We start from the raw sequence: 56504 nt of genomic DNA, 5'->3' as shown, positions 1-56504 counted from the left end.
CGCGCGCGGTGCGGATGAGTGTGGCGTGGCCCTCGTGCAGGGCACCCATGGTCATCACCACGGCGCGGCGGCCCGCCCGCACGCGTGCGTGCAGCTCGTCGGCGGTGCTCAGCAGGGTGGTGGTCATCGGGCGTCCCCTCCGGTGCCATCGGTGCCGTCGGTGCCGTCAAAGCCGTCGCTCGCGTCGGCGAGTACCCCGAGGAGGTCCTCGGCGAGCTCCGGCTTCAGCAGGCCGTGGGCCAGGGCCCGGTCGGCGGTCGCGCGGGCCATCGCCAGATAGCCCGCGACGGTCCCCGGGGCGTGCCGGCGCAGCTCGGTGACGTGGGCCGCGACGGTGCCCGCGTCGCCGCGCGCGACCGGGCCGGTGAGGGCCGCGTCGCCGGAGCGCAGGGCGTTGTCCAGGGCCGCGCCGAGCAGCGGCCCGAGCATCCGGTCGGGGGCGGCGACCCCGGCCTCGCGCAGCAGGTCCAGGGACTGGGCGACCAGGGTGACCAGGTGGTTGGCACCCAGGGCGAGCGCCGCGTGGTAGAGCGGCCGGTTCGCCTCGGCGATCCACTCCGGCTCGCCGCCCATCTCGATGACGAGGGCCTCGGCGGCCAGCCGCAGCTCCTCGGGCGCGGTGACGCCGAAGGAGCAGCCGGCCAGCCGCTGGACGTCCACGGGCGTGCCGGTGAAGGTCATCGCGGGGTGCAGGGCCAGCGGCAGGGCGCCCGCGCGCAGGGCGGGGTCGAGCACCCGGGCGCCGTAGCGGCCCGAGGTGTGGACGAGCAGCTGTCCCGGCCGTACGGACCCCGTGTCGGCGAGTCCGGCGACCAGGTCGGGCAGGGCGTCGTCCGGAACGGTCAGCAGGACCAGGTCGGAGCGCTGGAGCACCTCGGCGGGCGGCAGCACGGGCACGTCGGGCAGCAGTTGCGCGGCGCGGCGCCGGGAGGTGTCGGAGACCGCGGAGACGGCGACCGGGCGGTGCCCGGCGAGTTGCAGGGCCGCGGCCAGTGCGGGTCCCACGCGGCCGGCGCCGACGACGCCGACGGTGAGCCGCGCGGGGCGGTCCTTGGGCTCTGGCTGTGGGGTTGTGTTCACTCGACGGCGGCCTTCCCGTTCCAGTCCGCTCCGGGTACCGGACGATTTCTCGTCATGTTAACGCGATCGGTTCGAGGGGTGTTCGGTCGTCCACAGGGTGTGCGGAAATGCGGATGCTCGCACGCATGTGCGCGGGGCAGGATCCGGGCATGACTGACACGACGGAACGTGACGAGCGGGCGACCGGGCAGGAGACGGACCAGGAGCGGCGCGCACGGCTCCGTGCGCGGCGGATGGCCGCCCATCGCAGCGCACGGCGGGTGTTCGCGCGCTTCGCCTTCCACAAGACGCTCCGGGAACGTCTGGCGGAGCTGGACGCGGCGGAGGGCGTCCACGACCTGGACGAGCTGTCCGACGTGTACGGCGACGGGGTCGTCGAGGCGCTGGAGGCGAAGGTCGCCGGGCTGCTCGGCACCGAGGCCGCCGCGTTCTTCCCGACGGGCACGATGGCCCAGCAGGTGGCCCTGCGCTGCTGGGCGGGCCGCACCGGCAACCCGACCGTCGCCCTGCACGCGCTCAGCCATCCCGAGGTGCACGAGCGGAACGCGTTCAGCGAGGTCGGCGGCCTGCGCCCGGTACGTCTGACGGACGAGCCGCGGCTGCCCACCGCCGCCGAGGTGCGCGACTTCGAGGAGCCCTTCGGGGCGCTGATGCTGGAACTGCCCCTCAGGGACGCCGGTTTCGTGCTGCCGTCCTGGGAGGAGCTCACGGAGGTGGTGGAGGCCGCGCGGGAGCGGGACGCGGTGGTGCACTTCGACGGGGCCCGGCTGTGGGAGTCCACCGTCCACCTCGGCCGGTCCCTGGAGGAGATCGCGGGCCTGGCGGACAGCGTCTATGTGTCGTTCTACAAGTCCCTCGAGGGGCTCGGCGGCGCGGCGCTCGCCGGCCCGAAGGAGCTGGTGGAGGAGTCGAAGACCTGGCGGCACCGGTACGGCGGCCAGGTCTTCCAGCAGTTCCCCACCGCCCTGTCGGCGCTGGCCGGTCTGGAGCGGGAGCTGCCCCGGCTGCCCGAGTACGTCGCCCACGCGCGCGTGGTGGCCGCCGCCCTGCGCGAGGGGTTCGCGGCGGCCGGGGTGCCGTGGGCGCGGGTGTACCCGGAGGTACCGCACACCCACGACTTCCAGGTCTGGCTGCCGTACGAGGCGGACATCCTCATGGAGGCGTCGGTCCGGACGGCCGAGGAGACGGGCGTCTTCCTGTTCGCCGCCGCCTGGAGCCGGGGCGGTCCGGGCCTGGCCATGACGGAGGTGTGCGTGCGGTCCCCGGGGCTGGAGTGGACCGCCGAGGACGTGAAGACGGCGGTGACGGACTTCGTCGCCCGGTTGCCCGAGGAGGGCGGCGGCCGGTAAGGGCCGCCGGTAGGGGCAGAGCAGGGCTGCCGGGAACGGACGGCGGAGGCGGGCCGCCGCAGGGGGGGAGGGCCGGGCGGTCGGCCGGGCGTCAGGCCTTCGGCCAAGCGGTCGGCCGGGCGGTCAGGTGGTGAAGCCGCGTCGGGGACGCAGCCAGCGGGACAGGGCGTGTCGGATCCGGGTCCGGCCATAGGCCGGGCGGCCGGAGAGGACCGCGCGGAAGCGGCGTTCCTCGCGCCACTCGCGGATGACCTGACGGTCGTGTGTGCCGGGCGCGGGCGGGGCGGGCTCGCCGTGCTGCTGGGCGCGGTAGAGGTCGAGGAGGTGCTGCTGCGTGATGCTCATGAGGAATCGCCTCGGCAGGTCGGGGTGATGGGGGGTCCGAAGGGCTCCGCGGCTGCCCCGGTGCTCCCACCCTGCGCCCGCGCCCGGGGCGACGTCGCGTCGATTGACGACGCCCGTCAATCGACGGGGGCGTTGTCAGTGACGGGGTGCACCATGAGGGCATGAGCGTGCACATCGACATCGCGGGGCTGCGGCCGGAGGAGATCGCCGTCGTGCCCTCCCCGCTGGCCGAGCTCGGCATGGCGCTGCACGCGCTGTCCGAGCCGGGGCACCATCCGGGTCTCCAGGGCTGGGTGACGGGCGTGACCGCGCGCCTCGACCCGCATCTGGCCGACCGGATGTGCGAGGCCGACTTCCTGTGGCGGTCGACGTTCTCGGACCTGTTCATGCCCTTCGCCGGCGTCCCGGGCGGCGGAACGCTCCCGGGCGGCACGCTCGCCGAGGAGCTGGACCGCCTCGACAAGCTGTCGGACGAGCAGTTCGTGGACGCGGCAATGGAGTTCACCTGTGCCCTCGGGTACGGCTCGTGCGGGCCCACCGCGCTGTCCGACCCCGAGGTGCGCCGCCGCGCCCTGGACCTGGCCGCCGCGCGCGGGCCCCAGCAACTGCGGTTCAGCCGACGGCTGCTGGCCGACCCGCCCTCGATCCGGGCCTGGCTGCGGCAGTTCCTCCAGGACTGCGACGAGGCGTTCTTCGCGGAGGCCTGGTCCCGGCTGCGCCATCAGCTCGCGGCGGACGCGCGGCTGAAGACGGACCTCTTCCGGCGCAAGGGCATGGCCGAGGCGCTGGCCGCGGTGTCCCCGGCGATCACCCTCGACGAGGCGGCCGCCCGGATCACGGTCGACAAACTGGGCGACGACGACGGCACGTCCACGGGTGACGGCGGTCTGCTGCTCGTCCCGACGAGCCTGGGCTGGCCGCATCTGATGGTCCTGCACCGGTACGGCTGGCAGCCGGTGCTGCACTACCCGGTCGGCTCCCCCGAGCTCGCCGCCCCGCCCAATCTCGAACAGCTCGCCCTGCGCATGACCGCGCTGTCCCACCCCGTGCGGATGCGGATCTGCCGCAATCTGGCCCGCAGCGCCTACACCACGGGCGAGCTGGCGCAGGTGCACGGCATGACGGCCCCGGAGATATCCCGGCACCTGGCCGTGCTGAAGAAGGCGGGCCTGCTCACCACCCGCCGCCGCGGGCGTTACGTCCTGCACCAGCTGGATGTGACGGTGGTGGCCCGGCTCGGCAGCGAGTTCCTGGAGGGGATCCTCCGGTAGAGGGGATCCGCGGAGAGCCGAGGGGAGCAGCCGGGCAGAGCCGGCCGGCCGCCGCCCGGCTCAGCCGTGCCCGCCGGCCCGTACCAGCCCCGTCTCGTAGGCCAGCACCACGACCTGCACCCGGTCCCTGAGGCCCAGCTTGGTCAGGATGCGGCCCACGTGCGTCTTCACGGTCGCCTCGGACAGCACGAGCCGGGCCGCGATCTCGCCGTTGGACAGGCCCTGCGCGACCAGCACCATGACCTCGCGCTCGCGGCCGGTGAGCCGCTCCAGCTCCTGGTGCTGGGGCTGCTTCGCGGTGCCCGGCAGCATCGGTGCGAAGCGGTCCAGGAGCCGTCGGGTGGTGGAGGGCGCGACGACCGCGTCCCCGCTGTGCACGGCGCGGATCGCGGCGAGCAGCTCACCGGGCGGCACATCCTTGAGCATGAAGCCGGAGGCGCCCGCCTTCAGCCCGGAGAATGCGTACTCGTCGAGGTCGAAGGTGGTCAGGATGAGCACCTTCGGCGGGTCGGTGTCGGCGCAGATCCGGCGGGTCGTCTCCACCCCGTCGAGCTTCGGCATGCGGACGTCCATCAGCACCACGTCGACCTCGGTCGACCGCAGCACCTGGAGGGCCTCGACACCGTCGCCCGCCTCCGCCACGACCTCCATGTCCGGCTGGGCGGCGAGCACCATCCGGAACCCGGTGCGCAGCAGCACCTGGTCGTCGACGAGCATCACGCGGATCGTCATCGGGTCCTCTTCCAAGTCTCTTGTACAGATGGGGGCGTTACAGGTGTCAGCGAAGGGCGTGTGTGCCGAGGTCAGTTGGCGGGCTTGAGCGGCAGCAGCGCGCTGATGCGGAATCCTCCGCCCGGGCGCGGTCCGGCGTCCAGGGTGCCGCCGACCATGCCGATCCGCTCGCGCATGCCGATGAGGCCGTGGCCCTGGCCGTCGAAACCGCCCTCCTCGTACAGCTCGTGCGGGGCGCCCTTGCCGTCGTCCTCGACGAGCAGGCCGAGGCCGTCGTCGAAGTACACCAGGCGCACGCTCGCGCCCGCGTTGGGCCCGCCGTGCTTGCGGGTGTTGGTGAGCGCCTCCTGCACGATGCGGTACGCCGTGAGCTCGACGCCGCTGGGCAGCGGCCGGGGGGTGCCCTCGACCTTGAAGTCGACGGGGAGTCCGGAAGTACGGCACTGCTCGACGAGGTCCTCGATCTGCTGGACGTCGGGCTGCGGCACGTACTCGCCGGCCTCCTGGTGCTCCCCGGTGCGCAGCACGCCGAGCAGGCGGCGCATCTCGGCGAGGGCCTGGCGGCCGGTGGAGGAGATGGTCTCCAGGGCCTTCTTCGCCTGGTCCGGAGCCGCGTCGAGGACGTAGGCGGCGCCGTCGGCCTGAACCACCATCACCGAGACATTGTGCGCGACGACGTCGTGCAACTCGCGTGCGATCCGGGCGCGTTCGGCGGCGACGGCGACCTTGGACTGGGCCTCGCGCTCCTTCTCCAGGCGGGCGGCCCGCTCCTCCAGCTGCGCGAAGTAGGCGCGGCGGGTGCGGATGGAGTCGCCGAGCACCCAGGCGAGGGCGAAGGGCACGGCCATGAAGACCGTCAGGGCGATGTTGCCCACGACGTTCGTCTGGTCGCTCGGCCAGCGCAGCTGGGACACGGGGGCCGCGCACAGACCGGCGCCCAGCGCGAAGCGGGAGGCCCAGCGCGCGCCCTCGGCCGCGACCGTGTAGACGATCACCAGCAGGGCGAAGTCGGCCGGACCCCGCTCCACGTCGGTGATCAGCTGGGCCACCCCGACCGCGGTCGCGAGCAGCAGCATCTTCTCCGGCAGACGGCGGCGCAGCGCGACCACCAGGCACAGCAGCAGCGTGAGCGGAAGGGCGACGGCCACTGAGCCGGGTCCGCCCGCCACTCCGCCGACCACGGAAATCCCGAGGAGGACCACGGCCCAGGAGCCGTCGACCCACATCGGGTGCCTGCGGAGGAAGTCATAGAGGCGCTGCACGTAACCCAGCGTAGGGAAGCGCGATAGGTGCAGGGGTCAACCGGAGGACCGATCCGCACCGGTCGCGTGTACTCCGCAAGGTGGAGTTGCGTTCGTTGTGTGCGCTTACCCTGACCCGGTGACACCAGGTACGAGGCCCGAGTTGCCCGAGTGGCGTGGGTGGCGAGCGGCGACGGACGAGGCGTTGTACGGGCCCGGTGGGTTCTACCGGCGTGCGGAGGGGCCGGCCGGGCACTTCCGTACGTCCGTGCACGCGTCGTCGCTGTTCGCCGGGGCCGTGGCGCGGCTGCTGTGCCGGGTCGACGAGGCGCTGGGGCGGCCCGCGGTGCTGGACTTCGTCGACATGGCGGCCGGGCGGGGCGAGCTGGCCGGCGGGGTGCTCGCCGCGCTCCCGGCGGAGGTGGCGGCCCGCACGCGCGCGTACGCCGTCGAGCTCGCCGGGCGGCCCGCCGGGCTCGATCACCGGATCGAGTGGCTGGCCGCGCCCCCGGAGGGGTCGAGGGGGCTGCTGTTCGCCAACGAGTGGCTGGACAACGTGCCGGTGGAGGTCGCGGAGGTGGACTCCGCGGGCACGGCCCGGCTGGTGCTGGTCCGGGAGGACGGGAGCGAGCGGCTCGGGGAGCCGGTCGACGGGGATCAGGCACGGTGGCTGCGGCGGTGGTGGCCACTGTCCGGCGAGCCGGGGCTGCGGGCCGAGATCGGCCTGACCAGGGACGAGGCCTGGGCCTCGGCGGTCGCCACGCTCGACCGGGGGCTCGCCGTCGCCGTGGACTACGCGCACACGGCGGACGCCCGGCCGCCGTTCGGGACGCTCACCGGGTTCCGGGAGGGCCGCGAGACCGCGGCCGTACCGGACGGCTCCTGCGACCTCACCGCCCATGTCGCGCTCGACGCGTGCGCACTGCCCGGCGGGCGGCTCCTCCCCCAGCGAGAGGCGCTGCACGCCTTGGGCGTGACCGGCGCACGCCCCCCGCTCACGCTCGCGTCCACCGACCCCGCCGCCTACGTACGCGCCCTCGCGAACGCCGGGGAGGCCGCCGAGCTCACGGCGGCGGGAGGACTGGGCGACTTCGGGTGGCTGGTGCGGCCGGTCGGCATCCCAGATGTGCTCCGCGAGCGAGGCGCGTGAGGCGCGTGAGGCCTACTTGTCGATGTCCCCGACCACGAAGAACATCGACCCCAGGATCGCCACCATGTCCGCGACCAGCGTCCCCGGAAGCAGCTCCGTCAGCACCTGGATGTTGTTGTACGAGGCCGAGCGCAGCTTCAGCCGGTACGGGGTCTTCTCACCCTTGCTGACCAGGTAGTAGCCGTTGATGCCGAGGGGGTTCTCGGTCCAGGCGTAGGTGTGGCCCTCGGGTGCCTTCAGCACCTTGGGGAGCCGCTGGTTGACCGGCCCGGGCGGCAGCTCCGCGAGCCGGTCGAGGCAGGCGTCGGCCAGGTCGAGCGCGTTGTGCGTCTGCTCCAGGAGGCACTCGAAGCGGGCCAGGCAGTCGCCCTCCTGCCGGGTCACCACCTTCAGGACGTCGCCCAGCTCGCCGTAGGCCAGGTACGGCTCGTCCCGGCGCAGGTCGAAGTCGACGCCCGAGCCGCGCCCGATCGGCCCGCTGACCCCGTACGCGTGCACGGCCTCGGGCGTGAGCCGGCCGACGCCCCGGGTGCGGCCCCGGAAGATCTCGTTGCCGAGCACCAGGTCGTCGAACCGGTCCATCCGCGAGCGCACGTCCGCGACGGCGGCACGCGCGCGCGTGGTCCACCCGGCCGGCAGGTCCTCCTTGAGGCCGCCGACACGGTTGAACATGTAGTGCATCCGCCCGCCGGAGACCTCCTCCATGACGTGCTGGAGTTCCTCGCGCTCCCGGAAGGCGTAGAAGATCGGGGTGATCCCGCCGAGCTCCAGCGGGTACGAGCCGAGGAACATCAGGTGGTTGAGCACCCGGTTCAGCTCGGCGAGCAGCGTGCGCAGCCACACCGCGCGCTCGGGGACCTCCATGCCGAGCATCCGCTCCACGGCGAGGACCACGCCCAGCTCGTTGGAGAACGCCGACAGCCAGTCGTGGCGGTTGGCCAGCATGATGATCTGGCGGTAGTCGCGCGCCTCGAAGAGCTTCTCGGCGCCGCGGTGCATATAGCCGATCACCGGCTCCGCGTGCGTGATGCGCTCGCCGTCCAGGACGAGCTTCAGCCGCAGCACGCCGTGCGTGGAGGGATGCTGGGGGCCGATGTTGAGCACCATGTCGGTGCTCTCCGCGGCGCCGCCGATTCCGACCATGGTCTCCGTCGTAGGAGTCATGGACACAGTCTCTCCTACGTACGCTGGCCTCATGGATACGGGGAGTGCGCGGGAGACGGAGCCGACGGCGGCCGTCGAGGGCACGGCGGGGGCGGACGGGGACGGGCCGGTGTGGATCGCGCTGCCGCCCGGGCTGCTGAAGATGCGGCGGTTGCTGCTGGTGGTGTGGCTGGGGCTGATCGCCCTGGCCGCCGGGTTGCTGCCGGGCCTGCTGGCCGGGCCCGCCTGGGCCGTCTTCGCGGTGCTGCCGCTGGCGCTGATGGCCTGGGGCTGGGTGATGATCGACCGCAACTGGCGTTCCTGGCGGTACGCCGAGCGCGCCGACGACCTGCTGATCAGCCGGGGCGTGCTGTGGCGTGAGGAGACGGTCGTGCCGTACGGGCGGATGCAGCTGGTCGAGGTCACCTCCGGGCCCGTCGAGCGGCACTTCGGGCTGTCCAGCGTGCAGTTGCACACGGCCGCCGCGGCCACCGACGCGACCATCCCCGGCCTGGACCCGGCCGAGGCGGAACGACTGCGCGACCGGCTCACCGAGCTGGGCGAGGCCCGATCGGCGGGACTGTGACGACCCCAGAGAGCGCCGAGACCGGCCGGGCCACCGGGACCACCGGGGCTACCGAGGCTACGGGGACCACCGATGCCAACGGGACCGCCGAGGCGACGAGGGCCACGGGGACCGCCGAAGCCAACGGTCCCACCGAGGCGACGAGGGCCGCAGGGGCCACCGAGGCCGCGGGGACCACCGAAGCCAACGGGACCGCCGAGGCGACGAGGGCCGCAGGGGCCACCGAGGCCGCGGGGGCCACCGAAGCCAACGGACCCACCGACGCGACGAAGGCCGCAGGAGCCACCGAGACCGCCGAGGCCACCAAATCCCCAGGAGCCACCAAACCCCCAGGGGCCACCGAGACCGACAGGGTCACCGAGGCCACCAACCCCGCCGCCGGGACCACCGCCAAGGCCGACAGCGCCACCGAGGCCGCCCATCCCTCCGAGCCCACCGAGCCCCCCAAACCCACTACCGCCCTGCCCGAGCGGCGGCTGCACCCCGTCACCCCGCTGCGGCGGGCCTGGGCGCCGGTCGCCGTGGTCATCGGATGGGCCGTGCACGACCCCGACGGGGCGCAGCGCCATCTGACCCGGCTGACGACGACCACGCTGCTGATCGGCCTCGCCGTCATCGTCCCGGCCGCCGCCCTCTACGGTTTCTGCTCCTGGTGGTTCACGCACTTCGCGGTGACCGACACCGAACTGCGCATCCGCACCGGCCTGGTGTTCCGCCGCACCGCGCACATCCGGCTGGAGCGCATCCAGGCCATCGACATCACACAGCCGCTGCTCGCCCGGGTCGCTGGCGTCGCCAAGCTGAAACTCGACGTCATAGGAACCGACAAGAAGGACGAACTGGCCTTCCTGGGCGCGGACGAGGCCCGGACACTGCGGGCCGAACTGCTCGCCCGGGCGGCCGGATTCGCACCCGAGACCGCACACGAGGTCGGCGAGGCACCGTCCCGGCAGCTGCTCCGCGTGCCGCCCGGCGTCCTGGCCGTGTCACTGGTGCTGACGGGGGCCACCTGGGGATCGCTGGCCGCGGCGCTCGTCGTACCGCCGGTGCTGTGGCTGTTCACCCACAGCCTGTGGACAGTTCTCGCGGTCGCCCTGCCGCTGCTGGGCGCGGCGGGCGCGAGCAGCGTGGGGCGTTTCGTCGCCGAGTACGACTGGACGGTGGGCGAGTCGCCCGACGGACTGCGCATCGACCACGGTCTGCTGGACCGGGCCCACGAGACGGTGCCGCCGGGCCGGGTGCAGACCGTGCGGATCGTGGAGCCGCTGCTGTGGCGGCGGCGCGGCTGGGTGCGCGTGGAGCTGGACGTGGCGGGCTCGTCCAACTCCGTGCTGGTGCCGGTCGCTCCGCGAGAACTCGCGGAGACCGTCGTCGCGCTGGTACTGCCCGGGGTGACCGTGCCGGAGAGCGCGGCCCTGTCGCCGTCGCCGCGCCGCGCCCGGTGGTGCGTGCCGGTGTGGTGGCGGGGGTACGGACTCGCGGTCACCGACGCGGTGTTCGCGGCGCGCTCCGGGCTGCTGGCACGGAGCCTGGCGCTGGTGCCGCACGCCAAGGTGCAGAGCGTACGGATGACGCAGGGGCCCTGGGAGCGGGCCCGGGGCGTGGCCGACGTGTGTGTGGACACCGGCGCGAACAAGGTGGTGAGGGCGCGGCTGCGGGACGCGGACGAGGCACGCGAGTTGCTGGCCCGGCAGGCGGAGCGGTCCCGGACCGGGCGCAGGGACGCGCTGCCGGACCGCTGGATGGCGTGACCGGCCGAGAACCGAGAGGCGCGGGCTTCAGGAAACCGCGCTGCGCAGCCCCTGTACGTCGATCTGTTCCGTCTCGTCGTGCGCGGTCAGGTCGATGACCTGGCCGATCCCGCGCGACTCCTCGTCCGCGGGCTTGTACCGGGCCTCGGCCTCGGCCTTGTGCAGGGCGAGGGCCTCCTGGCCGACGACATCCGCCAGGTCCTCGTTCTGCACGGCCTCCAGGGCGGCGCGCGACGTCTCCTGCTTCGTACCGAAGAAGTCGAACCCGCCCTCGGCGCGCGGGCGCCGCGCCGGCGTCTGCGGGGCGACGGCCACGGCGGGCGGCACGGTGTAGTGGCGGCTGGGAGCGGCGGGCTGCGAAAGCCGCTCGGACTCGGCACCGGCCCCGGTGGAGGCGTCGGCCCCGGATTCGGCCCGGGTCGAGGTGTCGGCCCGGGTGGCAGTGTCGGCGGTCGCGTGCTCGTGCCCGTCCACCGCCTCGGACCGCTCCTGCGACTCGTCCTCGTGCGACGACTCCCGCCGGTCCGGCTGTTCGTCCTTCCCCTGCTGCGCGGGCTCGTCCTCGTCGTCCTCGGGGGCGCCGTCACCATCGCCGTCCGGGCCGCCGTCCGGGCCGCCGTCCGGGTCCGGTGCCGCGTCGCCGTCGAACCGGGCGAGCGCGGCCGCCGCACGCAGGAACAGCCGGGAGCCCTCCGGCGAGAAGACGGCCGGAACCGCCGGCTCCTCCTCGACGGTCAGATCCTCGACCGCCGCGGCGGGTGCCTCTTCCGTCTCCGCCGAATCCGCCGAATCCGCCGAATCCGCCGAATCCGCCGGCTTCGCCGCCCCCGCGGGCAGCGCGGCCCGCACCGGCACCGTCGCCTCGATCTCGAGCACCCGGCGTTCCTCCAGGACGCTCGCGCGCTCGGTCTCCGACGTGGCGTACCGGCGCAGCAGCGCGGCGTGTTCGTTGCGCAGCCCGGCCAGTTCCGTGCGCTTGGCGCGCAGCCGCTGCTCGAGCTTCACGCGCAGCTCACGGGACTCCTCGAGGTCGCCCTCCAGTTCGGCGACGCGCTCCTCGAAGCGCCACTCGTCGCTCGCGCGCCCGCGCGTGAGGTCGGCGACGCGCTTGCCCGCCTGGCTGTCCCAGCGGCGCAGCACGACCGCGCCGACGACCGCCGTCGCCGCGGCGGCCGCGGCCAGACCGCGGAGCGCCATCGGATCCGTGAACACCCAGGGCCCCAGGGCGCAGACGAGGGAGACGCCTGCGATCGCCGACGGGGGGAGCAGCCTGTGCAGGGGCGGGGAATGGCGGTGTCGTCCACGTGGCATGGCCAGAAACTTACCGCGCGTAGGCGAATCATGGTGAGCCACCCCGCAAAACAAAGCCATACCGAAGTGTTCACACCGCATCAGAACTCGACACGGAGCGGAATCCGACCTTCAATCAATTCCCAAGATCATTTCCAGCGGTCCGGGAACGGTCGTCCAGCCGCCCGCCGATCCACTCCAGCGCCGCCGGAATCTCCCGCCGCCAGGTGTTGAAGTTGTGCCCGCCGCTTTCCAGGACGATCGACGAGATCCGCGTCCGCCCGGTGTTCTTCACCCGCTCGATGAACCGCAGCGTGTCCTGGTAGTTGGACTCGCCCTCCTTGCTGCTGGTGACCAGCAGCAACGTATCGGGAGCGGGCCTGTGCTTCAGGTACCACCACAGGTCGGCGCGATTCCGCAGCCCCTTGTCGCCCTGGAAGAGATCACCTGTCGTGGCGTCGATCGGCGCCTTGTAGTACGCGGAGAGACCGGCCCCCGCGGCGTACACATCGGGATGGTGCATGGCGATCTTCAACGCGCAGTAGCCGCCCGTGGAGTTGCCGATGATGCCCAGCCGGCCCGGCTTTTCGGCCACCCTGAAGTGCGAACGCAACGCGTCGGGCAGATCCCTGGCGAAGAACGACTCGGTCTGCGGTCCGCCCGGGACGTCCACGCACTCCGTGTCCCGGGGCGGCGCCACCGTCGGCCGCAGCATCACGAGGATCGTCGGCCGCATCCGGCCCGCCCGGGCCAGTTCCAGTGCCGTACGCGGATAGTGGAGCTTTTCCACCAGCGCCGACGCCGTGCCCGGGTAGCCGGTCAGCACGACGGCCGCGGGGAACGAACGGGTGCGATATCGCGGCTGGAAGTACTCCGGCGGCAGATAGACGTAGGCGGGGGTGGCGATGCGGGTCGTCCGGCCCACAACGGCGACCTCCTGGACCCGGCCGCCGGCCTGGGGCTGCGCGCCGCCCGCCCCCGGCACCCGCCGCGTGGCGACCACCTCCAGCGGGCCGTCGCCCCGCGCGTGGTCGACGACCACGCCCTGGTCCTTCTCCTGCCCGAACAGGTCCGCCCAGCTCGCGTAGAACCCGAAGGCCTGGTTGGCCGCGAGACCCACCGCCGCGAACAGCGCCAACTGCGTGGCCAGCAGCAGGCCGACGCGCCCGCCCACCGCCCGCCAGCCGCGCCGGGCCAGCCGCGGCCACAGCCAGACCGTGCCGGCGAACAGCAGCACGGCCGACAGCGCCGCCAGCAGCAGCACGTTGTTGCTCGTGAGACCCATGGATTGGTTACCCGTCCGCGCTCTCCGTCCGGCCGCCCCCGCGGCCACACCTTCGCGAGGGCTTGTCCCGGACTTTCCTTGGCCTTTGAAACGGCTTTGACGTGGGGAGTGAACCTCTCCCCTCGAGACACCGTCCTAGAGGGCGCAATGTCGCCGGATGCCCGAATCGGCACCGGATCCAAGGTCTCTCGCGGAACTATGGGATGCGATGTCTGTCAGGACAGATGAGGAAATGTCGGTCGAGGTTCCGAGTCGCAGAAGCGACGCGGCTCCCAGCGGCCGGGTGAACGGGGTGCGCCGAATGCTGCGCGGACCGCGCCCCGAGGCCGTCCCCGTCCTGGTCGGCAGAGCATGCGCCCTCGTGGGTGTCCTGGACATCGCCGCGGGCGTGTTCCCGCGCTTCCGCCACAGCCGCATGCACGCCATCGCCGAGGTACTGCCCGGCGCCCTCGGCCCGTTCGCGGCCGCCCTGTCACTCAGCACCGGTGTGCTGTTGCTGCTGCTCGCCCACGGCCTCAAGCGCGGCAAGCGCCGGGCCTGGCGCGCGGCCGTCGCCCTGCTCCCCGCCGGAGCCGTCGCGCAGTTCACGTACCGGCACTCGCTCGTGGGCGTACTCATCTCCCTGGCCCTGCTGGCACCGCTGCTGCGCCACCGCGACCAGTTCGACGCCCTGCCCGACCCGCGCAGCCGCTGGCGGGCGCTCGCCAACTTCGTGCTCATGAGCGCCGGTTCGCTGATGCTCGGCCTGCTCATCGTCAGCGTCCACGCCGAGCGCATCATCGGCGACCCCAGCCTGGCCGACCGCATCACCCACGTCATCTACGGCCTCTTCGGCTTCGAAGGGCCCGTCGACTACCAGGGCAACACCTCCTGGACCGTGGCCTTCTCGCTCGGCGCCCTCGGCCTGCTCACCGCCGTCACCACCATCTACCTGGCCTTCCGCCCCGAACACCCGGCCGCCCGGCTCACCGAGGAGGACGAGACCCGGCTGCGCGCCCTGCTGGAGCGGCACGGCCACCGCGACTCCCTCGGCCACTTCGCGCTCCGCCGCGACAAGGCCGTCGTCTTCTCCCCCAGCGGCAAGGCGGCCGTGACCTACCGCGTGGTCTCCGGCGTGATGCTCGCCAGCGGCGACCCCATCGGCGACGTCGAGGCCTGGCCCGGCGCCATCGAACAGTTCATGGACGAGGCCAAGGCCCACTCCTGGACCCCCGCCGTCATGGGCTGCTCCGAGACCGGCGGCGAGGTCTGGACCCGCGAGACCGGGCTCGACGCCCTCGAACTGGGCGACGAGGCGGTGGTGGACGTCAAGGATTTCTCACTCGCCGGCCGCGCGATGCGCAACGTGCGCCAGATGGTCAAGCGCATCGAGCGCGCCGGTTACGAAACCCGGGTACGACGTGTCCGTGACCTCGGCGAGGCCGAGCTGGAGCGCATCCGCCGCGCCGCCGACGACTGGCGCGGCACCGACACCGAGCGCGGCTTCTCCATGGCGCTCGGCCGCGTCGGCGACCCCGCCGACGGCGACTGCCTCATCGCCACCGCCCACAAGGCCGACGAGGACCCCGGCCCCTACGGCGACCTCAAGGCGATCCTGCACTTCGTCCCCTGGGGCACCGACGGCGCCTCCCTGGACCTCATGCGCCGCGACCGCTCCGCCGACCCCGGCATGAACGAACTGCTCATCGTCGCCGCCCTCCAGGCCGCGCCCAGGTTCGGCATCGAACGCGTCTCCCTCAACTTCGCCATGTTCCGCGCGGCACTGGCACGCGGCGAGAAGATCGGCGCAGGCCCGGTGCTGCGCGCCTGGCGCGGACTGCTCGTCTTCCTCTCCCGCTGGTTCCAGATCGAGTCCCTGTACAAGTTCAACGCCAAGTTCCGGCCGCGCTGGGAGCCCCGCTTCGTCGTCTACCGCGTCTCCGCCGACCTGCCCCGCATCGGATTCGCCGCCATGCAGGCCGAGGGCTTCGTCAACCTCGCCCTGCCCCTGCCGCGCTCGCTGCGCCGCCGCGGCCCGGCCGGCCGCCGCCCCTGCCCCCACGGCACGACGACGGAACGCAACGTCCGGGCGGCATGAGCCCCCGCACGGGGCCGTCACTTGGTCCGCAGCGCCTGACGGCCCCCGCCTGGGCCTACGCTGAACATATGAGCAACCAGAGCGGACGCGGGCGCGTGGCGGGCCTACCGGAATGGGACCGCTGCGCGGTCATGGGAGTCGTGAACGTCACCCCCGACTCCTTCTCCGACGGCGGCCGCTTCTTCGACACCACGACCGCCGTCAAACACGGCCTCGACCTGGTCACCGAAGGCGCGGACCTGGTCGACGTCGGCGGCGAGTCGACCCGCCCCGGCGCCGCCCGGGTGGACGAGGCCGAGGAACTCCGCCGCGTCGTCCCCGTCGTCCGCGGCCTGGCCTCCGAAGGCGTCACCGTCTCCGTCGACACCATGCGCGCCTCCGTGGCCGAACGGGCCCTCGCGGCGGGCGCCGCCCTCGTCAACGACGTCAGCGGCGGCCTCGCCGACCCCCGCATGATCCCGGCCGTCGCCGACGCCGGCGCCCCCTTCGTCGTCATGCACTGGCGCGGCTTCCTCCAGGGCGGCAACGTCAAGGGCGAGTACGCCGACGTCGTCCGCGAGGTCGTGGACGAGCTGCACACGCGCGTGGAGGCCGTCCTGGCCGGCGGCATCGCCCCCGACCGCGTCGTCGTCGACCCCGGGCTCGGCTTCTCCAAGGACGCCGAGCACGACCTCGCGCTCCTCGCCGGCCTCGACCGCGTCCTGCGCCTCGGCCGCCCACTGCTCGTCGCCGCCTCCCGCAAACGCTTCCTCGGCCGGGTCCTCGCCGGCCCCGACGGCCCGCCCCCGCCCGCACGCGAACGCGACGCGGCCACCGCCGCCGTCTCCGCCCTCGCGGCACACGCCGGCGCCTGGGCCGTACGCGTGCACGAGGTACGCGCCACGGCCGACGCGGTACGGGTCGCCCACGCCATCGAAGGGGCGCGTACGACGGACACCGGCGCAGAAGGAGCCCGGTGAGCGCCCCGCACACCGACGTCGAACAGGTCGAGGCCGCCAACACCGCCTTCTACGAGGCACTGGAACGCGGCGACTTCGAGGAACTGGCGTCGCTCTGGCTGACCCCCTCCGACCTGGGCGTCGACGAGTCGTACCACGACCCCGCCGACACCGGCGTGGTCTCCTGCGTGCACCCCGGCTGGCCCGTGCTCACCGGACGCGGCGAGGTCCTCCGGTCGTACGCGCTGATCATGGCGAACACCGACTACATCCAGTTCTTCCTGACCGACGTGCACGTCTCGGTCACCGGCGACACCGCCCTGGTGAACTGCACGGAGAACATCCTCAGCGGCGGCCCCGCCCCCGAGGGCGACGAGGAGCTCGGCCCGCTCGTCGGCCAGCTCGTGGTCGCCACCAACGTGTTCCGGCGCACGCCCCAGGGGTGGAAACTCTGGTCGCACCACGCCTCCCCCGTTCTGGCCGAAACCGACGAGGACGAGGGCGAAGAGACCCCCTCCTGAGTGGGTAGGCGCCTCACAAGGGCCGGACCCGGAGGACGACGTGGTTGGAATCACGGACCCCCGGGTATGGGCGGCTACCAACCCATGAGCCGCCGGGTTCGCCAGGGGAAACGCTGGATGAATCCCGCCCGGCCCGGTCCGGGCGCCCACCCCCGTGGCCCGGCCCCGCCCGGGCTCGCAGGTAGATTCGACTGAGGCCGGTGTGCCGCCCGCACACGGCACGGACCGGCCGTGACCGACGATTGCAGGAGTGATTCGCGTGGATCGTGTCGCGCTGCGCGGCCTGAAGGCCCGTGGGCACCACGGTGTGTTCCCCGAGGAACGCAGGGAGGGCCAGACCTTCGTCGTGGACCTCGTCCTCGGCCTGGACACCCGGCCGGCCGCGGCCGACGACGACCTGGCGAAGACCGTTCACTACGGCATCGTGGCCGAGGAGGTCGTGGCCGTCGTCGAGGGCGAGCCCGTCAACCTCATCGAGACGCTCGCCGAGCGGATAGCCCAGGTATGTCTGAAGCACGAAGGGGTCGAGGAGGTCGAGGTACGCGTCCACAAGCCGGACGCCCCGATCACCGTCCCCTTCGACGACGTGACCGTCACCATCACCCGGAGCCGAGTATGACTGCACCCTTCCTCCAGGGTCCCAGTGACCCGACCGTACAGCCGGTACCCGCCTCCGTCGTCGACAAGGTCGACGCCGCCGACACCACGCTGAGCAATCCCAAATGGGCCGTGGTCGCCCTCGGCTCCAACCTCGGCAACCGCCTGGAGACCCTCCAGGGAGCCGTCGACGCCCTCGAGGACACCCCCGGCCTGCGCATCAAGGCCGTCTCCCCGGTCTACGAGACCGAGCCCTGGGGCGTGGACCCCGGCAGCCAGCCCGCCTACTTCAACGCGGTCGTCGTCCTGAAGACCACCCTCCCGCCCTCCTCGCTCCTGGAGCGCGCGCACGCGGTCGAGGAGGCCTTCCACCGCGTCCGGGACGAGCACTGGGGCCCCCGCACCCTGGACGTCGACATCGTGTCCTACGCCGACGTCGTCTCCGACGACCCGCAGCTCACCCTCCCCCACCCCCGCGCCCACGAACGCGCCTTCGTCCTGGCCCCCTGGCACGACCTCGACCCCGAGGCGCAGCTGCCCGGCCGCGGCCCGGTCGCCGGTCTGCTGGACACCGTCACCCGCGACGGCGTGGCGCCCCGCAAGGACCTGGAACTCCGGCTGCCCGAGTAGCCGTTAAGGTCAAGACGGCCGCCGAACGGGGCCACCGCCGGGGGAACTGAAGGGACACCGTGAGAGAGCTGCGCATCAGGGTGCTGGTCGGCGTCTTCGTCGTGGCCGGGGTGCTGTCCTGGGCCGGGGCCCGCCTGTGGAACTCGGTCGGCACTCTCCCGAGCGTCCCCTTGGCCGCCCCCATCGTCCTCGCCGTGATCGCCGTGGTCCTGCTGGCCACGGCGCTCTCGCTCCGCGCCCGCCTGAAGGCCCAGCGCGAGCGGCAGCCCGACGCCAAGGGCGTCGACCCCATGATGGCGGCCCGGGCGGTCGTTTTCGGCCATGCCAGCGCCCTGGTCGCCGCCCTCGTCTCCGGCATGTACGGCGGCACCGGCGTCTTCCTCCTGGAGTCCCTCGACATCCCCGCCCGCCGCGACCAGGCCATCTACGCCGGCCTCGCCGTCGTCGCGGGCATCGCCGTCATAGCGGCCGCCATCTTCCTGGAACGCGTCTGCAAACTCCCGGAAGACGACGAGAACGACGGCACGGGCGCGGCCCCGACGACGTGACCCCACCCAGGCCTCCTCACCAGGGCCGGCGGGCGAGGTGCCCGTTGACCAGGAAGCCGGGGTGGGGGTCGAGGCGGTAGCTGTAGAGGGTGAAGGGCTTGTTCGTCGTCGTCCGCCGCCGCACCTCATGCACCTGGGTCCAGGCGACCTCTCGGAGTTGCAGTAAGTGCTGCTCGGGCTTGAACGTGCCGCGTCCGGGCCAACTGTCGGCCACGACCAGGTGTGAGGCCTGCCCGGTGGGGCGCGGGGTGAATCTCGCGCCGATCACATGCGCCAGCTCCGCGAGGAACGGCACATTGGCACTGACCAGCAAGCGTCCGGCCCAGGTCTTCGGCCGGTAGCCGTCGCCGTCCACGTATCCGTCGAGAAAGCCTTCGAGGGTCTGTCCCGGAGCACGACGCGAGGGAACCGCTGCCGCATGTGGTGCGCGTCCCCGCCCACGTATTGCCTCACCAGGTCCGCCAGATACGACGCGACCACACGCACACGGAAGCCAGGGACTTGCCGCTGAAGGTAACCGGACGGGCGTGTCACCGCTTGCAGCCGGGCGGGCAACCCGGTGGCAGCCGTCAGGCAGGCCGCATAACGGGCAGCGAAGCCCTCGTCGTTGACCACGAGTGACACATAGTTCTTCCCGACTGTGCCGTCAGAGCACGTGGCTCCGAGGAAGTAGCCGAACTCGTATCCCGGCTTGATCGTCAACCGCTCCCGGCACAGCTTCCGCGCAGACGTCCAGGCCAGAACAGTCCCCTCGGCATCTCGTCCGTGAACCCACCCGTCGGGTGTGCCCAGTAGCTGATCCGGCGAGACCGTAAGCGTCACGTGATCGGTCACCACGTCCACAACCTCGCGGACCCGGACGGTCGCCACCTCTTTGACCGTCGTCGGGACTGTGCGCTCCCCGTCCAAGGTCCACAGACGGCAGCCCACCTGAACGCTCCGCGCCTGCAGGCGTCCACCGACGACGTTCAGCGTCTGCTTGCTCGGCAGCCCATGCCCCACCGCGTCCCCCGATCAGCGATCAACCCCACTGATCAACAAATATATCGGGCACCACTGACAATCAGGTCAGCGCGCCATGATCAGGCTCATAGCCTCATTACGGGTCGCAGAGTCACGAAGCTGACCGCGGACCGCCGAGGTGATGGTCTTCGCACCTGGCTTCCGGACCCCGCGCATCGACATGCACATGTGCTCACACTCGACAACGACGATCACGCCACGCGGCTCCAGGATCTGCATCAGGGAGTCGGCGATCTGCGTGGTCAGTCGTTCCTGCACCTGCGGACGCCGTGCGTACACGTCCACGAGCCGCGCCAGCTTGGAGAGGCCTGTGATCTTGCCTTCGACGGATGGAATGTAGCCAACATGGGCAACTCCGACAAATGGTACGAGATGATGTTCGCAGGAGCTCAGGACTTCGATGTCCTTCACCAGCACCATCTCGTCATGTCCGAGATCGAACGTCGTCGTCAGCACATCCTCCGGCTTCTGCCACAGCCCGCCGAATATCTCCTTGTACGCCCGCGCGACCCGCGCCGGAGTCTCCCGAAGGCCCTCGCGGTCGGGGTCCTCGCCGACCGCGATCAGCAGTTCCCGAACGGCGTTCTCGGCTCTCTTCTCGTCGAATTCGCCGAGCTGGCCCTCGCCGGCCAGCGTCACGGGGTCGGTCATCTGGGTGCCTCGTTCCTGTGTCCTTCAGGGGGCGGCCTGCGGAAATGGCGAAAAGCCGCGCCCCCCAGGTTAAAACCTGGGGGGCGCGGCATCCATTCCGGGCCCAGGGGGGGCGCCGGGAGAGCGGGTCAGCTCTCGGGGCGGTCCTCCGGGGTGCGCTCGGGCGCCGGGGCGGGTTCCGCCGCGGTGCTCTTCGCGGTGGAGATGGCCGGCGTCGCGCCGTTCGTCCCGTTCGTCAGGGCCAGCTCCTTGGGGGAGAGGACCGGCGGGCGGGTGGACGGCGTACGGCGGGAGGAGCCCGTCCAGGCGGGCCGCGGCGGGCGCTTGACGATCGGCGCGAAGATCTCGGCGATCTCCTCCTTGCCCAGCGTCTCCTTCTCGAGGAGGGCCAGGACCAGGTTGTCGAGCACGTCGCGGTTCTCGACCAGGATCTCCCACGCCTCGTTGTGCGCGGTCTCGATGAGCTTCTTGACCTCTTCGTCGACCAGCGCGGCGACCTCTTCCGAGTAGTCGCGCTGGTGAGACATCTCACGCCCGAGGAACGGCTCGGTGTTGTCGCCGCCGAACTTGATCGCGCCGAGACGCTCGGTCATGCCGTACTGCGTGACCATGGCGCGGGCCAGGCCGGTGGCCTTCTCGATGTCGTTGGCGGCACCCGTCGTCGGGTCGTGGAAGACGAGCTCCTCGGCCGCGCGGCCGCCCAGCATGTAGGCGAGCTGGTCGAGCATCTCGTTGCGCGTGGTCGAGTACTTGTCCTCGTCCGGCAGCACCATCGTGTAGCCGAGGGCACGGCCTCTGGAGAGGATCGTGATCTTGTGGACGGGATCGGAGTTGGGTGAGGCCGCCGCGACCAGGGCGTGTCCGCCCTCGTGGTACGCGGTGATCTTCTTCTCCTTGTCCGACATGATCCGGGTCCGCTTCTGCGGGCCCGCGACCACACGGTCGATCGCCTCGTCCAGCATGTGGTTGTCGATCAGCTTCTGGTCGCTGCGGGCCGTCAGCAGGGCGGCCTCGTTCAGCACGTTGGCGAGATCGGCACCCGTCATGCCGGGCGTACGGCGGGAGACCGCCGAGAGGTCGACGTCGGGCGCGACCGGCTTGCCCTTCTGGTGGACCTTGAGGATCTCCAGACGGCCCTGCATGTCCGGGCGGTCGACCGCGATCTGGCGGTCGAAGCGGCCGGGGCGCAGGAGGGCCGGGTCGAGGATGTCCGGGCGGTTCGTGGCGGCGATCAGGATGACGCCGCCCTTGACGTCGAAGCCGTCCATCTCGACGAGCAGCTGGTTCAGGGTCTGCTCGCGCTCGTCGTGACCGCCGCCGAGGCCGGCGCCGCGGTGGCGGCCGACCGCGTCGATCTCGTCGACGAAGACGATCGCCGGGGCGTTCGCCTTGGCCTGCTCGAACAGGTCACGGACTCGGGAGGCACCGACACCGACGAACATCTCGACGAAGTCGGAACCGGAGATCGAGTAGAACGGCACGCCCGCCTCGCCCGCGACGGCACGCGCGAGCAGGGTCTTGCCGGTGCCGGGCGGGCCGTACAGCAGCACGCCCTTGGGGATCTTGGCGCCGACGGCCTGGAACTTGGCCGGCTCCTGGAGGAATTCCTTGATCTCGTGGAGTTCCTCGACGGCCTCGTCCGAGCCGGCGACGTCCGAGAACGTCGTCTTCGGGGTGTCCTTGGTGATGAGCTTGGCCTTGGACTTCCCGAAGTTCATGACCCGGGATCCGCCGCCCTGCATCTGATTCATCAGGAACAGGAAGACGACGACGATGAGGACGAAGGGGAGCAGCGAGAGCAGGATCCCGACGAACGGGTTCTGCTTGGACGGCGAGACCGTGTAGCCGTCCGGGATCTGCTTGTCCTGGAACTTGGCCTGGAGCGTGTTGGCAATCGTCACGCCCTGGTCACCGATGTAGCTCGCCTGGATCTTCGAGCTGCCCTCGATCTTTACGCCGTCCTTGAGCTCGGCCTTGATGGTCTGCTCGTCGCCGGTGGTCAGCTTGGCCGAATCGACCTTGTTGGCATTGATCGCCTGGACGACCTGGCCGGTGTCCACCGTCTTGTAGCCGCCGGACGAGCCGACGACCTGCATCAACACGACCACGGCAAGGACGGCCAGCACGATCCACATGACCGGCCCACGGAAGTATCGCTTCACGTCCATCCATACGGAGCGGTGCCGCCCCGTCCCTCCTGCCATAGTGAGTTTGATAAAGACTGTTCTTCGGACGGTACCCCAGCATTGTCACCTGAAGCTGCGCGGGACGACTGGCGATCCGTCTACGCATGCTCCAACGGCGGGAAGTCCGCTGGGGTTCCCGATCACCGTCACGGCACCCCGGCCGGGATTCAGCCGCCGTACACGTGGGGCGCGAGCGTACCGACGAACGGGAGGTTGCGGTACTTCTCGGCGTAGTCCAGGCCGTAGCCGACGACGAATTCGTTAGGGATGTCGAATCCGACCCATTCCACGTCGATGGCGACCTTCGCGGCCTCGGGCTTGCGCAGCAGGGTGCACACCTTGAGGGAGGCGGGCTCGCGCGAGCCGAGGTTGGAGAGCAGCCAGGACAGGGTCAGGCCGGAGTCGATGATGTCTTCGACGATGAGGACGTGCTTGCCCTTGATGTCGGTGTCGAGGTCCTTGAGGATCCGCACCACACCGGAGGACTGGGTGCCCGCCCCGTACGAGGATACGGCCATCCAGTCCATGGTGAGGGGGGTGGACAGGGCCCGGGCGAGGTCGGCCATGACCATCACCGCGCCCTTGAGGACTCCGACGATCAGCAGGTCCTTGCCCGCGTACTCCGCGTCGATCTTCGCGGCCAGCTCTGCGAGCTTGGCGTCGATCTCTTCTTTGGTGATGAGTACCTGTTGAAGGTCGGCACCCATGTCTTTCGCGTCCACCCGCATCACTTTCGGTCGTCCCACCGGCTGAGCGGCCCCTCCATCGACTGCCCGGAGGGGTCGTGGTTCAGCCTTGCCGAATCACCAGTCTGCCACCCTGCCGCTGGGCCACGACCTTGCCGGGGAGGTTGATGGCTCCCTGGCCGCGCCAGCCGGTGATGAGCCGGTCGACTTCCTCGATGTGGCGGGCGAACAGCGAGCCGGCCGGCGCACCGGCCGCGATGGCGGCCCGGCGCAGGACGCGGCGGCGTACGGCGGGGGGCAGGGCGTAGAGCTTCGCGCACTCCAGCACCCCGGTGGCGTCGCGGACGGTGGCCTCGGCCCGGCCGGCCCAGGCGTCGAGGGCGTCGGCGTCGTCGCGGGAGAGCTGTGCCGTACGGGCGAGGGCTTCGACGACGCCCTTGCCGAGGGCCTTCTCCAGGGCGGGCAGGCCTTCGTGGCGCAGCCGGGAGCGGGTGTAGGCCGGGTCGGCGTTGTGGGGGTCGTCCCAGACGGGCAGGGACTGGACCATGCAGGCCTTGCGGGCGGTCTGCCGGTCGAGTTGCAGGAAGGGGCGCCGGTAACGGCCGCCGGCCCCCGAGACCGCGGCCATGCCGGACAGGGAGCGGATGCCGGAGCCCCGGGCGAGGCCCAGGAGGACGGTTTCGGCCTGGTCGTCGCGGGTGTGGCCGAGGAGGACCGCGGTGGCGCCGTGGCGTTCGGCCGCGGTGTCGAGTGCGGCGTAGCGGGCGTCGCGGGCGGCGGCTTCGGGTCCCACCCGTCGCCCACCACCACCCGTATAGGAGGCGCCATGCGCCGCGTTGCTCGATGTGCGGCCGACGGTCACGGCGACGGAGTCGACCGGGTCGAGGCCGAGTTCGCGCAGGCGCTGGACGACTTCCTCGGCGCGTGCGTCGGAGCCGGGCTGGAGGCCGTGGTCGACGGTCACCCCGCCTGCTCTGATGCCGAGTTTGGGGGACTCGAAGGCGAGGGCGGAGGCGAGGGCCATGGAGTCGGCGCCGCCGGAACAGGCCACGAGCACGAGCGGCGGGGGCGGCGGCTCGTGCGAGGGGGCGTGCGGGAGCGCGACGGTGGCGCTGTGGTGTTCGGTGAGGAGGTCGTGGAGGACGCGGCGGACCGCCAGGCGTATCGCCGCGACCGCAGGATGGGGACCCATGTCCGGTTCCCTTCATGAAGTTGTCGGGGGGTGAGCCCGAGGTTCGGTCACGCAGAGTGTGTAGATGGTGACAGAACCGGGCCGTTCCCCGAGCATTGCACGCCTACCCCTGCCTCACGGTCCCTCGGACGGGTGATTGGAGGGGCGTTCGCCTGCCGTCGACCGGATTCCTTTCACGACCTTGCCGCGATGTTCACTACTCGGTCCTGCGATGCACCCGCGCGATCCAGTCCGCCGGTTTGGCGATCTCCGTCTTGGTCGGGAGCGTGTTGGGCGAGGTCCACACCCGGTTGAAGCCGTCCATGCCGACCTCGTCGACGACGGCCCGGACGAAGCGTTCGCCGTCGCGGTACTGGCGGAGCTTGGCGTCCAGGCCGAGGAGCTTGCGCAGGGCCAGGTCCAGGCGGGAGGCGCCCTTGGCGCGGCGCTGCTGGAACTTCTCGCGGATCTCTCCGACGGTCGGTACGACGTCCGGGCCGACGCCGTCCATCACGAAGTCGGCGTGGCCCTCCAGCAGGGACATGACGGCGGTGAGGCGGCCGAGGATCTCCCGCTGGGCGGGGGTCTGCACGATCTCGACGAGGGAGCGGCCGCCGTCGTCCTCCTCGGCCTCGGGGCGGCCCCCGGCGAGGGTCTGGGCGGCTTCGCGTACGCGTTCCAGGACGGTCATGGGGTCGACGTCGGTCTCGCCCAGGAAGGACTGGATCTCGCCCTCGAGGTGGTCCCGGAGCCAGGGCACGGCGGTGAACTGGGTGCGGTGGGTCTCCTCGTGAAGGCAGACCCAGAGGCGGAAGTCGTGGGGGTCTACGTCGAGTTCGCGCTCCACGTGCACGATGTTCGGGGCGACGAGCAGGAGCCGGCCGCCGCCGTTCTCCGCGGCCGGAAGTCCTGTGGTGGCGGGGGCGAAGGTCTCGTACTGGCCGAGGACGCGGGAGGCCAGGAAGGACAGCAGCATGCCCAGCTCGACGCCGGTGACCTTGCCGCCGACCGCGCTCATCACCGCGCCGCCGGGGGTGTTGCCGCGGCGGTCCTGCATCTTGTCGAGCAGGGGCTTGAGGAGTTCCCGGAAGCCGGCGACGTTCGCGCGGACCCAGCCGGGGCGGTCGACGACGAGGACGGGGGTGTCGTGCCCCTCCTCGGTGCCCAGGCGGGTGAAGCCGCGGACGTGTTCCTCCGAGGCCTTGGCGTGCCGGCGCAGTTCCGCGACGACGGCTCGGGCCTCGTCCCGGCTGACGTCGGGGCCCGGCCGTACGAGCCGGGTCGCGGTCGCGACCGCGAGATTCCAGTCGACCATGCCGGTTGAAGCACCACCGATGCTCGTCATGCGTCAACCGTACGTGAGCGCTCGCCGCTGGGGCAGGGCGGCGAGAGGTGGGTGACGCCGGGGTGCGCTGTCAGGTGCTCGGCGTTCGCGGGGTCGGCGGGGCCGGGGTTTCTCGGCCGGTGATCGGCGTTGGTGGCTGTGCAGCCGTTCAGGTGGCAGCTATCGGCAGCCGCATTCCGACAAGGTCGTCGCCGCTCTGTCCAGGGCCTTCTGGGCTGCTTCCGGGTTGGTCGTGTCGTTGGCCATGAAGGCGAAGGCGAGGAGGCGGCCGTCCTGGTCGACGAGGGTGCCCGCGAGGGTGTTGACGCCGGTCAGGGTGCCGGTCTTGGCGCGTACGACGCCGGCTGCTCCGTCCGTGTAACGGCTGGTCAGGGTTCCGGTGAAGCCGGCGATGGGGAGGCCGGTGAGGGCCGGGCGGAGTTCGGGGCGGTCGGGGTCGGCCGCCTTGGCCAGGAGGGCGGTGAGGAGGTCCGCCGTCAGCCGGTCGGCGCGGTCGAGGCCGCTGCCGTCCTTGAAGGCGGCGCCGTTCAGGGGGAGGCCGAGCTTGCGCAACTGCGCGCTGACGGCGCGGTCGGCGCCTTCGAAGTCGGCGCGCTCGCCGGTGGCGAGGGCGGTCTGGCGGGCGAGGGCCTCGGCGATGTCGTTGTCGCTGTTGGTCAGCATGCGTTCGACGAGGGCCGAGAGCGGGGGCGAGGAGACCGTGGCGAGGGTCTTGGCCCGGGTGGTGGCCTTGGACGGGCCGGGGGCCGTGGTCCTGATGCCGTAGGACTTCAGGAGGTCGCCGAAGCGGCGGGCCGCGTCCTGTGCCGGGTCGGGGACACGGGCGACCGGGCCCTTCGTCGAGTCGTCGGTGCGGCCCTCGTCGGCCATCAGGGAGCTGACGAGGGCGAGGTTGGGGTTGACCCCGATCGGGTGCTTTTCGTCGCCCGCGTAGAGGGTCGTGTCGTAGGAGAGCGTCACCTCGCGGACGCCCCGTTCGGCCAGGGAACCGGCCGTCTCGGCGGCCAGGTCGCGCAGGCTCGCCCAGCCTCCGTCGTCCTCGTGGGCCGTGAGCGTGGGGTCGCCGCCGCCGACCAGGACGACTTCCCTCGTGTCGGGTTCCAGCGCGGCGCGGGTGGTGACGCGGTGGTCGGCGCCCATGGCGGACAGCGCGGCGACGGCCGTGGCGATCTTCGTCGTCGAGGCCGGGGTGAGCGCGGCGTCCGAGCCCGTGCCGTACAGGCGCCTGCCGCTCGTGACGTCGACGACCGCCGCCGCGGGCCGGGGGCCGAGCGCCGGGTCCTCCAGCAGCGGCGTGAGGGCGTGGGCGAGGGCCTTGCCGTCGGGGGCGGCCTTCACCTTGCTGACGCCGCCGAGGCCGGTCAGCACCGGGGCGGCGCTGGGGGCGGGCCGGGGGCGGCCGGGGGCGCCGGAGGTGCCGCCGTGATCTGTGCCACCCGGGCGGTTCAGGGCGGCGGCCCGGTCCCGCTCGGCCGTACGCTGACCCGAGGAGTCCCAGGGACCGGCGGCGGTCACCACCCCGGCTGCCAGTGCGAGACCGGCGGTGGCGGCACCCGCGGTGTACTGCCAGGTCTTCAGCCGCGTCAGCCGCGCGACCTGCGGTTTCCCGGCCCGTGCAAGCCGCGCGACCCGTGGTTTCGCGGCCGCGGCGACCCTGGCCAGGCGCGGTCGTACGGCGCCCGCGATCCGCACCATGTGCGGCCTCGCGGACCGCCAAGGCCTCAGCTCTGGCACGAACACCAGCCCCTTTCGCGATCACACACCTGCGTGAGGGACACTTAACCACCAGAACTATGTGTTGATCATGGAGGAGCCACCGGTGGAGTTCGACGTCACGATCGAGATTCCGAAGGGTTCGCGCAACAAGTACGAGGTGGACCACGAGACCGGTCGTATCCGCCTGGACCGGCGACTCTTCACCTCGACCGCCTACCCGACCGACTACGGCTTCGTCGAGAACACCCTCGGCGAGGACGGCGACCCGCTGGACGCGCTGGTCATCCTGGACGAGCCGACGTTCCCGGGCTGTCTCATCAAGTGCCGTGCGATCGGCATGTTCCGTATGACGGACGAGGCCGGTGGCGACGACAAGCTGCTGTGCGTCCCGGCGACGGACCCGCGTGTGGAGCACCTGCGCGACATCCACCACGTGTCGGAGTTCGACCGCCTGGAGATCCAGCACTTCTTCGAGGTCTACAAGGACCTGGAGCCCGGCAAGTCGGTCGAGGGCGCCGACTGGGTGGGCCGTACGGACGCCGAGGTCGAGATCGAGCGGTCCTACAAGCGTTTCAAGGAGTCGGGCGGTCACTGACCTCCTCCCTTGATGCCCTCGGGCCGCACGCCTGCGCGTGCGGCCCGTTCGTCCGTCTGTGCGCATACTGAAGCTGTGGGGGGTACGAGGCTGACGTGTCGTACAGGGAGCGCCAGGCAGTGACGGACGCGGAGGACCGCAAACCGAAGTCGGACGAGGCGAGGAGCGGGTTCTCGCCTCCCGGCGGGGCCGCCGTCGACGGGGACATGTCGACGACGTCGGAGTTCGCGATCCCGGAGGGGCTGGCCTTCCACCGGACGGCCGGTGCGGAGGCCGAGACGACGTCCGAGTTCTCCCTCCCGGAGGGGATGGACGTCCCGCAGGCGCCCTCGGCGGAGCCGGAGGGGTCGGCGTTCACGACGCCGAGCACGTACACCGCGAAGCACGCCCTGTCCGCGTTCACCCCGCCGACCGGGATTCCCGTGGTCAGCCTGACCAAGGACGTGCCCTGGCAGGACCGGATGCGCACGATGCTGCGGATGCCGGTGGCGGAGCGGCCGGCGACGGAACCGAGCCAGCGGCACGCCGACGAGGCGGGGCCCGCGGTGCCGCGCGTGCTCGACCTGACGCTGCGTATCGGGGAGTTGCTGCTGGCGGGCGGTGAGGGCGCCGAGGACGTGGAGGCGGCCATGTTCGCCGTCTGCCGGTCCTACGGTCTCGACCGCTGCGAGCCGAACGTCACCTTCACGCTGCTGGCGATCTCCTATCAGCCGTCGCTCGTCGACGACCCGGTCACGGCGTCGCGGACCGTGCGCCGCAGGGGCACCGACTACACGCGGCTGGCGGCCGTGTACCAGCTGGTGGACGACCTCAGCGACGACGAGACGGCGGTCTCCCTGGAGGAGGCCTACCGGCGGCTGGCGGAGATCCGGCGTAACCGGCACCCCTACCCCGGCTGGGCGCTGACCGGCGCGAGCGGGCTGCTGGCCGGTGCGGCCTCCGTGCTCGTCGGCGGTGATCTGCTCGTGTTCGTCGCCGCCGCGCTGGGCGCGATGCTCGGTGACCGGCTGGCGTGGCTGTGCGCGGGGCGCGGGCTGCCGGAGTTCTACCAGTTCACGGTGGCCGCGATGCCGCCGGCCGCGATCGGGGTCACGCTGACGCTGGTCCATGTGAACGTGAACGCGTCCGCGGTCATCACCGGTGGACTGTTCGCGCTGCTGCCCGGGCGGGCGCTGGTGGCGGGGGTGCAGGACGGGCTGACCGGCTTCTACATCACCGCGTCGGCGCGTCTGCTGGAGGTTCTGTACTTCTTCGTGGGCATCGTCGCGGGTGTGCTGCTGGTGCTGTACTTCGGTGTGCAGCTGGGGGCGCGGCTGAACCCCGACGGGGCGCTCGGGATCTCCGACCAGCCGGTGCTGCTGATCGGGGCGTCGATGCTGTTGTCGCTGGCGTTCGCCGTGCTGCTTCAGCAGGAACGATCCACCGTGGTGTGGGTGACGCTGAACGGCGGTGTCGCGTGGGTCGTGTACGGCGCGATGCACCTGGCCGGGGACATCTCGCCGGTGGCGTCGACGGCTGCGGCGGCCGGGCTGGTGGGGCTGTTCGGGCAGTTGCTGTCGCGGTATCAGTTCGCTTCGGCTCTGCCGTACACGACTGCGGCGATCGGGCCGTTGCTGCCGGGTTCCGCGACGTACTTCGGTCTGCTGGCGATCGCGCAGAACGAGATCGACGAGGGGCTGGTGTCGCTGTCCAAGGCGGTGGCTCTGGCCATGGCCATCGCCATCGGGGTGAATCTGGGGTCCGAGATCTCGCGGATGTTCCTGCGGATCGGGTCTGCGGAGAAGCGGCGGGCCGCCAAGCGGACCAGGGGTTTCTAGTGCCGTTGGCGGCCGCGGGCCGGTGGAGGTTTCCCTGAGGAGACTCAGTAGCCGCCGTTGTAAGGCTGCTGGTTCCCCTGCTGCTGTTGCTGGCCGTAGCCCGGGGACTGGGGGTACTGGTTGTAGTACTGCTGGTCGTTGTAGCCGTTCTGGTTGCCGTACGGCTGCTGCTGGTGCGGGGGCTGGTCGTCCGGGGTGATGCGGCGGAGCTGGGTCGTGGCGTCGTCCATGGCGGGCAGCTGGGACTGGGGGGCCGGGGCCGAGGCAGCCGCGCGCTTCTTCTTGGAGCGCTCGCGCAGGTACTCGATGATGATCGGGAGCACGGAGAGCAGGACGATCAGGATCAGGATCGACTCGACGTTCTTCTTGATGAAGCCGATCTGGCCGAGCCAGTAGCCCGCGAGGGTGACGCCGGTGCCCCAGGCGATGCCGCCGATCACGTTGTACGTGAGGAACGTGCGGTACTTCATGCGGCCGGCGCCGGCCACGATGGGGGCGAAGGTGCGCACGATCGGGACGAAGCGGGCCAGGACGATCGCCTTGGGGCCGTACTTCTCCATGAACTCGTGGGCCTTGTCCAGGTTCTCCTGCTTGAAGAGCTTGGAGTTCGGCCGGTTGAAGAGCTTCGGGCCCAGGAACTTGCCGATCATGTAGCCCACTTGGTCACCGACGACGGCGGCGATCACGATCAGCGTGCAGACCAGCCACAGCGGCTGGGTGATGTAGGTGCCCTCGGCCACGAAGAGGCCGGCCGTGAACAGCAGGGAGTCGCCGGGCAGGAACGCGAAGAGCCCGGACTCCGCGAAGACGATGAGCAGGATGCCGGGCAGGCTGAACGTGGAGATCAGATAGTCCGGGCTGAGCCACTCGGGGCCGAGCGCAAGCGTGGTCACGGGGATGTGGCTCCTGCTGCTGGGGGGATACGGGCTGGGGCTGACTGCCTCAAAGTATCAACGCGGCCGTCATGGCCCAGGTTCCATGGGCGTACTCAGGATGCACTGTGGGCGGTCCCGGTCAAAGCTGTGAACCATGGGCATCGACGAATACGGCGGTGGACAGGGCCCCCAGCCCGACGTCCTCGTCGTCACCACGAACGACGTACCCGGCTACCGCGTGCAGGAGGTGCTCGGCGAGGTCTTCGGCCTGACCGTGCGCTCCCGGCATGTGGGCAGTCAGATCGGCGCCGGGCTGAAGTCCCTGGTCGGCGGTGAGCTCAAGGGGCTCACCAAGACACTCGTGGAGACCCGCAACCAGGCCATGGCACGCCTCATCGAACAGGCACGCGCGCGTGGTGCCAACGGCGTGCTCGCGTTCCGCTTCGATGTGACCGAGGCGGCGGACGTGGGCACGGAGGTGTGCGCCTACGGGACCGCGGTGGTCCTGGCCCGGGAGTGACCCGTACGGGGTCCCGGGCCAGAGGTCACGCGGCGTGCCGGGCGGCGTTCGCCAGGATCGCGTCGCGCAGGTACCCCGCGAGGCCCGGGCGGATGGCGTCGTACGTCGCGGTGAACCGCGGGTCGGCGACGTACATCTCGCCCAGGCAGCTGTGCATCTCGTGCGAGCAGTCGTAGTACGTCCCGGCGATGAAGCGGCGGTGCTCCTCGGCCGTGTCCATGGCAGGCGCGGAGTCGGGCGGGGTGCCGTCGGTCATGAGGTCTGCCATGCGCAGGTGGATCGCGCCCATCTGCTCGTTGAGGCGCTTCCAGTCCTCCTTGGTGTACGAGGCCGTGCGCCGCTGTGACTGCCGGTAGGCGTCGGTGTCGCCCCAGCGCTCGCGCACCTCGTCCTCGTACTGGTCCGGGTCGAGGTCCCCGAAGACCTCGAACTTCTCCTCGGGGGTGAGGTCGATGCCCATGCTGCGTGCCTCCATGGCGTGCTCCACGGCCGCCGCCATCTTGCTCAGCCTCTCGATCCGGGCGGTCAGCAGTTCGTGCTGCCTGCGCAAGTGGGCGCGCGGGTCCGCTGCCGGGTCGTCGAGCAGGGCGGCGACCTCGTCGAGGGGGAAGCCGAGCTCCCGGTAGAACAGGATCTGCTGCAGCCGGTCGAGGTCGGCGTCGCTGTAACGCCGGTGGCCCGCGTGGCTGCGTTCGCTCGGGACGAGCAGGCCGATGTCGTCGTAGTGGTGCAGCGTGCGCACGGTGACACCGGCGAAGCCCGCGACCTGTCCCACGGAGTGGCTCACTTCCGCTCCCTTCTTGTCGTTACAAGGTTCACGGTCGGTCCTCACGCCACGTGAGGTGCAAGCGTGTTTCCGGTTTATGCCGTTTGATCCGTTTATCGTGTGCCCGTGGTCCAGGACTCCGCGCGGCAGGCGCCTTCCGTCACCCCCGCGACCCCCGCCCGTACTCTGCTGCCGTCGATCCTGCCCGCACTGGCCGTGGGGGTGGTCTCCAGCCTGCTCCTGGTGGGGGTGGAGGTCGCCGCCGAGCAGCTCGAGGACGTGCTGTGGCAGACCGTGCCGGACGCGCTGGGGATCGGCCGGTACTCCGTGGCGTGGATGTTCGCGATGCTGTTCGCGACGGGTGTCGCGGTCGGGCTGGTGGTGTGGAAGGTGCCGGGGCACGCGGGCCCCGATCCGGCCACCCTCGGCCTGGACGCCCCGGTCCTGCCGCCCGTCGTGCTGCCGGGGCTGCTGCTGGCGACCGCGCTGATGCTGGCCGGCGGGCCGAGCCTCGGTCCGGAGAACCCGATCATCGCCGCGAACGTCGGCCTGGCCGTCTGGCTGGGCGGCAAGGCCGTTCCACGGGCGCCGGGCCGGATGTGGCCTGCGCTGGCGGAGGCGGCGACGCTCGGCGCGCTGTTCGGCACGCCCGTGGCGGCGGCCCTCGTCATCTCCGAGGTGCTGGCCCGGCAGGAGACGCGCGGCCTGCTGTGGGACAACCTCTTCGCGCCGCTGACCGCCGCCGCGGCCGGTGCCCTGACCGCGAGCCTCATCGACCACCCCAGCTTCGACCTGAACCTGCCCCCCTTCGGCCGGCCGGGCTGGTCGGACCTGCTGGCGGCGGTCGTGGTGGCCTGCGTCGGCGCGCTGCTCGGCATGTGCGCCGTGCGCGCGCTCCCCTACGTCCACGGGGCCTTCCGACGGCTGCGGCACCCGATGCTGATGCTCCCGGCGGGCGGGATCGCGCTGGGCTGCCTCGCGGCCCTGGGCGGCCATCTGACCCTGTTCAAGGGGCTCGACGAGATCGCCGAGCTGGCGCACGACCCGGACGGCTGGTCGGCCGGGGAGTTCGCCGTCATGACGGTGGTGAAGCTGGCCGCGCTGGTGGTCGCCGCGTCCTGCGGGTTCCGCGGCGGGCGGATCTTCCCGGCCGTGTTCGTGGGCACCGCGCTCGGTCTGTGCGCGCACGCCCTGGTGTCCGGGGTGCATCCGTCGGTGGGGGTGTCCGCCGGGGTGCTCGGGGTGCTGCTGGCCATCACCCGGCAGGGCTGGATCAGCCTCTTCGTCGCCGCCGTGCTGGTGGTCTCGCCGGGGATCCTCACCCTGCTCTGTGTCGCCTCGCTGCCGGCCTGGCTGCTGGTGACGGGAGGACCGCAGATGCAGCTGCGGCAGGACGGGACGTCGCTGCGATGACACCGCTCCGATGACACCACCGCCCTTTTCGCACCCATCCCTGGAGGCTCCCTTGCCGCTCAACGAAGGCCCCCGTCAGTCGGGCGAACGCCGGCTGTGCGTCAACCCCTTCTACGGCCCCGCCAACCCGCTCGGCGACATGGCCGAGGCCCCGCCCACGCACCGCCTCCCGGACCAGCCCGTGGCACCGGCGACCGCCCATCAACTGGTGCGCGACGAGCTGATGCTCGACGGCAACGCGCGGCTGAACCTCGCCACCTTCGTCACCACCTGGATGGAGCCCGAGGCCGGGCTGCTGATGGCGGAGTGCCGGGACAAGAACATGATCGACAAGGACGAGTACCCGCGCACGGCCGAGCTGGAGCGGCGGTGCGTGGCGATGCTCGCCGACCTGTGGCACGCGCCCGACCCGGAGACGGCCGTGGGGTGTTCGACGACCGGGTCGAGCGAGGCGTGCATGCTCGCCGGGATGGCGCTGAAGCGGCGCTGGACGCGGCGCAACGCCGACCGGTACCCGGCGGCCCGGCCCAATCTGGTGATGGGCGTGAACGTGCAGGTCTGCTGGGAGAAGTTCTGCAACTTCTGGGAGGTGGAGGCCCGTCTGGTGCCCATGGCGGGCGAGCGGTTCCATCTGGACCCGCAGGCCGCCGCCGAGCTGTGCGACGAGAACACCATCGGGGTCGTGGGGATCCTGGGCTCGACCTTCGACGGGTCCTACGAGCCGATCGCCGAGCTGTGCGCGGCGCTGGACGCGGTGCAGGAGCGGACCGGGCTCGACATCCCCGTGCATGTGGACGGGGCGTCCGGTGCCATGGTCGCGCCGTTCCTCGACGAGGACCTGGTGTGGGACTTCCGGCTGCCCAGGGTGGCGTCGATCAACACCTCGGGGCACAAGTACGGGCTGGTCTACCCGGGCGTCGGCTGGGCGCTGTGGCGGGACGCGGACGCGCTGCCGGAGGAGCTGGTGTTCCGGGTGAACTACCTGGGCGGCGACATGCCGACCTTCGCGCTCAACTTCTCCCGGCCCGGGGCGCAGGTCGTGGCGCAGTACTACACGTTCCTGCGGCTGGGCCGGGACGGCTACCGGGCCGTGCAGCAGGCCGCGCGGGACGTGGCCACGGGCATGGCCGGCCGGATCGAGGCGCTCGGCGACTTCCGGCTGCTGACCCGGGGCGACGAGCTGCCGGTGTTCGCCTTCACGACCGCGCCGGACGTGACGGCGTACGACGTCTTCGACGTGTCCCGGCGGCTGCGCGAGAGCGGCTGGCTGGTGCCCGCGTACAGCTTCCCGCCACACCGCGAGGACCTGTCCGTGCTGCGGGTGGTGTGCCGCAACGGCTTCTCGGCGGACCTCGCCGAGCTGCTCACCCAGGATCTGGAGCGGCTGCTGCCGGAACTGCGCCGGCAGCCGCGCCCCCTGACCCGGGACAAGACGGCGGCCACCGGGTTTCACCACTAGCGGGTGTCGTCCGGCAGCACTCCGACGAACGGGGCGCCCTCACCCGCGAAGGTGTAGGCGCCCGCGCGGATGCGTTCGATGAGGTCGCGGGTCCACTGGGCGCCGGTGTCGGCCGAGTGGACCCAGAAGTTCATGATCTCGCCGATGTGGCCGAGCTGCTGCGGGCCGTCCTCGGGCAGGTAGTCCTCGACGACGGTCGCGCGCCACTCCTCGATGGACCGCACCCGCTGCTCCAGGAGGCCCAGGGCCTCTTCGCGGCCGAGGTCCACCATGAAGCCGAGCGCGGTGGTGAGGACGTCCGGCTTCTGGTCGTAGGCGGTGAGCGACTGCCTCAGCAGCTTGAAGTACTCCTCGGTGCCCTGCTCGGTGATCTCGTACTCCGTGCGCGGCGGGCCCCCGGCCGTGGACGGGGCGATCTCGTGCGCCACCAGCAGCCCTTGCTTCGCCATCTGCTTCAGGGCGTGGTAGATCGAGCCGGGCTTGGCGTTGGACCACTCGTGGGCGCCCCAGTACTCCAGGTCGCCCCGGACCTGGTAGCCGTGGGCCCGCCCGTGCTGGCGGACCGCGCCGAGCACGAGCAGGCGGATCGCTGACATGCCAACCAGGTTAGGACCCGGACTCCGCCTGCTGTTCCGCGGCCACCAGCGCGAAGGCGGTCGCGCCGTCCAGCGACTCGCGGACGATGTCGGCGTGGCCGGCGTGCCGGGCCGTCTCGCGGATCAGGTGGAGACACAGCCAGCGCATGGAAACCCGGCCGTCCGGCGGGAACCAGGGCTGGTCGGGCAGCGCGAAGGTGTCGTCGAGACTCGGCACCGAGCGGATGAACGCCTCCGTCTCGGCGGCGACCTTCTCCCAGTACGCCAGCTGCGATGCGACGGTCTCGCCCTCGACGAGCCGGAAGCACTCGTGCCAGTTGCTCTGGTCGCGTACGACGGCCGGCGGCTCGCCCTTGGCCATGGAGACCCACATCTGCTCGACCTCGGCGACATGCTTGACCAGCCCGGCGAGCGACAGCTCGCTGGCGCTGGGGCGGGAGGAGGCCTGCTCCTCCGTCAGGCCGAGCAGGGCCCGCCGGATGCCGCCGCGCTGCTCGGCGATGAAGGACAGGAGCGCTCCGCGCTCGTCGCCGGGTGCCTCGGGTCCCACGTGCTTCACCATGGACGGCCGCCTCTCGTCGGTTGGCCTGCTGCCTGACAAGGACGAAACTACGGACCCTTGCGGTCAGGTTCTGTCCGCAAGGGTCCCGGGTCCGCCCCACCTCTGCCTACCGCTCCAGGTACAGGCTCAGGTGCTGTCCGGTGTGCGAGTGCGTCGCCTTCGCCAGTTCGGCGGGCGTGCCCGTGAAGACGATCTCGCCGCCGGTGTTGCCGCCCTCGGGCCCGAGGTCGATGACCCAGTCGGCCTGGGAGATCACGGCCAGGTCGTGCTCGATGACGATGACGGTGTTGCCCCGGTCGACGATCCGGTTGAGCAGGCCGACGAGGTTGTCGATGTCGGACAGGTGCAGGCCGGTGGTCGGCTCGTCGAGGATGTAGACCGTGCCCGAGCCGGAGAGCCGGTCGGCGAGCTTGAGCCGCTGGCGTTCACCGCCGGACAGCGTGGCCAGCGACTGGCCGAGGCCGAGGTAGCCGATGCCGGTCTCGATCAGGGCCTTGGTCTTGGCGCGCAGCGGGCCCGAGAGGAAGAACTCCCCCGCCTCCTCGGCGGACATGGCCAGGACGTCCGCGATGTTCTTGCCGCGCACCCGGTGCTGGAGCACCGACTCCTTGAAGCGGCGGCCCTCGCAGACCTCGCAGTGCGTGGTGACCGGGTCCATGTAGGCGACCTCGGTGATGAGCAGGCCGCGGCCCTCGCACTCCTCGCAGGCGCCCTTGGAGTTGAAGCTGAAGAGGGAGGCGTCCTCGCCGCTGGCCTTGGCGAAGAGCTTGCGGATCGGGTCCATCAGCTTGAGGTAGCTCGCCGGGGTGGACCGCGAGGAGCGCGGGATGGGCGACTGGTCGACGAAGACGGACCCCGGGTACTGGTCCCGGAAGGCGTGGGCGATCAGGGAGCTCTTGCCCGCGCCTGCCACCCCGGTGACGGCGGTGAGGACACCGCAGGGGATCTCGGTGGAGACGTTCTTCAGGTTGTTGGCCGTGGCGTTCCGGATCGGCAGGGTCCGGCCCCAGGGGCGGGGGTTCTCCTTGATCCCGCCGGTGCGCCGCAGTCCCTGCCCGGTCAGCGTGTCGCTGGTGCGGAGTTCGTCGTAGGCGCCTTCGAAGACGATCGTGCCGCCGTGCACACCGGCCCGCGGGCCGATCTCGACGACGTGGTCGGCGACGGCCATGACGTCGGGGTCGTGCTCCACGACGAGGACCGTGTTGCCCTTGTCGCGCAGGGCGCGCAGCAGGTCGTTGAGCCGGCTGACGTCGCGGGGGTGCAGGCCGACGCTGGGCTCGTCGAAGATGTAGGTCAGGCCGGTCAGTTCGCTGCCGAGGTGGTTGACGAGCTTGAGGCGCTGGCCCTCGCCGCCGGAGAGCGAGGTGGTGGACCGGTCGAGGGTGAGGTAGCCGAGGCCGATGGCCTGGATCTGCTCCAGCGTCTCGATGATGGTGGTGACGAGCGGGGTGTCGAGCCGCTCCTTCAGCGTGGCGACGACGCCGATGAGGTCGCTGACCTGCATCTGGGACCAGTCGGAGATGTTGTGGCCGTCGATGCGGGTGGCGAGGGCCTTCTGGTTGAGCCGGGCGCCCTCGCAGGTGGGGCAGACGCCGTCGGTGAAGAACTCGGCGGCCTTGTCGCGGGCGGCCTTGCTCATGCCGCCGGTGTCCCGCTTGAGGTGGCGGCGGACGAAGCTGTCCACCAGGCCCTCGTAGCGCAGGGCCAGCACATTGCCGTTGGGGTAGGTCACCTCGACCGTGCCGGTGCTGCCGTGCAGCAGGGTGTGCGTCTCGTCGTCGGTGTAGTCCGCGAGCTTCTTCTCGGCGTCCAGGTGCTCGTAGTTGGCGTAGAACTGCCAGTTGGCGCTGCCGACGGTGTAGCCGGGCAGGAGGATGGCGCCCTCGGCGATGGACTTGGAGGGGTCGGTCATCAGCTCGGGGCTGGGGCGGCGGGCGCGGCCGAGGCCCTCGCACTCGGGGCACATGCCCTTGGGGTCGTTGAAGGAGTAGAGCCAGGTCTGGCCGAGTCCGTCGTTGCCGTGGTTGGCGAAGAGGACGCGCATCACGGTGTAGACGTCGGTGACGGTGCCGACGGTGGAGCGGGCGTTGCCGCCGAGGGGGCGCTGGTCGACGACGACCGGGGTGGTCAGCCGGGTGACGGCGTCGACGTGCGGGCGTTCGAACTTGGGCAGGTCGTGCCGGATGTTCCAGGGGAAGGTGGCGTTGAGCTGCCGCTGGGCCTCCACGGCGACGGTGTCGAAGACCAGGGAGGACTTTCCGGAGCCGGAGACGCCGACGAAGACCGAGATCCGGTTCTTGGGGATGACGAGGGAGACGTCCTTCAGGTTGTTCTCTCGGGCACCTAAGACCTGGATGCCCTCGTCGGTTGCGGTAACCGGCGTCTGGTTCACCGAGTCTCCTTCGAGGAAGCCCCGGCCTTCAGGCTGGGGAGGAATCGAACCCCTGCGGAGCAGGGCAAGGAACGGGGTTTCGTCTTCAGGGCGAAAGACCGTCCACGCGACCGGGCAGGCTGCCCGGCGTGCGGTGCGAGAGCCAAGTTCCGTACGCGCGCTGATCGAGAACCAAGACAGCGCACCCCAAGTGTCGCTCTACCGAACCGGGCAGGTTCCGTCCCGGCTGGTGTTGAGGGAGTAAGTCCTTGCTGGTCGCTGACCTGCGGGGCTTCCTGAACCAGGAAGCCCCGTGCTTTGGCTGGGGGCGGGTTCAAAAATCATCCTTTCCGTGTGGGGCTCACTGCGTTTGCGTCTGCGCGCGGACGGCGCGCAGGAGTTCGGGGTCCTGCGGGTCGACCGTGGGGCCGAACCGGCCCACGGGTTCGCCGGTGGGCGAGACGAGGAACTTCTCGAAGTTCCAGCGCACGTCGCCGGTGTGGCCCTCCGCGTCGGCGCAGGGGGTCAGGGCGGCGTAGAGGGGGTGGCGGTCCGCTCCGTTGACGGCGGTCTTCTCGGTGAGCGGGAAGGAGATCTGCTGCAGCGAGCAGAAGTCGGCGATCTCCTCGGGGGTGCCCGGCTCCTGCTCGCCGAACTGGTTGCAGGGCACCCCGATCACACTGAGCCCGTCCTCGTGATGCCGGCGCGCGAGCGTGTCGAGTCCGGCGTACTGGCCGGCCAGCGCGCACTGCGACGCCACGTTGACGATGAGCAGGGCCCGGCCCCGGTGCCGCGCCAACAGGTCGGGCTTGCCGTTGAGTTCCGCGATGGCGATGTCGAAGAGGCTCATGCCGTGCACGCTCATTTCACCGACTCCAGTCGTGGTCGACGTCCCGTCGGGTGGAGGGCGGCGGAACAGCCGGGGGGATGTGAGCCGGCCCGGGGGATCGGTCGGCTCACATCCCCGGTTCAGGGTGTGGTCATCGGCTCAGGGAGCGGTACTTGCGGACGGCCAGGGGGAAGAAGACCGCGAAGATCGCGAGGGGCCAGACGAAGGACATGAGCATGGCGTGTTCGGCGATCCAGGAGGTGCCTCCGACTCCGGGGTTGCCGAACAGTTCTCGGGTGGCGTGGGCGGTGGAGGAGAGGGGGTTCCACTCGGCGATGGTCGCCAGCCAGCCCGGCATCATCTCCGGGGAGGCGAAGGTGTTGGCGACGATGCCGAGCGGGAAGAGCAGGGTGTAGACGGCGGAGGCCGCCTCCGGGGTCTTGATGATCAGGCCGAGGTAGATGCCGACCCACAGCAGGGCGAAGCGGAGCAGGAGCAGGAGCGCGAAGGCGCCGAGCGCCTGGGCGAAGCCGTCGCTCCAGCTCCACCCGGCGATGACCCCGCAGCCCATGAGGATCATCAGGACGACGGTGCTGTAGAGCATGTTGACGATGCTCTGCCCGATGACGACCGAGGCGGCGGACATGGGCATGGAGCGGAACCGGTCGGTGACGCCCTTGGAGGCGTCGGCGGTGACGCCGGCCATGGTCTCGCCGATGCCGAAGGCCATCGACATGACGAACATGCCGGGCATCAGGAAGTCCATGTAGTCCCCGCCGCCCTCGACCTGCATCCCGCTGCCGAAGATGCCTCCGAAGAGCAGCACCATGAGGATCGGGAAGGCGAGGCCGGCGAGGATCTGGGTGGGGTTGCGGGCCCAGTGGGACAACCCGCGGAGCGTGAGCGTCCAGGAGTCCGCGAGGACCCAGCCCAGTTTGGCCAGCGGGTTCCTGGGCAGTTCGGGCGCGATGATCGCGGTCATGACTGGGCGACCTCCTTGAGGCTCTGCTCGGCGGACGTGGCCGACCTGTTGCCGGTCAGGTTCAGGAACACCTCGTCGAGTGTGGGCCTGCGCAGGGCGATGTCCTCGGCCTCGATGCCGGCGTCGTCGAGTTCGCGGGTGACCGCGGTGAGGGCGGCGACCCGGTTGGCGACGACGACACTGATGCGCCGGTTGTCGGTGTCCGTCTCGGGCTCGGCCTGCAGCAGCGCGCCGATCATGCGGCCGGCCCGCTCCAGGTCGTGGGACCTGCGGAGCACGACGTCGATCCGGTCCCCGCCGATCTTGTTCTTGAGCTGGTCCGGAGTGCCCGACTCGACGACCCTGCCGTTGTCGATCAGGGCGATCTTGTCGGCCAGCTGGTCGGCCTCTTCGAGGTACTGGGTGGTCAGCATGACCGTGCGGCCCTCGGAGACCAGGCCCCGGACGGACTCCCAGACGTCGTTGCGGCCCCGCGGGTCGAGCCCGGTGGTGGGCTCGTCGAGGAACAGCACGGAGGGGGCCAGGATGAGACTGGCGGCGAGGTCGAGCCGCCGCCGCATACCGCCGGAGTACTGCTTGGCCGGCTTTCCGGCGGCCTCGGTCAGGCCGAAGCGCTCCAGCAGTTCGTCTGCTCGGCTCTGCGCGGTGCGCTTGCCGATGTGGTACAAGCGCCCGAACATCACGAGGTTCTGACGGCCGCTCAGGTCCTCGTCCACCGCTGCGTGCTGTCCGAGGAGTCCGATGCTGTAGCGGACCTGGGCCGACTGGGTGGCGACGTCGTAGCCGGCGACCCGTGCGATGCCCTCGTCGTACTTCAGCAGGGTGGAGAGGATGCGGACCGCGGTGGTCTTTCCGGCGCCGTTCGGGCCGAGAAGGCCGTATACGACGCCTCGGGGTACCTCCAGGTCGAGTCCCGCGAGGGCCTCCTTGTCGCCGTACTTCTTCTTCAGAGCTTCGGTCTGGATCGCCAAATCGGCGCCGCCCATGCCCGCCCCTTCTTTCGGGTGCTCAAATTTGGGTACCCGGCGAGCATAGAGGAGGGCGGCCCGGATATTCAAGTTTTAGTACCCCCTCGTGTGCCCCCCGTCGGCGCCCTCCTCCGGGGCGTCCCAGTGGTCGCGGTGGGCGGCGTACCACTCGACCGTCCCCCGCAGTCCGTCGTCCAGCGACCAGCGCGGCGCGTAGCCGAGTTCGCGGCGGATCTTGGAGTCGTCCACCGCGTAGCGGAAGTCGTGCCCCTTGCGGTCCGCGACCCGCTGGACCAGGTCCCAGTCGCGCCCGCAGAGGGCGAGGAGACGGCCGGTCATCTCCTTGTTGGTCAGATGGGTGCCGCCGCCGATGTTGTAGATCTCCCCCGGCCGGCCCGCGTCCAGCACCAGCCGCACCGCCCGGCAGTGGTCGTCGACGTGCAGCCATTCCCGCAGGTTGGAGCCGTCCCCGTAGAGCGGGACCGGCTGCCCGTCGAGGAGCCGGGTGACGAACAGCGGGACCAGCTTCTCGGGGTGCTGGCCGGGGCCGTAGTTGTTGGCGCACCGGGTGATGCGCACGTCGAGGCCGTGGGTGCGCCAGTACGACCGGGCGATCAGATCGGCCGAGGCCTTGGACGCCGCGTACGGGGAGTTGGGCAGCAGCGGCTCGTCCTCCGTCCAGCGTCCCTCGGCGATGGAGCCGTACGTCTCGTCCGTGGAGACCTGGACGAAGACGCCCGTCCCGTGCCGCAGCGCCGCTTCGAGCAGGGCCTGCGTGCCGAGCACGTTGGTGCGGACGAAGGCCTCGGCGCCCGTCACCGAACGGTCCACGTGCGACTCCGCGGCGAAGTGCACCACCGCGTCGTGGCCCGGGAACACCTTGTCCAGCAGCGTGGCGTCGCAGATGTCGCCGTGCACGAAGGCCAGCCTCGGGTGGTGCCGGGGCAGGTTGTTCAGCGTCCCCGCGTAGGTGAGCTTGTCCACGACGGTCACCCGGTCGTCCTCGTGCCCCGGGTAACCGCCGCTCAGCAGTGTTCTGACGAAGTGCGAGCCGATGAAGCCGGCCGCACCGGTCACCAGGATGTTCACGCTTCTCCCGTCCTCGTCCCGTCAGCGTGCCGCGACCGGCGACCGGTGACGCGCGGTCAGCTTCTCCAGCGTCGGCACCACTTCGTTGGGGCTCGGCGCCGACAGCATGGCCAGGCGCAGCCGCCGCGCCCCCTCCGTGAACGCCGGGTCGTCGAGCACCCGGACGAGCTTGTCGCGCAGGATGTCGACGGTCAGGCCGTCGGAGTGCAGATGCAGCCCCGCGCCCAGCTCCTCCACCCGCTGGGCCCGGTAGATCGCGTCCCACATCCAGCCGAGAGCCACCTGCGGCACCCCGTAGGCGGCGGCGGTCGCCCAGGTGCCCGCGCCGCCGTGGTGCACGACCGCCGAGCAGCTCGGCAGCAGCGCCAGCAGCGCCACGTGGTCGACGACCCGCGTGTTGTCGGGCACCCGCGACACCTGGGCGAGTTCCTTCTCGCCGAGGGTCGCCACCACCTCCACGTCCAGGTCGGCCAGCGAGGCGAACACGTCGTTCACGTCGACGGCGTTGGGGAACTCCGTGTCCCGGATGGTGAGCCCGAGGGTGAGGCAGACCCGGCGGCGCTCCGGCGGGCGGCGCAGCCAGTCCGGTACGACGGCCGGGCCGGGCCCATTGTACGGCACGTAGCGCGTGGGCACGGTCGGCAGCCCCAGCTCCATCCGCACCCCGGGGGGCATCTGGTCGACCGACCAGTGTCCCGTGACCACGTCGGGGTCGAAGGCGGCCCCGTGCCGGTCCAGGGTGTACGCCAGCCACTCCTCCAGCGGGTCGTCGCGCAGCTCCTCGGGCAGGTCCGCCTGGCGCCGGCGCAGCGTCAGATGGGTGTTGGCGAAGAGGTCGGGGAAGGCCAGCAGCCGGGCGTGGGCGGCCCCGGTCGCCTTGGCGGCGATGGCCCCGGCGAAGGTGAAGGGCTCCCAGAGCACCAGGTCCGGCTGCCAGAACCGGGCGTAGTCGACGAGCGCGTCGATCATCGAGTCGTTGTTGATCTGGGCGTAGAAGGTCGCCGTCAGCATGGCGTTCGACGCCCGGAGGAAGTCGAGGCTCAGCCGCTCGGGCCGGTTCTCCAGATAGTCGCGGTCCAGGTGGTGCATGAGCATCCCGGGACCGACGGTGGGGATGACGGCGTCCATTCGGTGGTTCTCGCCCACCGGTACGGCCGTCAGACCGGCCCGGGTGATGCTCTCGACCGCGGCCGGCTGCCCGGCCACCCGGACCTCGTGCCCGGCGGTCCGCAGCGCCCAGGCGAGCGGGACGACGCCGTTGAGATGGGCGTCCTGTGCGAAGGCTGTCAGCAGTACACGCACGGCGGTGCTCCTCCCCTGGTGTGGGCCGGGCCGGTCATGCGACGGGGAAGCGCAGGACGCCGTGCAGCACCGCCGAGCGCATGCGGCGCAGCACCTCGGCGTTCGTGCGCAGGGCGGGCCGGAGCGATGCCAGGGCGCGGACCGCGGCCTCGGTCTGGACGCGGACCAGGGCGTCGGTGACCGGGGCGGCGGGGCCGCCGAGGAGGGTGAGCGACCGGTCGCCGTCGCTCCGGCCGGGCGTGAAGGCGTCCGGGTCCGCGAAGGCCTCCGGGTCCCGGTTGGCCGCGTCGACGAGCACCACCACGCGGCGGCCCTCCTCGATCGTCTTGCCGTCGAACTCGACCTGTTCGCGGGCGATACGGCTCTCGAACCGCAGCGGCGGAGCCAGCCGCAGGGCCTCCCGGACCGCGGCCGGGGCCGCCGCCGGGTCCTGCCCGATCCGCTGCCACTCCTCCGGGTGCGCCAGCAGCACCTCGACGGCGTTGCACACGGCGGTCGCGGTGACCTCGACGCCCACCACGACGGCGAGCGCGCCGATCGCGGCCGCGTCCTCGGGCGACAGCCCGGCAAGACCGGTGGCACGGCCGGCCTCGACCAGGCCTGTCAGCTCGGCGGACAGGCCCGACACGGCGGTGAGCAGCGACCGGGCGGTTCCCAGCTGCTGCGGGCAGTGGCCGGCGTCCAGGGCGGTGGCGAGGCCCGCGTGCAGTTCGGGCAGGCGCTCGCGGGTCTCGGCGGGCAGGCCCAGCACCTCGGCCACCACCCGCAGGGCGGCGGGGACGGCGAAGTCCCGGTACAGGTCGAACCGTTCGCCCGTCGCGCCGAGCGTCTCGCGGTAGGCCGCCTCGATCTGCGGCGCCCGTGCCGCGAGCGCCTCGGCCGACAGCAGCGGCGCGGAGACCTCGGCGAGCGTGGCGTACGCGGCCGGGTCGAGGTTGAGGCGGGCGTCGTCGAGCGGGACGACATGGCAGAGCAGGGGGTTGTCCCAGACGTCGACGCCCGGGTGGGACTGCGGCCCCTCCTCGGCGTGGCGCGGGGAGAACCGCGGGTCGTCGAGGACGCGGGCGCCGAGTTCGCGGCTCGCGGTGACCCACGCGCCGACGCTGCTCTCGTGCAGGCCCTGTTCGCGGGCGCGTGCCCCGTGGTCGAGCGGGTCGTCGTCACCGGCGCGCAGGATCATGGCGAAGGGATCGCCCTGGGCGCCGAAGATGAACTGCACGCCTCGGATGGTCAGCAGATGCCGGCCCAGCTCGCTGTCGGTCTGATCAGTCAGCATGACACCGTCCTCGAAGGATGAAGAAGGGCGAAGAGAAGAAGGGTGAAGAGGGAAGAAGCAGGGGCGAAGCGCCACCGGCGACGCTAGGCCGCGTGCCTACAAAGGCACTCGACACGCGCTACACGCCCAGAGCCCCGGCGGCGGCGCGTACGGCGGCCACGTCCTGCTCGGGCGTGCCGGGCCGGGCCGGGAGCAGGGGGACGACGGACGAGCGGCCGGACCGCACGGCCGGGTGGCGGCGGGCCAGCTGGGACAGGCCCTGGCCCGGACCGGCCTCGACGAGCACCAGGTCCCCTTCGGCGAGGAGCGCGTCGAGGGCGGGCCAGAAGAGCACCGGCGCGACGGGGTGACGGGACCAGAAGGCCGGGTCCTTGGTCTCCGCGGGGGTCAGGAAGCGGGCCGTGTACCCGGACATGACCGGGATACGGGGCTCGCCGACGGGGAGCGCGGCGATCCGCTCGCCGGCTCCGCGCATGGCCGGGGCCAGGGACGGGCTGTGGAACGCCGTGGAGGCCGGTACGCGCTGAAGCACGAACCCGGCGTCGGCGAGTGCCGCCGTGACGGTGCGCAGCGGGTCGTCGAGGCCGGCCAGGACCGTCTGGCGCAGGGCGTTGACGGCGCCGACGACCACGCCGTCGGTGAGGAAGGGCGCCACCTCGTCCTGGGTCGCGGCGACGGCGACCATCCCGCCGGGCGGCGCGTGTGCCAGCCGTCCGACGCGGTCGTGGACCAGGGCGGCGGCGTCCCGCAGCGTGAAGACACCGGAGAGGACCGCGGCCGCCACCTCGCCGATGCTGTGCCCGAGCAGGGCGACGGGCCGTACGCCCCAGTCGAGGACGAACCGCCCGAGGGCGTAGTCGACCGCGAACAGCAGCGGCTGGGAGCGCGTGACGTGGTCCATCACCGCGGTGTCGGCCGTCCCCAGCCAGTCCTCGCGCAGACCGGTGCTGTGGCCGCCGAGGTCGGTCAGGGCGGTCAGGGCCTCGTCCATCGCCTCGGCGAAGACGGGCTCGGCGTCCAGGAGTCCGGCGGCCATGCGCAGATGCTGCGAGCCCTGGCCGGGCAGCAGCAGGGCGACCGGGCGAGCGGTGCCGTTCATCGGTCCCTCCAGGAAGGCGTGTTCAGGATCTCGACCACGGCGCAGGACCAGCTGAAGCCCGCGCCGACGCCGAAGAGCAGGCACGTGTCACCGGGCCCGAGCGCCCCGGCGGTGACCAGGTGGTCGAGTCCGGCGAAGGGGTCTCCGGCGCCGAGGTGCCCGATCGTCCGGCTCCAGTCCCAGGTGGTGCGCTCGGGGTCGATGCCGAACTTGGCGAAGTAGGCGACATGGAGCCTGCGGTGGCCGAGGTGCGGCAGCACGAACCGGTCGATGTCCGCGAGGCCGAGCCCGGCGTCGGCGAGCGCCTGCTTGACGACGGACTCCTGCGCGGCCGCGACCCGGGCGACGGTCGGGGCCACACCGTGACCGGCCAGGAAGTCCCGCTTGTGCGCCTCCAGATCGACGACGTCGCGGTGGCTGAACGGGGCCGGGCCGAAGGGGTCGTCGCCCCGGTGCATGCCCTCCAAGTCGGGTGCGGAGACGGTCGCGACGCTGCGGACCCGGGCGAAACCGGAGTGCCGCGAGACGACGAGGGCGGTGCCGCCGTCGCCGTAGACGGTTCCGGGGTCGCTGCGCCACCGGTCGAAGCCCGGCGGGCAGAAGCGGTCGCCGGTGGTCACCAGGGCCGCGATCCGGGCCGGGTCGGCGGCGAGGTAGGCCCAGGCCAGGTCGAGGGCCGCCATGCCGCCGTTGGAGACCTGCCGGACCTCCAGCGCGGGGCACTGGTTGCCCACTGCGGTCCGCTGGACGTAGGAGGCGGGGGCCCACAGGTCGAAGCCCTGGTAGTAGAAGCTGGCGTGCAGCACCAGGTCGATGTCGCCCGGTTCGGCGCCGGCCCGCTCCAGCGCCGTCCGGGCGGCCCGGGCCGCCATCTCGGGAGCCGGCTCCCCCGCGGAGACCGTCACCGACTCCATCCGGGTGGAGCGGGCGACGGCGGCGTCGCACCGCCCGTCGGCGACCGCGTCCGCGAGGCGTTCGGCGGGGGGCAGCCAGGTGCCGGTCGAACGGATGTACAGATCGCCGCCGTTCATGCCGTCCCCCTCTCCCCGACCGGGTACGCGAGGGCGTCGGCGGAGGGGGAGCGACCGTCCGCGGCCCGTGCGGCGGGCGGCGGCCACGCTCCGGTCGCCCCGATGCACGGCCTCCCGCCGTTCACGCCGCCACCCCCTGCCCGGACCCGGTGAGCGCTGCGGCGGGAGCGGGAGCCCGTACGACCATGGCGCTGTTGAAGCCGTGGTGGCCGCGGGCCAGGACCAGTGCCGCGCTGCCGGAGACCGGCCGGGGCCGGCCGACGACGAGGTCGAGGCCGTAGGCGTCGGGGACTCGGGTGACGTTGACCGTGGGCGGGGCGAGCCCGTCGCGCAGGGTCAGCAGGGCGGTCACCACATCGAGCGGGCCGGCGCCGGAGTAGAGCCGGCCGGTGGCCGTCTTGGGCACGGTGACCGGGACCCCGCCCGCGCCGAAGACCGCGGTCAGCGCCTCGGCCTCGGCCGCGTCGAGTTCGGGCACGCCCGCGCCGTCGGCGAGGACGACGGCGATGTCCTCCGGGTCGGCTCCGGCGTCGGCGAGCGCCTGCTCGACGGCCCGCCGCAGGGTCGGGGGCCGCCCGGACCCGGGGCGCGGGTCGAAGGTGGCGCCGAATCCGGCGATCTCGCCGTAGGGGTGACGCCCCCGGGCCCGGGCCCCTTCGGCGCTCTCCAGGGTGAGCAGCGCGCCGCCCTCGCCGGGCAGATGACCGGAGGCCCGGTCGTCGAAGGGCAGGTAGGCGTCGGCGGTGAGCCGTCCGCCGGCCAGCTGGGCGGCCATGCCGTACGGGCACAGGGAGCAGTCCATGCCGCCGGAGATCATCAGTTGCGCACCGGCGCGGATCTGGCGTCCGGCGTGGGCGAGGGCGTCCAGGCCCCCGGCCTGCTCGCCGACGAAGACGCCGGTCGGCCCGTTCATGCCGTGCCGGATGGAGATCTGGCCGGTGTTGACGGCGTAGAACCAGGCGAACGACATGTAGGCGCTGACCTTCTTGGGGGACTCGCCCCACAGGTGCTGCAGTTCGCGCTGGCCGAAGCCGAAGCCGCCCGAGGCACCGGCCGTGACGACGCCGCGTGCCAGCGACGGCACGGAGTCGAGGTCGATGCCCGCGTCGGCGACGGCCCAGTCCGCCGCGGCCAGGGCGAACTGGGTCATGCGGTCGGTCTGCGGGATGAGCCGGCTGGGCAGATGGTCGCGCGCCTCGAACCCGGTCACCTCACCCGCGTGCCGCGTGGGATAGCGCGCGGGGTCGAAGGCCTGGACGCGCCGGATGCCGTCCTCACCGCGCAGCGTCGCCGCCCAGTAGGCGTCGAGTCCGATGCCGGTGGGGGCCACGACCCCGATGCCCGTGACCACGACCGGGGTCATGCGGCCCGCCCCTCGGGCCGGCGCAGCACCATGGCGCTCTGGAAGCCGCCGAAGCCGCTGCCCACGGTGAGCGCGGCCGACATGGCGCGCTCCCTGGCGTGCAGGGGGACGTAGTCCAGGTCGAGTTCGGGGTCGGGGTCGGTCAGGTTCGCGGTGGGCGGGATGACGCCGTGTTCGAGGGCCAGCGCGGTGGCGGCGACCTCGATGGAGCCGATGGCGCCCAGCGAGTGCCCGATCATCGACTTGATGGAGCTGACCGGGATCCGGTGGGCCGCGGCGCCGAGACTGCGCTTGAGGGCGGCGGTCTCGTGCACGTCGTTCTGCTTGGTGGCGGTGCCGTGGGCGTTGACGTAGCCGAGCGCGTCGGGGCCGAGCCGGGCCTCGTCGAGGGCGGCGTCGACGGCGGCGGCCAACTCGCGTCCGTCGGTGCGCAGTCCGGTCATGTGGTACGCGTTGCCGCGCGAGGCGTAGCCGGCGATCTCGGCGTACACATGGGCGCCCCGGGCCCGGGCCGCGGTGAGTTCCTCGAGGACCAGGACGGCGGCGCCCTCGCCGAGGACGAAGCCGTTGCGGGTGCGGTCGAAGGGGCGCAGCGCGGTCGCCGGGTCGTCGTTGCGGGGCGAGGTGGCCCTGATCGCGTCGAAGCAGGCCACGGTGATCGGGGAGATGGGGGCGTCGGTGGCCCCGGCGATCATCACATCGGCCAGGCCCTCGCGGATGAGGGCGACCGCGTGCCCGACCGAGTCGAGGCCGGAGGTGCAGCCGGCCGAGACGACGGTGCAGGGGCCTTCGGCGCCGGCCTCCCAGGCGAGTTCGGCGGCCATGGAGCTCGGCACGAAGTGGTCGTAGAGCTGGGCGCTGGCTGCGGTGTGGTCGACCAGCCACTCCTGTCCGCCGCCGCTCAGGGCCAGATACTCCTGTTCGAGCTTCTGGGTGCAGCCGACCGCGCTGCCGAGGCTGACGCCGGTGCGGTGGGCGGTCTCCGGGCCGGGTTCCAGGCCGCTGTCGGTGACGGCCTCGCGCAGCGCGACCAGGGCGAACTGCGCCGCCCTGTCGAGCCGTTCGGCGTCCTCGGCGCTCAGCCCCTGCTCCGCGGCGTCGAAGTCGCACTCGGCGGCGATCCGGGAGCGGAAGGGGGCGGGGTCGAAGAGGCTGATGGTCCGGGTGGCGGTGCGGCCGCCGGTGATGGTCTGCCAGAACTGCTTGGTGCCGATGCCGCCGGGGGCCACCACGCCGATGCCGGTGATCGCGACCCGCCGGGTCATCGTGCCTCCCCGGTCGCGCTGTGCCGCTCCAGGTAGAGGTTGGAGTTGCTGGTGCTGATCGCCCGCAGCGCCTCGGCGTGCGGCCGGAAGTCGGCCTGGCCGACGGCGGCACGGAAGGCGGAGACGTCCGACCAGCGGGCGATGTTGACGTAGCTGTGCGGCTTCTCCAGGTGGCGTACGAGGGTGTAGCCGAGGAATCCGGGCTGGCGCTCCATGAAGCGCGCCGTACGGGCGAAGACGTCCTCGAACTCCTCCGGGGAGGTGCGAAGCGTGAAGCTGTTCACGAAGGTGGCCGGGCCGCCGGAGGCGGGGCCGGGCTGATCGGCTGACATGGGATCGGTGCTCCTCATCGTCCGGGCGTCCGGCGACGCGTACGCCGAGGTCAGACTGAAACCCTCCGGCGCGTTCCTCGCGGCGGCCTAGTAGACGGCTGGATCCCGCCCCCGGTCAGGGACCCCCGCGCCCCAGCCGCACGGGGGTGCCGACGTCCCGCTGCCAGGCGTGGCCGAGTCCGGCGACGGCTGCGATGACACTCCAGCCGGCCAGCTCACCGCCCTGGTAGCGGACGATGTCGGAGCCGCTGCGCCGGGGCAGGGCCCGGCCCGCGACGATCTCGGCGAGCGGCAGCGGCTCGTGCCGGTCGCCCGGGGAGCGGCCGTAGGGCGAGGCGAGGCTGACGTGCCGGACGGTCGGGCTCGGGCCGGCGGGCGCGGCCTCGGGCAGCCCTGCGGCCCGGCCGGTGTCGGCGGCGAAGGAGCGTCTGCGGATCACCGGGTCGCCGGGGCCGCCCGGAGGGGCGGGCGCGGCCGATTCGCCCGGGGCGGCGGGCGGGTCCGTGGCGGTGGGCGCGGCCGGGTCGACGGGCTTGGCCGGAGCGGTGGACGTGGCCTGGTCGAAGGGCGTCGCCGGGGTGCCCGGGGCGGCCGTCACGACCGCCGCGGTCTGGTCGATCAGGAGCGCTCCGGCCGCGAGCCATTCGGCGCGGACGGGCGGGTGGCCGCCGGTGGTGGCGACGACGTCGGCGCCCGCGGCGGTGGTGCGGGCGTCCTCGGACACCCGCACCCGCAGGCCGGTGCGCAGGGCGGCGGCGGCCGCGAAGTCCCGGGCCTGGTCCGGCTCCCGGCCCACGACACGCACCTCACAGAGCGAGGGCAGGGCGTGGTGCAGGACGAGAAGGCAGGACCAGGCCGCCTCCCCGGTGCCGAAGAGGCCGAGCGCGGAGGGGGCCGGCGGGGCGAGGTACCGCGCGGCGAGTCCGGCGGGGATGGCGCCGCGCCAGCCGTCGAGGGCGCCGGCGTCCACGAGCCCGAGGAGGGACCCGTCATCGGCGAGCAGCAGTTCCACGCATGCGGCGGACAGGCCCGCGCCGGGTTCGAGCCGGACGGCGAAGCAGCGGCCGAAGGGGCCGGAAGCGTGCGGTCCCACGGTCAGCCGGCAAGGCGTGGCGGGCAGCAGGACCAGGGTCTCGGGACCGAGCGCCGGACCGTGGCCGAGGAGCAGTCGCTGGACGTCGGAGAACCGCTCCTCCATGAAGGCCTCGTCGTCGAAGGCGTCGTCCACGTCTTCCGAGGTCAGCATGATCGGCACAGCGATCGTCCTCTCGGGACCGGCGTCATGGGTATACAAACTTGAGTATCACGGGAGGCGTGCCGTCCTCCACCCGATCCCGATCAACGGCCGGAAGGGCTCCCCGTCAGGCGCCCTTCTCCTCGCCCGCCATGACGTAGGCACCGGCCTCCAGGCGCTCGATCAGCGCCTCGGTCCAGGCGGCCTGACTGGCGGCGCCGTGCTCCCAGAGGCCGAGCAGCTCACGGATGTGGGCCCGCTCCTGCCGCTCGCCGGCCGTCTCGTCGACCTTGGCGATCAGCTCCGACTGTTCGGCCGAGAGCGACGCGATGCGCTCGCGCAGCAGACCGATCGCCTCCTTGCGGCTGAGCGCGGGCAGCAGGACGAGCGCCGCGCCCAGCATGTCCGCCCGGTTGTTCCCCTGGCGCAGCGCGTCACGCAGCAGCCGGAAGAACTCCTCGTCGCCCGGCGGCGCGATCTCGTAGTCGACCCGGCCCGGCCAGTCCGGGATGTCGGTCGACTTCAGCAGCCCGTCCTTGGCCAGCTGCCGCAGCGCGTGGTAGATCGAGCCGAACTTGATGTGCGCCCATTCGTCGGCACCCCAGGACAGCAGCTCGGAACGGACCAGATAGCCGTGCGCCCGGCCGTGCATGCGCACGACGCCCAGAACGAGCAATCTCGTGGCAGACATCGTCTCCCTGCTGAATCTCCCTCACGGCACGGACCGGCAACCGGTGCTCCGCCCTCAAGGGGTCCTTTCACTGAGGCCGGGCCCCGCCGGCTGCTCCCACGGTAGTACATGACCTGCTGTTCTCCGCGAGCGCGGGAGGGGCTCAGCGCGCGATACGCCCCGGATCGAGTGCCGCTGCAACGACTCTCGACTGCCGCACGAGGTCACGGCCCGAGGGTGGAGGCCCATCGCATACGGGTCGTTCGCCGGAACAGGGGTTGGGATGCGGGTACTCTTCACCACCTTCGCCGCCAAGTCGCACATGCACGCCCAGGTGACACTCGCCTGGGCCCTGAAGGCAGCGGGCCACGACGTCAGGATCGCCAGTCATCCCGATCTCGCCGACGAGATCACCAAGACGGGGCTGACCGCCGTCGGGGTCGGGGAGGAACTGCATCTCGACGAGCAGATGCAGGAGACCCAGGAGAACATCGGCCAGGACGTCGACCAGCTGGAGAGCCAGGCGCAGGTCGGTCTCGACATGAGCGAGACCCGGCCGGAGCGGCTCACCCCGGACTACACGCTCGGGGTGTTCACGGCCATGACCTCGGTCGTCTTCCAGAACTGCTGCTCGGACCAGATGGTCGACGAGCTGGTGGAGCACTGCCGCTCCTGGAAGCCGGACCTGGTCCTGTGGGACACCATGACCTTCGCCGGCGCGATCGCCGCCATGGCCACCGGGACGGCGCACGGCCGGCTGCTGTTCGGGCTCGACCTGGCGGGCCTGATGCGCGAGACCTTCCTCGGGCAGCTGGCCGCGCGCCCGCCGGAGCTGCGGGACGACCCGCTGCGCGAGTGGCTCACCTGGAGCCTGGAGCGGCACGGCGCCTCCTTCGAGGAGGCCGCGGTGACGGGCGACTTCACCGTCTGCCCGCTGCCGGCGTCCATGCGGCTCCCGGTGGACCTGCACTACGTGCCGATGCGGTACGTGCCGTACAACGGCCAGTCCACGGTGCCGCAGTGGCTTCAGGAGCCGCCGCGCAAGGGCCGCCGGGTGTGCATCACGCTGGGTGTGGCGCACCGCGAGGTGCTCGGCGCCGACCGGGCCTCCATCGGGGACCTGCTGGAGGCGGTCGCGGGGCTGGAGGACGTCGAGGTCGTCGCCACGCTCAACGAGAAGCAGCTGACGGACTTCGACACCCTGCCGGACAACGTACGGGCCGTGGACTTCGTCCCGCTCGACGCGCTGCTGCCCACCTGCGACGCGGTGATCCACCACGGCGGGTCCGGCAGCTTCGGCACGGCGATGATCCACGCCGTGCCCCAGCTCATCGTCGTCGACGGCGTCTGGGACACCATCAACAAGTCCCGCTACCTGGAAGAGCGCCAGGCCGGGCTCTACGTGCCGGGCAAGCTCAGCGCGAAGGGGCTGCGCGAGCTGCTCGTCCGCCTGCTGGAGGAGCCGGTCTTCAAGCGCAACGCCGAGGCCCTGCGGCGCGAGGCGCTCGCCGCGCCCGCCCCCGCGCAGGTCGTTCCCACGCTGGAGCGCCTGGCCGTCGAGCACCGCCGCCGGTGACCGGCGCGCCGCACCCGCACACGCCCGGGCCGCCGGCCCTGCCGTACCCGACTACCTCCCGGACGGTGAACCAAGCGATGCAGATCCGTAAGCTCGAGGTCGAGGGGGCGTACGAGTTCACCCCCCGTCAGTTCCGCGACCACCGCGGGCTGTTCGTCTCGCCCTTCCAGCTCGACGCGTTCCAGCAGGCCCTGGGGCGGCCGCACTTCCCGGTGGCGCAGACCAACCACAGCCTGTCCCGGCGCGGCACCATCCGCGGCATCCACTTCACCGTCACGCCGCCCGGCACCGCGAAGTACGTGTACTGCGCGCGCGGCCGGGCCCTCGACATCGTGGTCGACCTGCGGGTCGGCTCGCCCACCTTCCGGCGGTGGGACGCGGTCGAGATGGATCAGGTCCACTTCCGTGCCTCGTACTTCCCGGTCGGCGTCGGCCACGCCTTCGTCGCGCTCGAGGACGACACCGTCATGTCGTATCTGCTCACGGGCCCCTACGTGGCCGAGAACGAGCTCGCCGTCGACGTCTTCGACAAGGACCTGGGCGTGCGGCTCCCCTCCGGCCTGGACACGGTGCAGTCGGAGCGGGACGCCGCCGCGCTGTCCTTCGCCTCGGCCCGGGCCCAGGGCCTGCTGCCCGACTACGCCGAGTCCCGGGCGGTCGAGGAGGCCCTGTGGCAGCCCTCCGGCATCGGCGCCACGCGCTGAGCCCGGCGATGTCCACCACCACACAGGGCGGCCCGGCCGCCGGGACCGTGGCCGTGCTGGGCTCCACCGGATGCGTCGGCCGCAGCCTCTGCGACGAACTGCTGCGGACCGGGCACCGGGTGCTCGCGGTGGCCCGGCACCCGGCCCCGCACACCCGTGCGGACGCCTTCGTCCCCCTCGATGTCGCCACCGCCGCGCCGGAGGAGATCGCCGCGCTCCTCGACCGGCACGGCGTCACCGCCGTCATCAACGCCACCGGCGGCTGGGGCACCACCGTGGAGGAGATGCGCAGCGCCCACATCGACCTGGTGGAACGCCTGGTCGAGGGGTGCGTCGCGACCTCCCGGCGGCTGCGGATCGTCCAGATGGGGTCGATCCACGAGTACGGGCCCGTGCCCGACGGGGTCCGCATCGACGAACAGCGCGAACCCGGCCCGCTGACCCCGTACGGGCTGACCAAGCGCACCGGCTCCGAGCATCTGCTCGCCCGGACCCGGGCGGGCCGGGTGGACGGGGTCGTGCTGCGCGCGGTCAACGTCTGCGGACCCCACACCCCGACGGCCAGCTTCCTCGGTGCCGTCGTGGCCCGGCTGCGCGCCCTCGGCCCCGGCGAGGTGATCGGCCTCGATGTGGCCGACGCCCGGCGGGACTTCGTCGACGTACGGGACCTGGCCCGGGCGGCCGTCGCCGCGGTGCACGCGCCTGTGACCGGCCTGGTCGTGAACATCGGGCGCGGCGAGGCGGTGCCGATGCGCGACCTGGTCGACGCCCTGTTCGACGCGGCCGGTGTGGACGCCGCGTCGGCGAAGCTCAACTCCGCCGAGGTCGCCAGCAAGGGCGGCGGCTGGACCTGCGCGGACATCCGGTTCGCCGCCCAGGTGCTCGGCTGGCGGCCCACGATCCCGCTCGGCGAGTCCGTCCGGGCGATGTGGGAAGCGGCAGCGGACACCACCTCCCTGGAGGTCTCATGAGCGACACCCCTGCCCCCTCTTCCGCGGCGACACGAGATCCCGTCGAACGGCGGATCGACGATTCGGCCCGGCTGCGGACCGGCCCCCTCGGCGATCTCTCCGACTTCACGGACTGGTTCGCCGACTACGGCCGGCGGGCCTACACCCATGTCGACCGGGTCCCCCTGCACGCCCTGGAGGGCTGGGAGACCGACCCGGGCACCGGCGATCTGCGCCATCACACGGGCCGGTTCTTCACCGTGCACGGGCTGGAGGTCAGCAACCCGGGCGCACCGGTGGCCCGGTGGACCCAGCCGATCATCAACCAGCCCGAGATCGGCATCCTCGGCATCCTCACCGCCCCGATCGACGGGGTGCTGCACTGCCTGATGCAGGCGAAGGTCGAGCCCGGCAACGCCGAGGGGCTCCAGCTCTCCCCGACCGTCCAGGCGACCCGGAGCAACTACACCCGGGTCCACCAGGGGCGGGCGGTGCCGTATCTGGAGCACTTCATGGACATCCACAGCCGTCCCGGGGTGCTCGCCGACGTACGGCAGTCGGAGCAGGGGTCGTGGTTCTACCGCAAGCGCAACCGCAACGTGGTCGTCGAGCTGCCCGAGCCGGTGGAGGCCCTCGACGGGTACCGCTGGATGACGCTCGGCCAGATCCATGAGCTGCTGGGGCGCCGGGACACGGTCAACATGGACGCCCGGACCGTGCTGTCGTGCCTGCCGTTCACCGGTGCGGACACCGAGAAGCCCGACGGGGACGACTTCGGGTCGGCGCTGCTGCGCTCGGGCGATCCCGGGGCGGTGAGTGTGCACAGCGCGGCGGAGATCCTCGGCTGGATCACCGACCGGCGCACCAGCAGCGACATCGCGGTCCGCCGGGTCGCGCTCGGCGAACTGCGCGACTGGAGCCGCACCGACGACCGCATCCGCCATGACGCGGGCGCCTTCTTCGACGTCATCGGGGTCCAGGTCGACGCCGGCGGCCGTGAGGTCCACCGGTGGAGCCAGCCCATGATCGAACCGGTGGGGCAGGGCGTCATCGCCTTCCTCGTCCGGCGGTTCGAGGGGGTGCTGCACGTCCTCGTGCACGCGCGCGTGGAGCCGGGCTTCGCGGACGTGGTGGAGCTGGGCCCCACCGTGCAGTGCGTCGCGGAGAGCCACGCGCAGCTGCCCGCCGGGACCGCGCCGCCGTTCCTCGACGAGGTGCTGGGGGCTCCCGCGGAGCGCGTCCGGTTCGACACGGTGCTCTCCGAGGAGGGCGGGCGCTTCTTCCACGCGCTGAACCGCTACCTGATCGTGGAGACCGACCAGGACGTGCCCCGCGACCATCCCGACCACCGCTGGATGACGCTGCACCAGCTGTCGGAACTGCTGCGGCACAGCCACTACGTCAACGTCCAGGCCCGCAGCCTGATCGCCTGCCTGCACAGCCTGTACCACGCGGGCTGACGGCGGGGACCCCGAAACGCCGTGTCCCGGTGAGGCGGTCCGCCTCACCCGGTCACGGCGTTTACCCCCCCGGCACCGGGGCACAGGC

At 71.9% G+C, this 56504-nt stretch carries 53 protein-coding genes (1 of these 53 running past the window's edge); 20 read left to right on the top strand and 33 right to left on the bottom strand.

The features are described 5' to 3' along the window. A protein-coding gene (panC, locus tag ACFT4A_RS28150; RefSeq protein ID WP_382835131.1) for a pantoate--beta-alanine ligase crosses the window boundary here: on the bottom strand, positions 1 to 127 show its beginning. Its footprint begins 875 nt before the window's first position; the window shows 127 of its 1002 coding nt (coding positions 1–127); the start codon lies at positions 125 to 127; the stop codon falls past the left edge of the window. Then, positions 124 to 1080 carry a Rossmann-like and DUF2520 domain-containing protein gene (locus ACFT4A_RS28145; protein WP_382835128.1) on the bottom strand — a complete coding sequence of 319 codons (957 nt, stop codon included), beginning with the start codon at positions 1078 to 1080 and terminating at the stop codon, positions 124 to 126. The genes panC and ACFT4A_RS28145 overlap by 4 nt, the downstream gene beginning before the upstream one ends. A 149-nt stretch (positions 1081 to 1229) precedes the next feature. Between ACFT4A_RS28145 and ACFT4A_RS28140 the strand changes: the two genes are divergently transcribed. Beyond that, a complete protein-coding gene (locus ACFT4A_RS28140; protein WP_382835125.1) occupies positions 1230 to 2429 on the top strand; it encodes a threonine aldolase family protein in 1200 nt (399 codons plus the stop codon). 123 nt (positions 2430 to 2552) lie between these two features. Here the strand turns inward: ACFT4A_RS28140 and ACFT4A_RS28135 are convergent, their stop codons facing one another. After that, complete coding sequence (locus ACFT4A_RS28135) at positions 2553 to 2774, bottom strand: hypothetical protein (protein ID WP_382835124.1); 222 nt, start codon at positions 2772 to 2774, stop codon at positions 2553 to 2555. Positions 2775 to 2935: 161 nt separating this feature from the next. Between ACFT4A_RS28135 and ACFT4A_RS28130 the strand changes: the two genes are divergently transcribed. Continuing rightward, positions 2936 to 4045, top strand: coding sequence for a DUF5937 family protein (locus ACFT4A_RS28130; protein WP_382835121.1), 1110 nt, complete (start codon positions 2936 to 2938; stop codon positions 4043 to 4045). Between the two features lie 60 nt (positions 4046 to 4105). Here the strand turns inward: ACFT4A_RS28130 and ACFT4A_RS28125 are convergent, their stop codons facing one another. Both ACFT4A_RS28125 and ACFT4A_RS28120 read right to left on the bottom strand, forming a co-directional pair. Continuing rightward, on the bottom strand, positions 4106 to 4777 hold the full coding sequence (locus ACFT4A_RS28125) for a response regulator (RefSeq protein WP_382589498.1): 672 nt from the start codon (positions 4775 to 4777) through the stop codon (positions 4106 to 4108). 71 nt (positions 4778 to 4848) lie between these two features. Next, entirely contained in the window at positions 4849 to 6039 is a 1191-nt protein-coding gene (locus ACFT4A_RS28120) for a sensor histidine kinase (protein ID WP_382835119.1), read from the bottom strand. 118 nt (positions 6040 to 6157) lie between these two features. Here ACFT4A_RS28120 and ACFT4A_RS28115 point away from each other — a divergent pair, with 118 nt between their 5' ends. Then, positions 6158 to 7168, top strand: coding sequence for an SAM-dependent methyltransferase (locus tag ACFT4A_RS28115; RefSeq protein ID WP_382835116.1), 1011 nt, complete (start codon positions 6158 to 6160; stop codon positions 7166 to 7168). 12 nt (positions 7169 to 7180) lie between these two features. Here ACFT4A_RS28115 and ACFT4A_RS28110 read toward each other — a convergent pair whose 3' ends face one another. Further along, complete coding sequence (locus tag ACFT4A_RS28110) at positions 7181 to 8332, bottom strand: NADH-quinone oxidoreductase subunit D (RefSeq protein WP_215119813.1); 1152 nt, start codon at positions 8330 to 8332, stop codon at positions 7181 to 7183. A 31-nt stretch (positions 8333 to 8363) separates the two neighbouring features. Between ACFT4A_RS28110 and ACFT4A_RS28105 the strand changes: the two genes are divergently transcribed. Beyond that, positions 8364 to 8897, top strand: coding sequence for a PH domain-containing protein (locus tag ACFT4A_RS28105; protein WP_382835113.1), 534 nt, complete (start codon positions 8364 to 8366; stop codon positions 8895 to 8897). Positions 8898 to 9358: 461 nt separating this feature from the next. Next, positions 9359 to 10648, top strand: coding sequence for a PH domain-containing protein (locus ACFT4A_RS28100; protein WP_382835226.1), 1290 nt, complete (start codon positions 9359 to 9361; stop codon positions 10646 to 10648). A gap of 27 nt (positions 10649 to 10675) precedes the next feature. Here the strand turns inward: ACFT4A_RS28100 and ACFT4A_RS28095 are convergent, their stop codons facing one another. After that, positions 10676 to 11959 (bottom strand): hypothetical protein, encoded by a 1284-nt coding sequence (locus ACFT4A_RS28095; RefSeq protein ID WP_382835110.1) that lies wholly within the window; start codon positions 11957 to 11959, stop codon positions 10676 to 10678. Between the two features lie 115 nt (positions 11960 to 12074). Beyond that, positions 12075 to 13223 (bottom strand): alpha/beta hydrolase, encoded by a 1149-nt coding sequence (locus tag ACFT4A_RS28090; protein WP_382835107.1) that lies wholly within the window; start codon positions 13221 to 13223, stop codon positions 12075 to 12077. 232 nt (positions 13224 to 13455) lie between these two features. Here ACFT4A_RS28090 and ACFT4A_RS28085 point away from each other — a divergent pair, with 232 nt between their 5' ends. The 6 genes from ACFT4A_RS28085 (at position 13456) to ACFT4A_RS28060 (ending at position 18534) form a co-directional block, all read left to right on the top strand. Beyond that, on the top strand, positions 13456 to 15300 hold the full coding sequence (locus ACFT4A_RS28085) for a phosphatidylglycerol lysyltransferase domain-containing protein (protein ID WP_382835104.1): 1845 nt from the start codon (positions 13456 to 13458) through the stop codon (positions 15298 to 15300). 68 nt (positions 15301 to 15368) lie between these two features. Next, a complete protein-coding gene (folP, locus tag ACFT4A_RS28080) occupies positions 15369 to 16259 on the top strand; it encodes a dihydropteroate synthase (protein WP_382835101.1) in 891 nt (296 codons plus the stop codon). Then, positions 16256 to 16759, top strand: coding sequence for a nuclear transport factor 2 family protein (locus tag ACFT4A_RS28075; RefSeq protein ID WP_382592465.1), 504 nt, complete (start codon positions 16256 to 16258; stop codon positions 16757 to 16759). Before folP ends, ACFT4A_RS28075 begins: the two co-directional genes overlap by 4 nt. 259 nt (positions 16760 to 17018) lie before the next feature. Then, positions 17019 to 17378 carry a dihydroneopterin aldolase gene (gene folB, locus ACFT4A_RS28070; protein ID WP_184594766.1) on the top strand — a complete coding sequence of 120 codons (360 nt, stop codon included), beginning with the start codon at positions 17019 to 17021 and terminating at the stop codon, positions 17376 to 17378. Next, complete coding sequence (gene folK / locus ACFT4A_RS28065) at positions 17375 to 17986, top strand: 2-amino-4-hydroxy-6-hydroxymethyldihydropteridine diphosphokinase (protein ID WP_382835098.1); 612 nt, start codon at positions 17375 to 17377, stop codon at positions 17984 to 17986. Before folB ends, folK begins: the two co-directional genes overlap by 4 nt. Positions 17987 to 18045: 59 nt before the next feature. Then, positions 18046 to 18534, top strand: a complete 489-nt coding sequence (locus tag ACFT4A_RS28060; protein WP_382835095.1) for a DUF3180 domain-containing protein — start codon at positions 18046 to 18048, stop codon at positions 18532 to 18534. A gap of 16 nt (positions 18535 to 18550) precedes the next feature. Here ACFT4A_RS28060 and ACFT4A_RS28055 read toward each other — a convergent pair whose 3' ends face one another. The 7 genes from ACFT4A_RS28055 to dacB form a co-directional block, all read right to left on the bottom strand. Then, a complete protein-coding gene (locus tag ACFT4A_RS28055; protein ID WP_382835093.1) occupies positions 18551 to 18889 on the bottom strand; it encodes a hypothetical protein in 339 nt (112 codons plus the stop codon). Positions 18890 to 19602: 713 nt separating this feature from the next. Beyond that, on the bottom strand, positions 19603 to 20208 hold the full coding sequence (gene folE / locus ACFT4A_RS28050) for a GTP cyclohydrolase I FolE (RefSeq protein ID WP_382490906.1): 606 nt from the start codon (positions 20206 to 20208) through the stop codon (positions 19603 to 19605). 128 nt (positions 20209 to 20336) lie between these two features. After that, the gene (gene ftsH / locus ACFT4A_RS28045) at positions 20337 to 22376 is read right to left on the bottom strand and encodes an ATP-dependent zinc metalloprotease FtsH (RefSeq protein WP_382835224.1); all 2040 of its coding nucleotides are present in this window, start codon (positions 22374 to 22376) and stop codon (positions 20337 to 20339) included. A gap of 185 nt (positions 22377 to 22561) precedes the next feature. Beyond that, positions 22562 to 23122: a hypoxanthine phosphoribosyltransferase gene (hpt, locus tag ACFT4A_RS28040; protein ID WP_184594965.1), complete on the bottom strand. Its 561-nt coding sequence runs from the start codon at positions 23120 to 23122 to the stop codon at positions 22562 to 22564. Positions 23123 to 23183: 61 nt separating this feature from the next. Then, a complete protein-coding gene (gene tilS, locus ACFT4A_RS28035; protein WP_382835090.1) occupies positions 23184 to 24272 on the bottom strand; it encodes a tRNA lysidine(34) synthetase TilS in 1089 nt (362 codons plus the stop codon). Positions 24273 to 24468: 196 nt separating this feature from the next. Next, a complete protein-coding gene (locus tag ACFT4A_RS28030) occupies positions 24469 to 25596 on the bottom strand; it encodes a zinc-dependent metalloprotease (RefSeq protein WP_382835087.1) in 1128 nt (375 codons plus the stop codon). Positions 25597 to 25755: 159 nt separating this feature from the next. Beyond that, positions 25756 to 27291: a D-alanyl-D-alanine carboxypeptidase/D-alanyl-D-alanine-endopeptidase gene (dacB, locus tag ACFT4A_RS28025; protein ID WP_382835221.1), complete on the bottom strand. Its 1536-nt coding sequence runs from the start codon at positions 27289 to 27291 to the stop codon at positions 25756 to 25758. Between the two features lie 124 nt (positions 27292 to 27415). On the opposite strand from dacB, the gene ACFT4A_RS28020 reads away from it, so the two are divergent. Next, positions 27416 to 27907: an inorganic diphosphatase gene (locus tag ACFT4A_RS28020; protein ID WP_215119828.1), complete on the top strand. Its 492-nt coding sequence runs from the start codon at positions 27416 to 27418 to the stop codon at positions 27905 to 27907. A gap of 119 nt (positions 27908 to 28026) precedes the next feature. After that, positions 28027 to 29724: a threonine/serine exporter ThrE family protein gene (locus ACFT4A_RS28015; protein WP_382835085.1), complete on the top strand. Its 1698-nt coding sequence runs from the start codon at positions 28027 to 28029 to the stop codon at positions 29722 to 29724. A 44-nt stretch (positions 29725 to 29768) separates the two neighbouring features. Here ACFT4A_RS28015 and ACFT4A_RS28010 read toward each other — a convergent pair whose 3' ends face one another. After that, the gene (locus ACFT4A_RS28010) at positions 29769 to 30617 is read right to left on the bottom strand and encodes a DedA family protein (protein WP_382835082.1); all 849 of its coding nucleotides are present in this window, start codon (positions 30615 to 30617) and stop codon (positions 29769 to 29771) included. A gap of 136 nt (positions 30618 to 30753) precedes the next feature. Between ACFT4A_RS28010 and ACFT4A_RS28005 the strand changes: the two genes are divergently transcribed. Next, complete coding sequence (locus tag ACFT4A_RS28005; RefSeq protein ID WP_382835079.1) at positions 30754 to 31119, top strand: YbjQ family protein; 366 nt, start codon at positions 30754 to 30756, stop codon at positions 31117 to 31119. Between the two features lie 25 nt (positions 31120 to 31144). On the opposite strand, the gene ACFT4A_RS28000 is transcribed toward ACFT4A_RS28005, so the two are convergent. Further along, positions 31145 to 31906, bottom strand: a complete 762-nt coding sequence (locus tag ACFT4A_RS28000; protein ID WP_382835076.1) for a MerR family transcriptional regulator — start codon at positions 31904 to 31906, stop codon at positions 31145 to 31147. Between the two features lie 105 nt (positions 31907 to 32011). Between ACFT4A_RS28000 and ACFT4A_RS27995 the strand changes: the two genes are divergently transcribed. Together ACFT4A_RS27995 and ACFT4A_RS27990 are read left to right on the top strand one after the other, a co-directional pair. Next, positions 32012 to 33298, top strand: a complete 1287-nt coding sequence (locus ACFT4A_RS27995; protein WP_382835073.1) for an ion channel protein — start codon at positions 32012 to 32014, stop codon at positions 33296 to 33298. A 52-nt stretch (positions 33299 to 33350) separates the two neighbouring features. Further along, on the top strand, positions 33351 to 34757 hold the full coding sequence (locus ACFT4A_RS27990) for a glutamate decarboxylase (protein ID WP_382835070.1): 1407 nt from the start codon (positions 33351 to 33353) through the stop codon (positions 34755 to 34757). Here ACFT4A_RS27990 and ACFT4A_RS27985 read toward each other — a convergent pair. From ACFT4A_RS27985 to ACFT4A_RS27910, 16 genes are all read right to left on the bottom strand, one after another. Beyond that, on the bottom strand, positions 34754 to 35353 hold the full coding sequence (locus tag ACFT4A_RS27985; protein WP_382835068.1) for a PadR family transcriptional regulator: 600 nt from the start codon (positions 35351 to 35353) through the stop codon (positions 34754 to 34756). The two genes, ACFT4A_RS27990 and ACFT4A_RS27985, sit on opposite strands and share 4 nt — an antisense overlap. Before the next feature lie 10 nt (positions 35354 to 35363). Further along, a complete protein-coding gene (locus ACFT4A_RS27980; RefSeq protein WP_382835065.1) occupies positions 35364 to 35915 on the bottom strand; it encodes a DinB family protein in 552 nt (183 codons plus the stop codon). A gap of 106 nt (positions 35916 to 36021) precedes the next feature. After that, positions 36022 to 38307, bottom strand: a complete 2286-nt coding sequence (locus ACFT4A_RS27975; protein ID WP_382835063.1) for an ATP-binding cassette domain-containing protein — start codon at positions 38305 to 38307, stop codon at positions 36022 to 36024. Positions 38308 to 38647: 340 nt separating this feature from the next. After that, positions 38648 to 39136, bottom strand: coding sequence for a glutathione peroxidase (locus ACFT4A_RS27970; protein WP_382835218.1), 489 nt, complete (start codon positions 39134 to 39136; stop codon positions 38648 to 38650). A 130-nt stretch (positions 39137 to 39266) separates the two neighbouring features. Continuing rightward, on the bottom strand, positions 39267 to 40097 hold the full coding sequence (locus ACFT4A_RS27965) for an ABC transporter permease (RefSeq protein WP_215119846.1): 831 nt from the start codon (positions 40095 to 40097) through the stop codon (positions 39267 to 39269). Beyond that, positions 40094 to 41083, bottom strand: coding sequence for an ATP-binding cassette domain-containing protein (locus tag ACFT4A_RS27960; protein ID WP_382835060.1), 990 nt, complete (start codon positions 41081 to 41083; stop codon positions 40094 to 40096). Before ACFT4A_RS27960 ends, ACFT4A_RS27965 begins: the two co-directional genes overlap by 4 nt. 75 nt (positions 41084 to 41158) lie before the next feature. Continuing rightward, positions 41159 to 42154, bottom strand: coding sequence for a dTDP-glucose 4,6-dehydratase (rfbB, locus tag ACFT4A_RS27955; RefSeq protein ID WP_382835057.1), 996 nt, complete (start codon positions 42152 to 42154; stop codon positions 41159 to 41161). 21 nt (positions 42155 to 42175) lie between these two features. Beyond that, positions 42176 to 43456, bottom strand: a complete 1281-nt coding sequence (locus tag ACFT4A_RS27950) for an activator-dependent family glycosyltransferase (RefSeq protein WP_382835054.1) — start codon at positions 43454 to 43456, stop codon at positions 42176 to 42178. Positions 43457 to 43490: 34 nt separating this feature from the next. Further along, a complete protein-coding gene (locus tag ACFT4A_RS27945; RefSeq protein ID WP_382835051.1) occupies positions 43491 to 44732 on the bottom strand; it encodes a P450-derived glycosyltransferase activator in 1242 nt (413 codons plus the stop codon). 118 nt (positions 44733 to 44850) lie between these two features. Then, positions 44851 to 45831 carry an acyltransferase domain-containing protein gene (locus ACFT4A_RS27940; protein ID WP_382835049.1) on the bottom strand — a complete coding sequence of 327 codons (981 nt, stop codon included), beginning with the start codon at positions 45829 to 45831 and terminating at the stop codon, positions 44851 to 44853. Beyond that, positions 45828 to 46862 carry a ketoacyl-ACP synthase III family protein gene (locus tag ACFT4A_RS27935; protein ID WP_382835046.1) on the bottom strand — a complete coding sequence of 345 codons (1035 nt, stop codon included), beginning with the start codon at positions 46860 to 46862 and terminating at the stop codon, positions 45828 to 45830. Before ACFT4A_RS27935 ends, ACFT4A_RS27940 begins: the two co-directional genes overlap by 4 nt. Before the next feature lie 121 nt (positions 46863 to 46983). After that, entirely contained in the window at positions 46984 to 48225 is a 1242-nt protein-coding gene (locus tag ACFT4A_RS27930) for a ketosynthase chain-length factor (RefSeq protein ID WP_382835043.1), read from the bottom strand. Next, positions 48222 to 49490, bottom strand: coding sequence for a beta-ketoacyl-[acyl-carrier-protein] synthase family protein (locus ACFT4A_RS27925; protein ID WP_382835040.1), 1269 nt, complete (start codon positions 49488 to 49490; stop codon positions 48222 to 48224). The genes ACFT4A_RS27930 and ACFT4A_RS27925 overlap by 4 nt, the downstream gene beginning before the upstream one ends. After that, positions 49487 to 49822 carry an antibiotic biosynthesis monooxygenase family protein gene (locus ACFT4A_RS27920; RefSeq protein ID WP_382835037.1) on the bottom strand — a complete coding sequence of 112 codons (336 nt, stop codon included), beginning with the start codon at positions 49820 to 49822 and terminating at the stop codon, positions 49487 to 49489. The genes ACFT4A_RS27925 and ACFT4A_RS27920 overlap by 4 nt, the downstream gene beginning before the upstream one ends. Positions 49823 to 49937: 115 nt before the next feature. Next, the gene (locus ACFT4A_RS27915) at positions 49938 to 51068 is read right to left on the bottom strand and encodes a hypothetical protein (protein WP_382835034.1); all 1131 of its coding nucleotides are present in this window, start codon (positions 51066 to 51068) and stop codon (positions 49938 to 49940) included. A gap of 115 nt (positions 51069 to 51183) precedes the next feature. Beyond that, positions 51184 to 51747, bottom strand: coding sequence for a PadR family transcriptional regulator (locus ACFT4A_RS27910; RefSeq protein ID WP_382835031.1), 564 nt, complete (start codon positions 51745 to 51747; stop codon positions 51184 to 51186). A 262-nt stretch (positions 51748 to 52009) separates the two neighbouring features. Between ACFT4A_RS27910 and ACFT4A_RS27905 the strand changes: the two genes are divergently transcribed. From ACFT4A_RS27905 to ACFT4A_RS27890, 4 genes are all read left to right on the top strand, one after another. Continuing rightward, complete coding sequence (locus ACFT4A_RS27905; protein ID WP_189725830.1) at positions 52010 to 53302, top strand: activator-dependent family glycosyltransferase; 1293 nt, start codon at positions 52010 to 52012, stop codon at positions 53300 to 53302. Positions 53303 to 53379: 77 nt separating this feature from the next. After that, positions 53380 to 54006: a dTDP-4-dehydrorhamnose 3,5-epimerase family protein gene (locus ACFT4A_RS27900; protein ID WP_382835028.1), complete on the top strand. Its 627-nt coding sequence runs from the start codon at positions 53380 to 53382 to the stop codon at positions 54004 to 54006. Next, the gene (locus ACFT4A_RS27895) at positions 53973 to 54977 is read left to right on the top strand and encodes an NAD-dependent epimerase/dehydratase family protein (protein WP_382835026.1); all 1005 of its coding nucleotides are present in this window, start codon (positions 53973 to 53975) and stop codon (positions 54975 to 54977) included. The genes ACFT4A_RS27900 and ACFT4A_RS27895 overlap by 34 nt, the downstream gene beginning before the upstream one ends. Beyond that, a complete protein-coding gene (locus ACFT4A_RS27890) occupies positions 54974 to 56416 on the top strand; it encodes an NDP-hexose 2,3-dehydratase family protein (protein ID WP_382835023.1) in 1443 nt (480 codons plus the stop codon). The genes ACFT4A_RS27895 and ACFT4A_RS27890 overlap by 4 nt, the downstream gene beginning before the upstream one ends. Positions 56417 to 56504 lie beyond the last annotated feature (88 nt).

Origin of the sequence: Streptomyces sp. NPDC057099, from assembly GCF_042671245.1 — a bacterium.
Taxonomy (GTDB): domain Bacteria; phylum Actinomycetota; class Actinomycetes; order Streptomycetales; family Streptomycetaceae; genus Streptomyces; species Streptomyces purpurascens.
Note: the sequence above shows the minus strand (reverse complement) of the source record. Positions and strands in the feature narration are given on the sequence as shown.

Bases quoted from the DNA above. Each gene is read 5' to 3' on its own strand.
- ACFT4A_RS28140 (WP_382835125.1), top strand. From the start codon at position 1,230: ATGACTGACACGACGGAACGTGACGAGCGGGCGACCGGGCAGGAGACG.
- ACFT4A_RS28135 (WP_382835124.1), bottom strand. From the start codon at position 2,774: ATGAGCATCACGCAGCAGCACCTCCTCGACCTCTACCGCGCCCAGCAG.
- ACFT4A_RS28130 (WP_382835121.1), top strand. From the start codon at position 2,936: ATGAGCGTGCACATCGACATCGCGGGGCTGCGGCCGGAGGAGATCGCC.
- ACFT4A_RS28125 (WP_382589498.1), bottom strand. From the start codon at position 4,777: ATGACGATCCGCGTGATGCTCGTCGACGACCAGGTGCTGCTGCGCACC.
- ACFT4A_RS28110 (WP_215119813.1), bottom strand. From the start codon at position 8,332: ATGACTCCTACGACGGAGACCATGGTCGGAATCGGCGGCGCCGCGGAG.
- ACFT4A_RS28105 (WP_382835113.1), top strand. From the start codon at position 8,364: ATGGATACGGGGAGTGCGCGGGAGACGGAGCCGACGGCGGCCGTCGAG.
- ACFT4A_RS28095 (WP_382835110.1), bottom strand. From the start codon at position 11,959: ATGCCACGTGGACGACACCGCCATTCCCCGCCCCTGCACAGGCTGCTC.
- ACFT4A_RS28090 (WP_382835107.1), bottom strand. From the start codon at position 13,223: ATGGGTCTCACGAGCAACAACGTGCTGCTGCTGGCGGCGCTGTCGGCC.
- ACFT4A_RS28085 (WP_382835104.1), top strand. From the start codon at position 13,456: ATGTCGGTCGAGGTTCCGAGTCGCAGAAGCGACGCGGCTCCCAGCGGC.
- folP (WP_382835101.1), top strand. From the start codon at position 15,369: ATGAGCAACCAGAGCGGACGCGGGCGCGTGGCGGGCCTACCGGAATGG.
- folK (WP_382835098.1), top strand. From the start codon at position 17,375: ATGACTGCACCCTTCCTCCAGGGTCCCAGTGACCCGACCGTACAGCCG.
- folE (WP_382490906.1), bottom strand. From the start codon at position 20,208: ATGACCGACCCCGTGACGCTGGCCGGCGAGGGCCAGCTCGGCGAATTC.
- ftsH (WP_382835224.1), bottom strand. From the start codon at position 22,376: ATGGACGTGAAGCGATACTTCCGTGGGCCGGTCATGTGGATCGTGCTG.
- hpt (WP_184594965.1), bottom strand. From the start codon at position 23,122: ATGCGGGTGGACGCGAAAGACATGGGTGCCGACCTTCAACAGGTACTC.
- tilS (WP_382835090.1), bottom strand. From the start codon at position 24,272: ATGGGTCCCCATCCTGCGGTCGCGGCGATACGCCTGGCGGTCCGCCGC.
- ACFT4A_RS28030 (WP_382835087.1), bottom strand. From the start codon at position 25,596: ATGACGAGCATCGGTGGTGCTTCAACCGGCATGGTCGACTGGAATCTC.
- dacB (WP_382835221.1), bottom strand. From the start codon at position 27,291: ATGGTGCGGATCGCGGGCGCCGTACGACCGCGCCTGGCCAGGGTCGCC.
- ACFT4A_RS28005 (WP_382835079.1), top strand. From the start codon at position 30,754: ATGGGCATCGACGAATACGGCGGTGGACAGGGCCCCCAGCCCGACGTC.
- ACFT4A_RS27985 (WP_382835068.1), bottom strand. From the start codon at position 35,353: ATGTCAGCGATCCGCCTGCTCGTGCTCGGCGCGGTCCGCCAGCACGGG.
- ACFT4A_RS27980 (WP_382835065.1), bottom strand. From the start codon at position 35,915: ATGGTGAAGCACGTGGGACCCGAGGCACCCGGCGACGAGCGCGGAGCG.
- ACFT4A_RS27970 (WP_382835218.1), bottom strand. From the start codon at position 39,136: ATGAGCCTCTTCGACATCGCCATCGCGGAACTCAACGGCAAGCCCGAC.
- ACFT4A_RS27965 (WP_215119846.1), bottom strand. From the start codon at position 40,097: ATGACCGCGATCATCGCGCCCGAACTGCCCAGGAACCCGCTGGCCAAA.
- ACFT4A_RS27960 (WP_382835060.1), bottom strand. From the start codon at position 41,083: ATGGGCGGCGCCGATTTGGCGATCCAGACCGAAGCTCTGAAGAAGAAG.
- ACFT4A_RS27945 (WP_382835051.1), bottom strand. From the start codon at position 44,732: ATGCTGACTGATCAGACCGACAGCGAGCTGGGCCGGCATCTGCTGACC.
- ACFT4A_RS27940 (WP_382835049.1), bottom strand. From the start codon at position 45,831: ATGAACGGCACCGCTCGCCCGGTCGCCCTGCTGCTGCCCGGCCAGGGC.
- ACFT4A_RS27935 (WP_382835046.1), bottom strand. From the start codon at position 46,862: ATGAACGGCGGCGATCTGTACATCCGTTCGACCGGCACCTGGCTGCCC.
- ACFT4A_RS27930 (WP_382835043.1), bottom strand. From the start codon at position 48,225: ATGACCCCGGTCGTGGTCACGGGCATCGGGGTCGTGGCCCCCACCGGC.
- ACFT4A_RS27925 (WP_382835040.1), bottom strand. From the start codon at position 49,490: ATGACCCGGCGGGTCGCGATCACCGGCATCGGCGTGGTGGCCCCCGGC.
- ACFT4A_RS27920 (WP_382835037.1), bottom strand. From the start codon at position 49,822: ATGTCAGCCGATCAGCCCGGCCCCGCCTCCGGCGGCCCGGCCACCTTC.
- ACFT4A_RS27915 (WP_382835034.1), bottom strand. From the start codon at position 51,068: ATGCTGACCTCGGAAGACGTGGACGACGCCTTCGACGACGAGGCCTTC.
- ACFT4A_RS27910 (WP_382835031.1), bottom strand. From the start codon at position 51,747: ATGTCTGCCACGAGATTGCTCGTTCTGGGCGTCGTGCGCATGCACGGC.
- ACFT4A_RS27905 (WP_189725830.1), top strand. From the start codon at position 52,010: ATGCGGGTACTCTTCACCACCTTCGCCGCCAAGTCGCACATGCACGCC.
- ACFT4A_RS27900 (WP_382835028.1), top strand. From the start codon at position 53,380: ATGCAGATCCGTAAGCTCGAGGTCGAGGGGGCGTACGAGTTCACCCCC.
- ACFT4A_RS27890 (WP_382835023.1), top strand. From the start codon at position 54,974: ATGAGCGACACCCCTGCCCCCTCTTCCGCGGCGACACGAGATCCCGTC.